The sequence below is a fragment of the Leucobacter komagatae genome, from assembly GCF_000834055.1.
In the GTDB taxonomy this organism is placed as follows: Bacteria; Actinomycetota; Actinomycetes; order Actinomycetales; family Microbacteriaceae; genus Leucobacter; species Leucobacter komagatae_A.
This window is the reverse complement of sequence record NZ_JXSQ01000004.1, coordinates 172,580-229,646: the sequence shown is the minus strand read 5'-3', so window position 1 is coordinate 229,646 and position 57,067 is coordinate 172,580. Positions and strand designations below refer to the sequence as shown.

General features: G+C 65.6%; 48 protein-coding genes and 1 pseudogene (2 of these 49 cut by a window edge). 26 read left to right on the top strand and 23 right to left on the bottom strand.

Annotated features, from left to right (window positions below; translation table 11 throughout):
• Window positions 1–531, top strand: the 3' portion of a protein-coding gene (locus tag SD72_RS05215) for an IclR family transcriptional regulator (protein WP_042543366.1). The gene continues 255 nt to the left of window position 1, outside the view; the window shows 531 of its 786 coding nt (coding positions 256–786); the start codon falls outside the window, past its left edge; its stop codon occupies window positions 529–531.
• Here SD72_RS05215 and SD72_RS05210 read toward each other — a convergent pair.
• Both SD72_RS05210 and SD72_RS05205 read right to left on the bottom strand, forming a co-directional pair.
• Window positions 525–1,010 (bottom strand): hypothetical protein, encoded by a 486-nt coding sequence (locus SD72_RS05210; RefSeq protein WP_157000466.1) that lies wholly within the window; start codon window positions 1,008–1,010, stop codon window positions 525–527. The genes SD72_RS05215 and SD72_RS05210 overlap by 7 nt on opposite strands.
• Window positions 991–1,257, bottom strand: coding sequence for a hypothetical protein (locus SD72_RS05205; RefSeq protein ID WP_157000465.1), 267 nt, complete (start codon window positions 1,255–1,257; stop codon window positions 991–993). The genes SD72_RS05210 and SD72_RS05205 overlap by 20 nt, the downstream gene beginning before the upstream one ends.
• A gap of 26 nt (window positions 1,258–1,283) precedes the next feature.
• Between SD72_RS05205 and SD72_RS05200 the strand changes: the two genes are divergently transcribed.
• Together SD72_RS05200 and SD72_RS05195 are read left to right on the top strand one after the other, a co-directional pair.
• Complete coding sequence (locus SD72_RS05200; protein WP_157000464.1) at window positions 1,284–1,505, top strand: hypothetical protein; 222 nt, start codon at window positions 1,284–1,286, stop codon at window positions 1,503–1,505.
• Window positions 1,506–1,634: 129 nt separating this feature from the next.
• Window positions 1,635–2,042 carry a hypothetical protein gene (locus SD72_RS05195; RefSeq protein ID WP_042543362.1) on the top strand — a complete coding sequence of 136 codons (408 nt, stop codon included), beginning with the start codon at window positions 1,635–1,637 and terminating at the stop codon, window positions 2,040–2,042.
• 104 nt (window positions 2,043–2,146) lie between these two features.
• On the opposite strand, the gene SD72_RS17675 is transcribed toward SD72_RS05195, so the two are convergent.
• The 10 genes from SD72_RS17675 to SD72_RS05145 all read right to left on the bottom strand — a co-directional run bounded on the left by SD72_RS17675 (window position 2,147) and on the right by SD72_RS05145 (window position 14,072).
• On the bottom strand, window positions 2,147–2,731 hold the full coding sequence (locus SD72_RS17675) for a hypothetical protein (protein WP_157000463.1): 585 nt from the start codon (window positions 2,729–2,731) through the stop codon (window positions 2,147–2,149).
• 159 nt (window positions 2,732–2,890) lie between these two features.
• The gene (gene hutI, locus SD72_RS05185; RefSeq protein ID WP_042543360.1) at window positions 2,891–4,114 is read right to left on the bottom strand and encodes an imidazolonepropionase; all 1,224 of its coding nucleotides are present in this window, start codon (window positions 4,112–4,114) and stop codon (window positions 2,891–2,893) included.
• Between the two features lie 10 nt (window positions 4,115–4,124).
• The gene (hutU, locus tag SD72_RS05180) at window positions 4,125–5,852 is read right to left on the bottom strand and encodes a urocanate hydratase (protein WP_042543359.1); all 1,728 of its coding nucleotides are present in this window, start codon (window positions 5,850–5,852) and stop codon (window positions 4,125–4,127) included.
• Window positions 5,853–6,033: 181 nt separating this feature from the next.
• Complete coding sequence (hpaD, locus tag SD72_RS05175; protein WP_042543358.1) at window positions 6,034–7,176, bottom strand: 3,4-dihydroxyphenylacetate 2,3-dioxygenase; 1,143 nt, start codon at window positions 7,174–7,176, stop codon at window positions 6,034–6,036.
• Between the two features lie 80 nt (window positions 7,177–7,256).
• Entirely contained in the window at window positions 7,257–8,759 is a 1,503-nt protein-coding gene (gene hpaE / locus SD72_RS05170) for a 5-carboxymethyl-2-hydroxymuconate semialdehyde dehydrogenase (protein WP_042543357.1), read from the bottom strand.
• 48 nt (window positions 8,760–8,807) lie between these two features.
• Window positions 8,808–9,497: a GntR family transcriptional regulator gene (locus tag SD72_RS05165; RefSeq protein WP_042543356.1), complete on the bottom strand. Its 690-nt coding sequence runs from the start codon at window positions 9,495–9,497 to the stop codon at window positions 8,808–8,810.
• Between the two features lie 2 nt (window positions 9,498–9,499).
• On the bottom strand, window positions 9,500–11,014 hold the full coding sequence (locus SD72_RS05160) for a fumarylacetoacetate hydrolase family protein (RefSeq protein ID WP_042543355.1): 1,515 nt from the start codon (window positions 11,012–11,014) through the stop codon (window positions 9,500–9,502).
• A 93-nt stretch (window positions 11,015–11,107) separates the two neighbouring features.
• Window positions 11,108–11,950 (bottom strand): HpcH/HpaI aldolase family protein, encoded by an 843-nt coding sequence (locus tag SD72_RS05155; protein ID WP_198141868.1) that lies wholly within the window; start codon window positions 11,948–11,950, stop codon window positions 11,108–11,110.
• Window positions 11,935–12,720, bottom strand: a complete 786-nt coding sequence (locus SD72_RS05150) for a fumarylacetoacetate hydrolase family protein (protein WP_042543354.1) — start codon at window positions 12,718–12,720, stop codon at window positions 11,935–11,937. Before SD72_RS05150 ends, SD72_RS05155 begins: the two co-directional genes overlap by 16 nt.
• Before the next feature lie 164 nt (window positions 12,721–12,884).
• Entirely contained in the window at window positions 12,885–14,072 is a 1,188-nt protein-coding gene (locus SD72_RS05145; RefSeq protein WP_042543353.1) for a DmpA family aminopeptidase, read from the bottom strand.
• Between the two features lie 170 nt (window positions 14,073–14,242).
• On the opposite strand from SD72_RS05145, the gene SD72_RS05140 reads away from it, so the two are divergent.
• Complete coding sequence (locus SD72_RS05140; RefSeq protein ID WP_084766789.1) at window positions 14,243–16,357, top strand: DEAD/DEAH box helicase; 2,115 nt, start codon at window positions 14,243–14,245, stop codon at window positions 16,355–16,357.
• A gap of 105 nt (window positions 16,358–16,462) precedes the next feature.
• On the opposite strand, the gene SD72_RS05135 is transcribed toward SD72_RS05140, so the two are convergent.
• Complete coding sequence (locus tag SD72_RS05135) at window positions 16,463–17,182, bottom strand: IclR family transcriptional regulator (RefSeq protein ID WP_232299650.1); 720 nt, start codon at window positions 17,180–17,182, stop codon at window positions 16,463–16,465.
• Between the two features lie 152 nt (window positions 17,183–17,334).
• Between SD72_RS05135 and SD72_RS05130 the strand changes: the two genes are divergently transcribed.
• Complete coding sequence (locus SD72_RS05130; protein ID WP_042543351.1) at window positions 17,335–19,500, top strand: malate synthase G; 2,166 nt, start codon at window positions 17,335–17,337, stop codon at window positions 19,498–19,500.
• Window positions 19,501–19,675: 175 nt separating this feature from the next.
• Entirely contained in the window at window positions 19,676–21,052 is a 1,377-nt protein-coding gene (locus SD72_RS05125; RefSeq protein ID WP_042543350.1) for an MFS transporter, read from the top strand.
• Window positions 21,053–21,108: 56 nt separating this feature from the next.
• On the opposite strand, the gene SD72_RS05120 is transcribed toward SD72_RS05125, so the two are convergent.
• Together SD72_RS05120 and SD72_RS05115 are read right to left on the bottom strand one after the other, a co-directional pair.
• Window positions 21,109–22,980 (bottom strand): thiamine pyrophosphate-binding protein, encoded by a 1,872-nt coding sequence (locus SD72_RS05120; protein ID WP_042543349.1) that lies wholly within the window; start codon window positions 22,978–22,980, stop codon window positions 21,109–21,111.
• 133 nt (window positions 22,981–23,113) lie between these two features.
• Window positions 23,114–23,818 carry an IclR family transcriptional regulator gene (locus SD72_RS05115; protein ID WP_042543348.1) on the bottom strand — a complete coding sequence of 235 codons (705 nt, stop codon included), beginning with the start codon at window positions 23,816–23,818 and terminating at the stop codon, window positions 23,114–23,116.
• Between the two features lie 129 nt (window positions 23,819–23,947).
• On the opposite strand from SD72_RS05115, the gene SD72_RS05110 reads away from it, so the two are divergent.
• Window positions 23,948–25,852 carry an FAD-dependent monooxygenase gene (locus SD72_RS05110; RefSeq protein ID WP_042543347.1) on the top strand — a complete coding sequence of 635 codons (1,905 nt, stop codon included), beginning with the start codon at window positions 23,948–23,950 and terminating at the stop codon, window positions 25,850–25,852.
• A 24-nt stretch (window positions 25,853–25,876) separates the two neighbouring features.
• Here the strand turns inward: SD72_RS05110 and SD72_RS05105 are convergent, their stop codons facing one another.
• A complete protein-coding gene (locus SD72_RS05105) occupies window positions 25,877–26,341 on the bottom strand; it encodes an Lrp/AsnC family transcriptional regulator (RefSeq protein WP_042543346.1) in 465 nt (154 codons plus the stop codon).
• A 91-nt stretch (window positions 26,342–26,432) separates the two neighbouring features.
• Here SD72_RS05105 and SD72_RS05100 point away from each other — a divergent pair, with 91 nt between their 5' ends.
• Both SD72_RS05100 and SD72_RS05095 read left to right on the top strand, forming a co-directional pair.
• Complete coding sequence (locus tag SD72_RS05100; RefSeq protein WP_084766788.1) at window positions 26,433–27,494, top strand: Glu/Leu/Phe/Val dehydrogenase dimerization domain-containing protein; 1,062 nt, start codon at window positions 26,433–26,435, stop codon at window positions 27,492–27,494.
• Window positions 27,495–27,633: 139 nt separating this feature from the next.
• Window positions 27,634–28,536, top strand: coding sequence for a serine hydrolase (locus SD72_RS05095; protein ID WP_042543345.1), 903 nt, complete (start codon window positions 27,634–27,636; stop codon window positions 28,534–28,536).
• 118 nt (window positions 28,537–28,654) lie between these two features.
• Here SD72_RS05095 and SD72_RS05090 read toward each other — a convergent pair whose 3' ends face one another.
• A complete protein-coding gene (locus SD72_RS05090; protein ID WP_042543344.1) occupies window positions 28,655–29,497 on the bottom strand; it encodes a M55 family metallopeptidase in 843 nt (280 codons plus the stop codon).
• 212 nt (window positions 29,498–29,709) lie between these two features.
• Between SD72_RS05090 and SD72_RS05085 the strand changes: the two genes are divergently transcribed.
• The 10 genes from SD72_RS05085 to SD72_RS05040 all read left to right on the top strand — a co-directional run bounded on the left by SD72_RS05085 (window position 29,710) and on the right by SD72_RS05040 (window position 42,935).
• Window positions 29,710–30,732 carry an ABC transporter permease gene (locus SD72_RS05085; RefSeq protein WP_084766787.1) on the top strand — a complete coding sequence of 341 codons (1,023 nt, stop codon included), beginning with the start codon at window positions 29,710–29,712 and terminating at the stop codon, window positions 30,730–30,732.
• Window positions 30,729–32,600 (top strand): dipeptide/oligopeptide/nickel ABC transporter permease/ATP-binding protein, encoded by a 1,872-nt coding sequence (locus SD72_RS05080; RefSeq protein ID WP_198141866.1) that lies wholly within the window; start codon window positions 30,729–30,731, stop codon window positions 32,598–32,600. The genes SD72_RS05085 and SD72_RS05080 overlap by 4 nt, the downstream gene beginning before the upstream one ends.
• Window positions 32,597–33,376, top strand: coding sequence for an ABC transporter ATP-binding protein (locus tag SD72_RS05075; RefSeq protein WP_042543343.1), 780 nt, complete (start codon window positions 32,597–32,599; stop codon window positions 33,374–33,376). The genes SD72_RS05080 and SD72_RS05075 overlap by 4 nt, the downstream gene beginning before the upstream one ends.
• Window positions 33,377–33,521: 145 nt before the next feature.
• Entirely contained in the window at window positions 33,522–35,111 is a 1,590-nt protein-coding gene (locus SD72_RS05070) for an ABC transporter substrate-binding protein (RefSeq protein WP_042543342.1), read from the top strand.
• Window positions 35,112–35,213: 102 nt separating this feature from the next.
• Entirely contained in the window at window positions 35,214–36,638 is a 1,425-nt protein-coding gene (locus tag SD72_RS05065; RefSeq protein WP_052492482.1) for a serine hydrolase domain-containing protein, read from the top strand.
• A complete protein-coding gene (locus tag SD72_RS05060; protein ID WP_042543341.1) occupies window positions 36,638–38,113 on the top strand; it encodes an amidohydrolase family protein in 1,476 nt (491 codons plus the stop codon). The genes SD72_RS05065 and SD72_RS05060 overlap by 1 nt, the downstream gene beginning before the upstream one ends.
• Before the next feature lie 67 nt (window positions 38,114–38,180).
• Window positions 38,181–39,305: a M20 family metallopeptidase gene (locus tag SD72_RS05055; RefSeq protein ID WP_042543340.1), complete on the top strand. Its 1,125-nt coding sequence runs from the start codon at window positions 38,181–38,183 to the stop codon at window positions 39,303–39,305.
• Complete coding sequence (locus SD72_RS05050) at window positions 39,302–40,117, top strand: hypothetical protein (RefSeq protein ID WP_042543339.1); 816 nt, start codon at window positions 39,302–39,304, stop codon at window positions 40,115–40,117. Before SD72_RS05055 ends, SD72_RS05050 begins: the two co-directional genes overlap by 4 nt.
• Entirely contained in the window at window positions 40,107–41,210 is a 1,104-nt protein-coding gene (gene menC / locus SD72_RS05045; protein WP_042543338.1) for an o-succinylbenzoate synthase, read from the top strand. The genes SD72_RS05050 and menC overlap by 11 nt, the downstream gene beginning before the upstream one ends.
• A gap of 51 nt (window positions 41,211–41,261) precedes the next feature.
• A complete protein-coding gene (locus tag SD72_RS05040; protein WP_157000461.1) occupies window positions 41,262–42,935 on the top strand; it encodes a PucR family transcriptional regulator in 1,674 nt (557 codons plus the stop codon).
• Window positions 42,936–43,011: 76 nt separating this feature from the next.
• Here SD72_RS05040 and SD72_RS05035 read toward each other — a convergent pair whose 3' ends face one another.
• From SD72_RS05035 to SD72_RS05025, 3 genes are all read right to left on the bottom strand, one after another.
• Window positions 43,012–44,367: an NAD-dependent succinate-semialdehyde dehydrogenase gene (locus tag SD72_RS05035; protein WP_042543336.1), complete on the bottom strand. Its 1,356-nt coding sequence runs from the start codon at window positions 44,365–44,367 to the stop codon at window positions 43,012–43,014.
• A 130-nt stretch (window positions 44,368–44,497) separates the two neighbouring features.
• Window positions 44,498–45,451 carry a DUF4349 domain-containing protein gene (locus SD72_RS16840; protein WP_052492481.1) on the bottom strand — a complete coding sequence of 318 codons (954 nt, stop codon included), beginning with the start codon at window positions 45,449–45,451 and terminating at the stop codon, window positions 44,498–44,500.
• A 53-nt stretch (window positions 45,452–45,504) separates the two neighbouring features.
• Complete coding sequence (locus tag SD72_RS05025; RefSeq protein ID WP_042543335.1) at window positions 45,505–46,734, bottom strand: MFS transporter; 1,230 nt, start codon at window positions 46,732–46,734, stop codon at window positions 45,505–45,507.
• A 149-nt stretch (window positions 46,735–46,883) separates the two neighbouring features.
• Between SD72_RS05025 and SD72_RS05020 the strand changes: the two genes are divergently transcribed.
• Window positions 46,884–47,366: a hypothetical protein gene (locus tag SD72_RS05020; protein ID WP_042543334.1), complete on the top strand. Its 483-nt coding sequence runs from the start codon at window positions 46,884–46,886 to the stop codon at window positions 47,364–47,366.
• A 7-nt stretch (window positions 47,367–47,373) separates the two neighbouring features.
• Here the strand turns inward: SD72_RS05020 and SD72_RS18670 are convergent.
• Window positions 47,374–47,478, bottom strand: a pseudogene (locus tag SD72_RS18670) (DUF3418 domain-containing protein); the annotation flags it as partial.
• 109 nt (window positions 47,479–47,587) lie between these two features.
• Between SD72_RS18670 and SD72_RS05015 the strand changes: the two are divergent.
• On the top strand, window positions 47,588–48,040 hold the full coding sequence (locus tag SD72_RS05015; protein ID WP_042543333.1) for a nuclear transport factor 2 family protein: 453 nt from the start codon (window positions 47,588–47,590) through the stop codon (window positions 48,038–48,040).
• A gap of 57 nt (window positions 48,041–48,097) precedes the next feature.
• Window positions 48,098–48,604 (top strand): hypothetical protein, encoded by a 507-nt coding sequence (locus SD72_RS05010; protein ID WP_042543332.1) that lies wholly within the window; start codon window positions 48,098–48,100, stop codon window positions 48,602–48,604.
• Window positions 48,605–48,611: 7 nt separating this feature from the next.
• Here the strand turns inward: SD72_RS05010 and hrpA are convergent, their stop codons facing one another.
• The gene (gene hrpA / locus SD72_RS05005; RefSeq protein WP_042543331.1) at window positions 48,612–52,565 is read right to left on the bottom strand and encodes an ATP-dependent RNA helicase HrpA; all 3,954 of its coding nucleotides are present in this window, start codon (window positions 52,563–52,565) and stop codon (window positions 48,612–48,614) included.
• Window positions 52,566–52,626: 61 nt separating this feature from the next.
• Between hrpA and SD72_RS05000 the strand changes: the two genes are divergently transcribed.
• Window positions 52,627–53,463, top strand: coding sequence for an aldo/keto reductase (locus SD72_RS05000; protein ID WP_042543330.1), 837 nt, complete (start codon window positions 52,627–52,629; stop codon window positions 53,461–53,463).
• Window positions 53,464–53,471: 8 nt separating this feature from the next.
• Here the strand turns inward: SD72_RS05000 and SD72_RS04995 are convergent, their stop codons facing one another.
• Window positions 53,472–54,098 (bottom strand): TetR/AcrR family transcriptional regulator, encoded by a 627-nt coding sequence (locus tag SD72_RS04995; RefSeq protein WP_042543329.1) that lies wholly within the window; start codon window positions 54,096–54,098, stop codon window positions 53,472–53,474.
• A 119-nt stretch (window positions 54,099–54,217) separates the two neighbouring features.
• Between SD72_RS04995 and SD72_RS04990 the strand changes: the two genes are divergently transcribed.
• The 3 genes from SD72_RS04990 to SD72_RS04980 form a co-directional block, all read left to right on the top strand.
• Window positions 54,218–55,261 carry a hypothetical protein gene (locus tag SD72_RS04990; RefSeq protein WP_052492480.1) on the top strand — a complete coding sequence of 348 codons (1,044 nt, stop codon included), beginning with the start codon at window positions 54,218–54,220 and terminating at the stop codon, window positions 55,259–55,261.
• 121 nt (window positions 55,262–55,382) lie between these two features.
• Window positions 55,383–56,204 carry a serine hydrolase domain-containing protein gene (locus SD72_RS04985; protein WP_042543328.1) on the top strand — a complete coding sequence of 274 codons (822 nt, stop codon included), beginning with the start codon at window positions 55,383–55,385 and terminating at the stop codon, window positions 56,202–56,204.
• Between the two features lie 58 nt (window positions 56,205–56,262).
• On the top strand, window positions 56,263–57,067 hold the 5' portion of the coding sequence (locus tag SD72_RS04980) for a malate dehydrogenase (RefSeq protein WP_420038413.1). Its footprint extends 239 nt past the window's final position; the window shows 805 of its 1,044 coding nt (coding positions 1–805); it begins with the start codon at window positions 56,263–56,265; its stop codon lies beyond the right edge, outside the window.

Below are 57,067 nucleotides of genomic sequence, written 5' to 3'. Positions count from 1 at the left end.
CTCGGGCGCCCGCTGCTCGCGGCGCTGGTCGATCGGGTGCGGGCGAGCGGCCACCTCGCGGTCCCGAGCGGCAGCGACGTGCTCTACGTGATTGAGGAGCGCGCCCTCGGCGCGCCACCGCTCGTCACCGACGTCGACGTTCGGTTGCCGATGCACCTCACCGCGAGCGGGCGGGCGGTGCTTGCGGCGCTGCCGCGCGCCCAGGTGCGCGCCCTGTACCCGAACGCGCAGGCGTTCTCGCACCGGCTCGCAACGCCTGACGGGATCAACCGGTACTCGCAGCTGCGCACCGTGCTCGACGACGCGGTGACCCGCGGCTTCGCGACCGAACGCGGATCGGTGACCGAGGGCTTCTCCTCCGTCGCCGTGCCCGTGCTCGATCACCGGGAGTGGCCGGTCGCGGCGGTCGCGATCACATTCCGCGACGAGGACGTCTCAGAAGATCGCTACGCCGAGGTTGCCGCGGAAGTGCGTGCGACGGCCGATGCGCTGTCGGCGCGCATTCACGGGCGCGGTCGGGTGGTTCAGTAGCGGCTCTCGTCGCGCCCCCAGTCGTGGGGGCGCAGGCTTCCGAGAACATGCACCCGCCACCACGAGAACCCGCCGAACATGATCGCTAGGTACACGCCGCTCCAGCAGGCGGCGGCGGTGAGCCCGATAGGTATCTGTGCTGAGGACACAAAGAACCCGAGTGGGTACGCGCCGAGCAGCCCAGCGCTGAGCCCCGAGAGGGTCGCCACCATGAGCGTCTTCTCTAGCAGGTTCTTCTTCCTGGCAGAGTGCAGAACAGCATTCACAACGATCGCGAGCGCTACCCCAATTGCCGCACACGGGAGGATCGCAAAGGTGAAGTACATCCGCCACCCGGAGCCGGAGTGCTCGGGCCGAGTTGACTCGTGGATGACAAGCCGCACCACCCCCGGAGCACTCGCAACAAGCGCCCCGTAGGCAAGCGTCAACCACGCCAAGCTTTGGGCGCGTGCGGGGCTGTTATTTCTTGCCGTACTCACCGATTACCTTCTTGAAATTCTCCGCCTGCTCGCTCCAGGTGTGGCCGGGGGCAGGAATGAACCAGGCGACCCAATCTTCAGACGGTTCGATGGTCGTCTCCACTATATTCTCGACGTTGCTAGCATCAGCGACTTCTCTCAAATAGAACTCGCCATCTTCTTCGACAACCGAAAAACCAGTGATTGATCCCGGCCCATCGACGTATGTGTCCCCTACAACCGTGGTTCTGAAAATACGTGATCTCATCGACGCCATGTCCTCACTTCCGCTGATTGAGCCGTATCGCTGATCTCTGCAACGTGCTTGAGGAGCTGCTGCGGGAGTTTACGTGGGATATTGATCAGGGTGTGCAGAGCTTCGAGCTTGCCCTGTTTGGCTGGGCCGGGGCCGAGGAAGACAATGCGCAGCGTGCGAGAGAGCTAGCCGCGCAGATCGATGGCGGGGCTCCACACGATGGGCGTGCTTCAGAAGAGTTACTCGACACCCCCGTATGATGAACAAGGAGTCCGTGTTTACGAATTTGCGGGAACTGATGCGTGGTTCGTCGCCGACCTCTCCTGGCTCAGAATGACGAGCAAAGTGGTAAAGATTGAGGGTCCCATTTCAATTCTTGGAGGGCGTGCATGACGAAACACCAAAGGAAGCAGTGGTGGGCGTGGGCCGCCGCCGCCATCGTGGTGGCGTCAGGGGTCCTGGCCCTCTGGATGACTCCGCCAAAGGTCGAGCTCAACGGTGGGCAGAACCCTTCCGTGACCTGCGCCTCACTTGTTAGAACGACTTCACCCGTGAGTCTGTGGCCGTATATTAACGAAGTGCAGGGTTGGGTCGAAGACGGGCACCTCGCCGACGAGACTGACTATGTGTTGGAAACGATCGGCATGATCGAGCGGTGCGGGGTCGCCCGGCAAAACCGCGAGGTAGCGCTCATGCTTGCGGCGATCGGCGGAGCAACTCTGCTCATCGTCACGCGGCCGCGGAGTGGTGATGGACGCACTGCTGCAGATGACACATCCGCTGCTAGATCGGAGTAATTACCATCGTCAAGCGTCAAGACCTCGGATTTGCTTTCCCGGGAGTCGGAGAGACCCCGCTGCGCGGTGGGAAGAGCCCGGCGCACATTTTTCTCGCGTCAGGGTTACTTATAGCGGCTATGCTCTTGGCGTTTTTGCTCTGCTTCCAATCGAACGACCCGAACTATCGGCTGCAATTCGTGGCCCTTGGGTTGACTCTCGGGTGCATGGGCGTGGCTCTCATATTTTGGGAACTCTCGATATCCGTCGGAGTCGTTCGGTTTGAGCCCCACTCGCCGTCGCTCCGTTTCGCCTAAGCCCCGGGCCTTGACCTGATGTACCTGCTTGTCGCCGTGCTCACCATGCTCCCTTCGATCTTCGCGCTGCTTGCACTGCTTCGCGGTGAACCCGCGGCCGACATCGGGTTCGGTCGAAGAACCGTGTACGCCCCCGGGGTGCTCGGCTTGGTGCTCCTCGCCCAACAGGTGCGGGCTCTGCGTGTGCCGCGGGGTCTCGAGCTCACGCCCGAGGGGGTGCGTGGTGTTCGCGGGGTGGTGGCGCATCGTGCTCAACTGGGGTGTGCTTGCTGAGGCCTCTGCGATGAGCACGCGTTCCGGCTCGAAGCTCTGTCTCCAGGTCAAAAGCGGCGAGGTGAATATCGTGCCGCGGCGCCTCTTCGGATCTGACCCGGATGCGGTGGCGGCGATCATTAACTATTACCTGCGGCACCAGGCAGACCGCGGGCACCTCACTACCCCGAGGCCGCGCTGCAACTCGTGGCACAGAAATCATAGCTCTGCACTCAAAGCTCTGCGCCGCGAGTCACGATGACCTGGGTCGCTGCGACACCCCGTGTGAAACTTTCGGCTCTAGGCGACGCGCGTGCCCGCCTTCCACACCGCTTCGGTGAGGCGCATGCCTGGGCGGTATGCGAGGTGCGTGACTGAGGGGGCGTTCAAGAGCTGCAGGTCGGCGAGTGCGCCGGGTGAGACGACTCCGACCCTGGCCTGCAGGGATCCGCGCGGGTCGATCCAGCCGTCTTCGTGCATGCCGAGTGCGATGGCGCCGCCGAGTGTCGCAGCGCGCACCGCCTCCTGCACGGTGAGGCCCATCTGCAGCACCGCTGTCGCGACGCAGAAGCCCATTGAGCTCGTGTACGAGGTGCCAGGGTTGCAGTTCGAGGCGATCGCCACGACTGCTCCCGCATCGATGAGCTTCCTGGCTGGGGCGAGCGGCATGCGGGTCGATAGATCGCAGGCGGGCAACACCGTAGCGACGGTGCCTCGTGCGTCTTCGCCCCAGGATCCCGCGAGGGCCGCGATGTCGTCGTCGGTGAGGAAGCCGAGGTGATCCACGCTCAGCGAACCGTGCTCGACCGCGAGCTGCGTGCCAGGGCCGTGCCCGAGCTGATTGCCGTGCACGCGGGTGGCGAGGCCCTTCGCGGTGGCGGTCTCGAGGATCCTGCGGGTCTGCGCTTCGTCGAACGCGCCCGACTCGCAGAACACGTCGACGGCGCTCACGAGCGGGGCGACCGCATCGAGCATCTCACCGGTGACGAGGTCGAGGTATGCGGCTGCGTCCACCCCCGCCGGCACGACATGCGCGCCGAGGAATGTAACGGCGTCGGCCTGGGTCGCGGCGACGCGCGCCGAGCGCACCTCGTCTGCAACAGTGAGCCCGTAGCCGGTCTTCGTCTCCATCGTGGTGGTGCCGTCGCGCCGCGCCTCGCCGACGAGCCGGGCGAGATTCGCCTCAAGCTCCGCGTCTGAGGCCGCCCGGGTCGCGTTCACGGTGACGTTGATGCCGCCAGCCGCATACGCCTCGCCGGCCATGCGCGCCTCGAACTCGGCGGTGCGGTCACCCGCGAACACCATGTGGGTGTGCGAGTCGACCCAGCCGGGCAACAGGGCGCGCCCCTCCGCATCGATCCGCTCATCGGCGGTGGGGGCCTGGGCGGCAGAGCCAACCCAGGCGATCCGCTCGCCCTCGATGAGTACCGCCGCGTCTGACAACCGACCGCCGAGACCCGAACCGAGGGTCTCATCGTTCGTCGTGAGTTCGCCGATGTTGTCGATGAGGAGAGTGCGCACCATAACTACTTTCTTACCAGGCCGTCTCGGTGTTGCGAATGGTCGGTTCCATCGGCACGCGCACGCCGCGCTCCTTGGCGACGTCTGCGGCACGCTGGTACCCGGCGTCAACGTGGCGAATCACGCCCATGCCGGGGTCGTTGGTGAGCAGGCGCTCGAGCTTCTCGGCGGCAAGCTCGGTGCCGTCGGCGACCGACACCTGGCCGGTGTGGATCGAGCGGCCAATGCCAACCCCGCCGCCGTGGTGGATCGACACCCACGTCGCGCCAGACGACGCCGCGGTGAGGGCGTTCAAGAGCGGCCAGTCGGCGATCGCGTCGGAGCCGTCGGCCATCGCCTCGGTCTCGCGGTAGGGGGAGGCGACGGAGCCGGAGTCGAGGTGGTCACGGCCGATGACGATCGGCGCCTTCACCTTGCCCTCGGCGACGAGGCGGTTGAAGAGCAGGCCAGCCTGGTGGCGTTCGCCGTAGCCGAGCCAGCAGATGCGCGCAGGCAGGCCCTCGAACTCGACGCGCTCGGCGGCGGCGTCGAGCCACTTGTGCAGGTGCGCGTTCTCGGGGAACAGCTCCTTAAGCGCCTCGTCGGTGACGCGGATGTCTTCGGGGTCGCCCGACAGCGCCGCCCAGCGGAACGGGCCGAGGCCCTCGGAGAACAGAGGGCGGATATAGGCCGGAACGAAGCCGGGGAACTCGAAAGCCCGGTCGTAGCCGCCCTTACGCGCCTCGTCGCGGATCGAGTTGCCGTAGTCGAAGACCTCGGCGCCCGCGTCTTGAAACTCGACCATCGCGCGCACATGCTGCGCCATCGACGCCTGGGCGTCCCGGGTGAAGCCCTCAGGGTCGGCTTCGGCGCGTGCGAGCAACTCGCTCGGCTCGTAGCCAATCGGGAGGTACGAGAGAGGATCGTGCGCGCTCGTCTGATCGGTCACGAGGTCGATCGCGATCTCGCCGGCGCGGTGCCGACGGAGGATCTCGGGGAACACCTCGGCGGCGTTGCCGACGAGCCCGACAGACCAGCCGCGGTGCTCATCTTTCGCCTGCTGCACCTTTGCGAGTGCCTCGTCGATGTCGGTGACGACCTCGTCGAGGTAGCGCTTGCCGACTCGGCGATCGAGTCGGGTCTTGTCGACGTCGACAATGAGGCAGGCGCCGTCGTTGAGCGTCACCGCGAGCGGCTGTGCGCCGCCCATGCCGCCGCAGCCGCCGGTGAGCGTGATGGTGCCCGCGAGCGAGCCCTTCCCCTCGACGGCGGCGATGCGGCCCTGGCCCTGGAGCTTGCGGCCGGCAGCGGCGAACGTTTCGTAGGTGCCCTGGAGGATCCCCTGGGTGCCGATGTAGATCCACGAGCCAGCGGTCATCTGCCCGTACATCATGAGGCCCTCGGCCTCGAGCTTGCGGAACTCGGGCCACGTCGCCCAATCGCCGACGAGGTTCGAGTTCGCGAGCAGCACGCGCGGCGCCCACTTGTTCGTGCGGAAGACGCCGACGGGCTTACCCGACTGTACGAGCAGCGTCTCGTCGTCTTCGAGGTCGCGGAGCGTGTCGACGATCGCGTCGTACGCCTCCCAGGAGCGGGCGGCGCGGCCGGTGCCGCCGTAGACGACGAGGTCGTCTGGCCGCTCGGCGACCTCGGGGTCGAGGTTGTTCATGAGCATACGGAGGGGGGCTTCGGTCTGCCAGCTCTTCGCTGAGATTTCCGTGCCGCGTGGGGCGCGGACGGGGCGTGCACCGGGGAGGGCCATGAGCGGGTCCTTTCAATCGAGTGACTCCATCTCACCGCGTCTGAGGGCACGGAACAACGCTCACCGGGGTTGGGCTGTCCGGGATCCCGGACCTACGGACGAGTCCGGCGCCGGGTGCGGTTGCCCTGGAACGCAGGAGGGGCCGGGACGCATGCGCGCCCCGGCCCCGATCCACCATCGATTAGAGCGTGTTGCCGAGCTTGAAGCCCTTGTCGCCCTCTTCGTCTCGGGTGTACGAGAACCCGTCGGCGCCAATGGTCACGGCCATCTCGGATGCGTCGGTGCCGGCGACGACCTCGCGCGGATTGCCGTCGAGGTCGAGCACGAGCGATCCGTTCGTGTACCACGACGGCACCACCGGGTTGCCCCACCAGTCGCGGCGCTGATTGTCGTGCACATCCCACGTGACGACCGGGTTGTCTGGGTCGCCCGTGTAGTAGTCCTGCGTGTAGATCTCGACGCGGTGCCCGTCGGGATCGAGGATGTACAGGTAGAACGCATTCGAGACGCCGTGGCGGCCAGGGCCGCGCTCGATGCGGTCCGACATGCGGAGCGCGCCGAGTTTGTCGCAGATCGCGAGGATGTTGTGCTTCTCGTGCGTGGAGAACGCGACGTGGTGCATGCGCGGGCCGTCTCCGCCCGTCATCGCCGTGTCGTGCACTGTCGGCTTGCGGCGCATCCACGCGGCGTAGACGGTGCCCTCCTCGTCCTGAATGTCCTCCGTGACGCGGAAGCCGAGATCCTGCATGAACTTCACGGCGCGCGGTACGTCGGGCGTGATCTGGTTGAAGTGATCGAGCCGCACGAGCGCACCCGGCGTGTACAGGTCGTAGCGCCACGCGAGCCGCTCGACGTGCTCGACGTCGTAGAAGAATTCGTACGGGAAGCCGAGCGGATCCTCAACGCGCACCGAGTCGCCGATGCCCTTCGTGAAGCCCTCCGTGCGGCGCTCGACGCGGCAGCCGAGCTCCGTGTAGAACGCGACGGCCTTATCGAGCTCCTCCGGGCTGCGGACGCGGTACGAGAACGCGGCAACCGCTGCGACGTCGCCCTTGCGGAGCACTAGGTTGTGGTGGATGAACTCCTCGAGCGAACGGAGGTAGATCGTGTTCTCGTCTTCCTCGGTCACGGTGAGACCGAGCACGTCGACGTAGAACTCGCGCGACTTCGCGAGGTCGGTGACGACAAGCTCCATGTACGCGCAGCGGAGGATATCCGGAGCGGGAACCGAGGGGGTGGGGACTGGATTGTCGGTCACGATCGGTGCTTCCTTCGTGACATAGAAACCGGAAGAGGTCTTTTCGCGACCCTTGAGCTCAGACATGCGTTGTCCTTCCTTTCTGGGTGAAACCTGTTGTGTTATTCGGGGGCATCCCGCAGGGAAGCTGATGCGATCATTTGCGGCTACTTGCTGCCGCCCGCGCCGAACTTGGGGGAGTGCGCTTCGTTGAGCGTGATGTGCACGGCCTGCTGGTCGGTGTAGAAATCGATCGAGCGGTAACCGCCCTCGTGGCCGAGACCCGACGCCTTCACACCGCCAAACGGGGTGCGCAGGTCGCGGACGTTGTTCGAGTTCAGCCAGACCATGCCGGCCTCGACAGACTGCGAGAAGTTGTGGGCGCGCTTGAGATTCGACGTCCAGATGTACGCCGCGAGGCCGTACTTCGTGTTGTTCGCGAGCTCGAGCGCCTCCTCGTCGGTGTCGAACGGGGTGATCGCGACGACGGGCCCGAAGATCTCCTCCTGGAAGATGCGCGCGTCGGGGGCGACGTCCGCGAAGACGGTGGGGGAAACGAAGTTGCCGACAGGGAAGCCCTCGGGGCGGCCGCCGCCGGCGACGAGGCGGCCCTCGGCCTTACCGATCTCGACGTAGCTCATGACCTTCGCGTAGTGCTCAGGGTGTACGAGCGCTCCGACCTCGGTTGCCGGGTCGGAGGGGAGACCAACGACGACGTTCTTCGCCCGCTCGGCGTAACGCTCAACGAACTCGTCGTAGATCGAGCGCTCGACGAGGATGCGGCTGCCAGCGGTGCAGCGCTCGCCGTTCAGACTGAACACGCCGAACACGGTCGCGTCGAGCGCCGCCTCGAGATCCGCATCCGCGAACACAACCGCGGGGCTCTTGCCTCCGAGCTCCATCGAGAGGCCCTTGAGGTACGGGGCGGCGTTGCCGAAGATGAGCGAGCCGGTGCTCGACTCTCCCGTGAACGAGATGAGCGGCACCTCGGGGTGCTTGACGAGCGCGTCGCCAGCCTCCTCGCCGAGGCCGTTCACGAGGTTGAAGACGCCGTCGGGCACGCCAGCCTCGCGGAAGATCTCGCCCCACAGCGACGCCGACAGCGGCGTGAACTCGGCTGGCTTGAGCACGACGGTGTTGCCGGTCGCGAGCGCGGGGCCGAGCTTCCACGACTCGAGCATGAACGGGGTGTTCCATGGCGTGATGAGACCCGCGACGCCGATCGGCTTACGGTTTACGTAGTTGATCTGCCGGCCGGGCACCTTGAACGTGTCGTCGTGCTGCGCGACGATGAGGTCTGCGAAGAAGCGGAAGTTCTCGGCAGCGCGGCGCGCCTGGCCCTTCGCCTGCGTGATCGGGAGGCCAGAGTCGAAGCTCTCGAGCTGGGCGAGCTGCTCGTCGCGTGACTCGACGATGTCTGCAATCTTGTGCAGAATGCGCGAGCGCTCGCGCGGCACCATCTTCGGCCACTGGCCGTCGGTGAACGCGCGGCGGGCAGCCGCAACCGCGTGGTCAATGTCGGCCTGCTGGCCGGCAGAGGCGCGGATGTAGGTCTCGTTCGTGACGGGATCGAGGACGTCGAACTCCTCGCCGCCTACCGAATCGACGAACTTGCCGTCGATGAAGTGGCGGATCTTGTCCGGGATGCCTGCTGGCTTGTTCTGAGTCATGCTGTCGCCTCCGTTGGTCTGAACGCTTGAGTCGTGTGGGTTGCTGCGTTATGTGGCGGGCGCCGCGAGAGCGGGCTCCGCCGCGTGTCGTTGGGTCTCGGCGTGCGCGAGTACCGCGTCGAGTGTCTTCGTACGGTGCTCTCGCGCCGTGAGCTCGATGTCGAGTGGACTCGCGCCCTGCTCGATGAGCTGCAGGATGCGCTCGTGCTCCTCGACGGACTCGCTCGCCCGGCCCGGTACGAAGCTGAAGGATGAGTTGCGCAACACTTTCATCCGGTTCCACCCGCGGTGCACGAGGTCGAGGATGTGCGGGTTCGGGCACGTTTCGAACAGGATCGCGTGGAACACGAGGTTGAGCTCGGTGAAGCGCTGCGGATCGAACGCCGTGAGCGACTCACGCATCGTCTCGTTCACATCGCGCGCGCGGGCGATCTGATCTGCCGTGATGAAGGGTGCGGCTAGCCCCGTCGCCGAGCCCTCAACGAGGGCGAGCGTCTGCATGGTGTGCAGGTACTCGGTCTCCTTGATGAGCGCCACCTGCGCGCCAACGTTGCGCTCGAAGGTGACGAGCTGCTCGGCCTCGAGGCGCCGTATCGCCTCCCGTACCGGGACCACCGACATGTCGAGCTCGGCGGCGATCGGCGCGAGCACGAGGCGATGCCCAGGCATGTACTGGCCGGCGTCGATCCGCCCCCTGATGAGGCGGTACGCCTGCTCTGACTTGGACTCGGTGGACACGATTACGCCCTGCCGGTCTCAGCCTCGTAGCGGGCGCGCCATTCAGCATTCATCGGGAACAGTCCATCGACGGCGTGGCCCTCGGCGACGCGGTCCGCAACCCAGCCGTCCTCGGCCTCCTGCGCGGCAGCCTCCGCCGCCACCTCCGCGAGCAGGAACGGCGGAATCACGATGACGCCGTCGCGGTCGCCCATGATGATGTCTCCCGGCTGCACCGCAGCGCCGCCGCACGCGATCGTGACGTCGGTCTCCCACGGCACGTGGCGGCGGCCGAGGACGCTCGGGTGTGCGCCCTGCGAGAAGACGGGGATGTCGAACTGCTGCACGGCCGCGAAGTCGCGCACGCCGCCGTCGGTCACGACGCCCGCGGCACCGCGCACCTGAGCGCGCAGCGCGAGCACGTCGCCGACGGTGCCCGTGGAGGGCACGCCGCGCGCCTCAACGACGAGAATCTCGCCAGGGTTCACGGTGTCGAAGGCGCGCTTCTGCGCGTTGAAGCCGCCAGCGTGCTCCTTGAACAGATCGGGGCGGAACGGGATGAACCGCAGCGTTTTCGCGGTACCGAGGATCGCGTCGCCCTCGTGGTTCGGGTAGACGCCGTCGATAAAGATCTCGGTGTAGCCCCGCTTGCGCAGCGCCGCGGAGACCGTCGCGACCGCGACGCCGCTGAGCAGCTCGCGGATCTCGGCCGTGAGCGGGCCTGGCGTTGACTCTGCCGCAGGCGCGGTGAGCCTCGTCGCGTGGCCCGCCTCGATTGCGGCCGCGAGATCCTGCTCGCTGCCCCAGGCCTCAACCTGCTGTGCCTCGCTCAGCGTCGGGGTCGTGCCGAAGTCGCCGAAGTCACTCTCGCCCTGGGTGACGGTGGTGACGAGGCGGCCCGTGGTCGGGGCGCCCGGGACCTTCGGCGCGTCAACCTCGACCTCGACGACGTCGCCGGGAAGCACGACCGAGGAGCCGGCAGGCGTCCCCGTGAGGATCACGTCCCCTGGCTCAAGTGTCATGTGCTGCGAGAGGTCTGCGACGAGCTGGCCGAAGGGGAACTTCAGGGTGTCGCTCGTGCCTTCCTGCACGAGCTCGCCGTTGACCCAGGTGCGCACACGCCAATCGCCCTCGCCGATGCCTTCGGTCGGGATCGTGACGGGGCCGATCGGCGTGAAGCCGTCGCCGCCCTTGTTGCGCACGTTGGAGCCCTTGTCTGCCGCCCGCAGGTCGTAGAGGCCGAGGTCATTTGCCGCGGTGACGTAGGCGACGTGCCCCCAGCCGTCCTCGGGGGAGGCCCAGCGCGCCTCCTCGCCGATAACGAGCGCGATCTCGCCCTCGAACGCGAGCAGCTCGGTTCCCGCGGGACGCTCGACGGTTCCGCCGGTCGGCGCCAACGACGAGGCCGGCTTGAAGAAGTAGGAAGGGAACTCAGGGGTGCGGCCGCGCTGGGCGATCCGTGAGGGGTAGTTCAGGTGGACGGCAATGATCTTGCCGGGGGTGTCGATTCCGAATATGGGGTCGCCGTCGAGCGCCATGACTACCTCGCCTCTTCTTTGTATTTCATATCGTATATGATCCATGTGCCGGTGTGAAGCCTTGACTGCACGCAGCCCCTGGCTTGGCGCCGGCTAGTAGCTTGGGCGCGGCGCGCTCTGGTTGGGTGCGTCCGACCCGCCGCCGTGAACGGGCAGCCGCGGGACGAACTGCTCAACGAGCGCTTCGGTGGCCCGCGCAAGGATCGCCACGTCGGCGCCGACGGCGACGAAGTCCGCTCCTGCCTCGATAAAGCGCTCCGCCTGCTCAGGCACGAAGGCATTCACGCCGACGGGCTTGCCGGCGGCCTTCGCAGCAGAAATGGCGTGGAGCACCGCGTCGATGACGGCCGGGTGCGACTGCTGGCCGAGCAGCCCCATCGAAGCGGACAGGTCGGCTGGCCCAATGAAGATGCCGTCGACGCCGTCAACCGCGAGGATGCGCGCGACGTCGCTCACTGCCGCAGCGCTCTCAATCTGAACGGTGATGCTCACGAGATCGTTCGCGCGGGCGAGGTAACTGTCTACGCGGTTCCAGCGTGCCGAGCGTGCGAGCGCCGAGCCGACGCCGCGGGTGCCCTCGGGGGCGTAGCGGGCGGAGCGCACGACGTCCTCGGCCTGCTCCGCAGAGTCGACCATGGGAATGAGAAGGTTCTGGGCGCCGAGATCGAGGTACTGCTTGATCGTGACGGTGTCGCCAGAGGGTGGGCGGACAACGACGGTTGGCGGATATGCAGCCATCGCGTGCAGCTGCGCGAGGAGTGACTCGAGTCCGTTCGGGGAGTGCTCGGCATCAAGCAGCACCCAGTCGCAGCCGCTACCGGCGACGATCTCGGCGTTCACGGCGCTGCCAGCCGTTGCCCACAGCCCGACGAGGGCGCGATCAGCGGAGGCGAGACGGTCGCGGAAGGTGGGCGGGAGCGCTAGCTGAATCGGCATGTGACTGACCCCAGTTCGTTGTAGTCGGCGTGGATGGTGTCGCCGCGCTCGACCCACATAGGCTTCGTGAACGATCCGGCGAGGATGATCTCCCCAGCATCGAGGGACTGCCCGTGCTCCGCGAGCTTGTTCGCGAGCCAGGCGACCCCAAGCGCGGGATGGCCGAGAACGGCGCCAGCGACGCCGGAGTCCTCAATGGTCTGGTTGCGGTACAGGAGCGCGGGCACCCAGCTCAGATCGACCGCGTCGACCTTCACGGGTCGGCCACCGAGCACCATGGCGCCCATTGCGGCGTTGTCGCTGATGGTGTCCACGATCGTGCGACCCTCGAGTTCGAGATGGGAATTGAGCACCTCGAGCGCGGGGACAACGTAGGCCGTTGCGTCGAGCACGTCGAAGATTGAGACGTCCGGCCCGGCGAGTGGCTTCGAGAGTACGAACGCGAGTTCGACCTCGACGCGCACGTTTGAGAAGCGATCGAATTCGAGCGTTGCGCCCGATTCGTGGACCATGTCGTCGTGAATCACGCCGTAGTCCGGCTCGGAGATGCCCGTGGCAACCTGCATCACCTTTGAGGTGAGGCCGATCTTGTGGCCGACGAGTCGCGCACCGTTTGCGATGCGGCGGTCGGACCATTCTTTTTGAATCGCGTAGGAGTCCTCGATGCCCATGTCGGGGTAGCGCGAGGTGAGTCTTGGGAGCACGGCGCGGTCGCGGTCGGCTTGCACAAGCTCGTCGGCGATGGATGCAATCTGCGAGGAGTCGAGCACGTGGCCTCCGCTTCGTTGAGTCTGGGTCGTGGTCTTTGCTGGGGCTGCGGGTGAGGCTCCCGCGGTCGTCGCGGGTGGCGGGACGCTGCCCACACCCAGATCGTATACGATCGAACTCGGCGCCTGCTACGGAGAACTCAAATGAATTCCGCGAGGCAGCAGCTTCACGACCCGCCCTGGTCGCCACTGAACAAGGCGACAAGCTGGTCGTGTGGCAGGGCGTGACGCACCACTCCGTTGATGCCGACCATGGTTTCGGCCGCGAGCATCGCGTTCACGATCGCCTCTTCTGTGGCTTCAATCGCAGCGTAAAACAGTGGGTCGATGCGTTCGTTCCTCAGTGCTGTGAGCGGATAGGAAGGGGGCGCATCTGCTGCACCATGGCCCGCGGGGATAGCATCGTTGCCCGTTGCAAAGCAGAGCGCGATGTCGCCGCTGCCGTTCTCGCCCGCGCCACCGGTTCTTGCAATGCCAAGGGTTGCTCGCTGTGCGAGTCTGGCGCACTGGTGGGGGAGGAGCGGGGCATCGGTGGCGACGATGACAATGATCGAACCGCTGCCTTCAGGGAGCTGCGATGCGGGCCGGGGAAGCGCCTGCCCCGGTGCACCGGGCGCGGTGTCACCGGGCACGGCGAGGTGCCGGCCAACAGGGCGACCGTCAATAACGAGGCGGTCGCGCTTGCCGTGGTTGGCCTGCACAAGCACCCCGACCGTGAATCCGCCATCGGCCTGACTCACAACGCGAGACGCTGAACCGATCCCGCCCTTGAAGCCGTGCGCAACCATCCCGGTGCCCGACCCGACATTCCCCTCGGGGAACGCCCCTGCTGTGGCAGTAGCCACCGCGTCGAACACGTGCTCAGCGGTGACGTGAAACCCGTTGAGGTCGTTCAACAGGCCGTCCCAAGTCTCTGCCACCACGGGGAGTGACCAGTATTCCTCGCCGCTCGGTCGCAACGTCGCCTCGTGGGCCACGAGCGCGTCGCGAACGACACCGACGCTGTGAGTGTTTGTGAGCCCAATGTATGACGTGAGAAGCCCAGACTCTCGAACGAGTTCCAAGCCAGTCATCTCCCCGTTGCCGTTCAGCGTGTGTGGCGCAGCGAACAGTGGCTGCCGCCACGGCCTTTCGTTGGGCAGAATGACCGTGACGCCGGTGCGCACCGGGCCGTGCCCCGGTGCGAGCTCCCCGTCGCCATAGGCCAGAGTCGTGTGCCCCACTCGCACGCCAGCGACATCGGTGATTGCGTTGAGCGGTCCGTTGGGAAGGTCGCCCATCCGCAACCCGAGGTCGCGAGCTTTCTTCCCGGAGGGGGCGTGAGCCAGAGGGGTCGGTGACGCGGTGAGAGCCATAGGTGTTCCTTTCGGGGGAGCCGAACGGGTGGGAACGCGGCCGATTGTGTCCGAAGATGGACCACGGTCGTGCTGTATGTCGCTTGCACCCAGTCTCCAGGAATACTCATTCCGCTGCCATAACGGATGTGTGTCGCATGGTGTATACCCTGGGGGTGTAGAATGATACGATGCCCTCTTCCGAGAACCCCGCGCCCGAGTCCGCAGACGAAACCATCGCTGCTGAGACCGCAACCGCTGACGCGCAGACCGAGACGCCAGAAGCGACTCCCGAGACTGCTCCTGTGACTGCTCCTGAAACTTCATCCGATTCATCAACCGATTCAACCCCTGCCGCTGAGCCCGCTTCCGAGAAGTCAGCTCCCGCCGCAGTCCCCGACGAGGAGCGCGTGACCTTCGCAGACCTCGGCCTCGCGCCGAAGGTGCTCGAGGCGATCACCGCCGTCGGCTACGAAACCCCCTCAGCCATTCAGGCTGCCACGATCCCAACGCTGCTTTCGGGCCGCGACGTTGTCGGCCTCGCACAGACCGGTACCGGCAAGACCGCTGCCTTCGCGCTGCCGATCCTGTCCCGCATCGAGCCGGGCCAGGGCGTGCCGCAGGCGCTCGTGCTCGCGCCGACTCGTGAGCTTGCCCTCCAGGTATGCGAAGCGTTCGAAAGCTTCGCATCGCGACTCCCAGAGGTGCACCTCCTCCCCGTCTACGGTGGCCAGGCGTACGGTCAGCAGCTCTCGGCGCTCCGCCGTGGTGTTGACATCGTCGTGGGAACCCCCGGCCGCATCATGGATCACCTCAAGCGCGGATCGCTCGATCTCACGCAGATCAAGTACCTCGTGCTTGACGAGGCTGACGAGATGCTCAAGATGGGCTTCGCTGAAGACGTCGAGACGATTCTCGCCGATACGCCGAAGACCAAGCAGGTCGCGCTGTTCTCGGCAACCATGCCGAGCCAGATTCGCCGCATTTCGCAGCAGTACCTCAACGACCCCCGCGAGGTGAAGATCGCTGGCAAGACCCAGACGTCTTCGAACATCACGCAGCGCTACCTCGTTGTGTCGTACATGCAGAAGCTCGACGCACTCACGCGCATCTTCGAGGTCGAGGACTTCGACGGCATGATCGTGTTCACCCGCACCAGGGGCGACTCGGAGCAGGTTGCTGAGAAGCTGCGTGCGCGCGGTTACTCGGCGGCAGCGATCAACGGTGACGTTCCACAGAACATTCGTGAGCGCACGGTGCAGTCACTCAAGGACGGTCGTCTCGACATCCTCGTTGCGACCGACGTCGCCGCCCGCGGCCTCGACGTAGAACGCATCAGCCACGTCGTGAACTACGACCTCCCGATCGACACCGAGTCGTACGTGCACCGCATCGGCCGCACCGGCCGTGCCGGCCGCTCCGGCGACGCGATCAGCTTCGTGACCCCGCGCGAGCGTCGCATGCTCAGCTCGATCGAGAAGGCAACGAAGCAGACGCTCACGCAGATGCAGCTTCCCCGCATCGACGAGGTCAACGCGACGCGCCTCACCCGTTTTGACGACGCAATCACCTCGGCGCTCAGCGAGACGAAGCGCATTGAGCGCTTCCGCGACATCATCGACCACTATGTGCGTCACCACGATGTGCCCGAGGCAGACGTTGCTGCGGCACTCGCTGTGGTGTCACAGGGCAAGACCCCGCTGCTGCTCGATGAGGCGGACGATCAGAAGTTTGCCCGCGACCGCCAGCAGGCAGCGCGCTTCCTCGAAGATGGCGGCAGTGACCGCGGCGGGCGCGATGACCGTGGTGGCCGCGAGAAGCGCGAACCACGTGAGCAGCGCTCCGACCTGCAGATGTACCGCATCGAGGTTGGTCGTCGCCAGAAGATTCAGCCGGGCCAGATCATCGGCGCAATCGCGAACGAAGGCGGGCTCACCCGCGGTGATTTCGGCCGCATCCAGGTGCGCGACGACTTCTCGCTTGTCGAGCTGCCCAAGGGCCTCTCGTCGTCGACGATGTCAGCCCTCGCAGATACGCGGATCAGCGGCAAGCTCATCGAGCTGAAGCCGGATGCCGGCGGAGCGGGTCGCGGTGGCGACCGCGGTGGCGACCGTGGCGGACGTGGCGGCTACGACCGCAACGATCGCGGCGGCGACCGCGGCGGTTACCGTGGCGGCAATGACCGTGGTGGCGATCGCGGCGGTGACCGTGGTGGTTACCGTGGCGGCAGCGATCGCGGTGGCGAGCGTGGCGGTTACAACGGCGGCAACGATCGCCCAGACGGCAAGCGCAAGCCGCGCTGGTAATAGCGCACCGCGAGTAAAGCTCGTGTAGCGAAGGCCCCACCCCTTGCCGGGTGGGGCCTTTGTGCTGCACCCGGCGCTCGGTCAGTCACCCTTCGACAGCGCGAGTCAGTCACCAGTCGAGAGCGCGAGTCGGGCAGCGGCACCGTGCAGGGCTTCGACAATGCGCCGTGTCATGTCCTCCGTGATGCGCGCGGCAGGCCCGGAAACCGAGAGGGCAGCTGGCGGAGATGAGCCGGGAATGGCCACCGCGATGCAGCGAACGCCCACCTCGCGTTCGCCCTCGTCAAGTGCGTAGCCGCGGCGCCTGGTGTCGCGCAGTTCCGCCAGGAGCGCCCGCGACGAGGTGATTGTCGTGCTGGTGAAGCGTGGGAGCCCGGTGATGTCGGTGATCTCGCGCACACGAGCCTCACTGAGGGTCGCGAGCATCGCTTTCCCTGCGCCGGCACAGTGCGGCAGCACTCGTCTGCCGACCTCGGTAAACATGCGCATCTGGTGGCGTGAGGGTTGCTGTGCGACGTACACCGCCATCGACCCATCGAGTATCACGAGGTTTGCCGTCTCTTGCGAGAGTTCCTCGAGTTCGTTGAGGAGGGGCTGGGCGCGCGTCGCGAGCTGCGGAGCTGCGCGGTTGCCGAGTGCGATCAGCCCGGGCCCGAGCCCGTAGGTGCGGGAGTCGGATTGTCGCGCATAGCCGAGGCCCTGCAGCGTTTTCAAGAGACGGTGCGCTGTTGGCTGCGCGAGCCCGGTCGCTGCTGCGATGTCTGCGAGCGGGAGCTCGGCGTTGGCGTCGGCGAGTTCTTCGAGGATTGCAAACGCGCGTGCCACGGACTGCACCGCGCCGTCGGGGGGAGCCTGGAATGGAGGGCATGATTCCACAATACGGAATCATCGTTCCAAAATAAAGGGCAGTTCCGTAGGCTGGCGCTGTGACCCGCCGAACCGGGTCGCCCGAGTCACCGAGCGAAGGATCCTCTCCCATGACCCACACCGAAGAGCGCGCAGGCCTAGCTGTCGCCAAGCCCATCTTGGATTTCGCCGAGGAAGCCCTCGCCGCCGACGGCAGGGACATCGAGTCATTCTGGGACGGCGTCGCAGCCATCGTGCGCGACCTCACGCCCGAGAACGAAGCACTGCTGGCGCAACGCGACGCGCTGCAGGAACGCATCGACGCGTATCACGCCGAGCGGCCCGGGCAGCCAAACCCTGAGCACTACCGTGCCTTCCTAACGGAGATCGGCTACCTCGAGCCCGAGCCTGTCGGCGTCGCGGTGGCAACGGACCGCGTCGACGCGGAGATCGCTCAGCTCGCAGGCCCTCAGCTCGTCGTGCCCCTGCTCAACGCGCGGTTCGCGCTCAACGCGGTCAACGCACGCTGGGGCTCGCTCTACGATGCGCTCTACGGCACTGATGCGCTCTCTCGTGAGGGCGAGCTCGCACCCGGCAGTAGCTACAACCCGGTCCGCGGCGCAGCGGTCATCGCTGAGGGGCGGCGGATCCTCGACGCGCATGTGCCGCTCGCGCACGGATCGCACGCCGACGCTACCGGGTATGCGGTGGTCGATGGTGCGCTCTCGGTAACCCTGGCTGGCGGTGAGGGGACCGGCCTCGCTGATCCTGCGGCGTTCGCAGGTTACCGCGGTTCCGAAGAGGCCCCCGAGCGGGTGCTCCTCGTGCACAACGGCCTGCACATCGACATCCTCATCGACCGGGCGGGCGCGAACGGTGCGACCGATGCGGCGGGCATCAACGATATCGAGCTTGAGTCTGCGCTCACGACCATCATGGATCTGGAAGACTCCGTGGCCGCTGTCGACGCCGAAGACAAGGCACTCGGCTACCGGAACTGGCGCGGCCTCATGGACGGCACGCTCTCCGAGCAAGTTACGAAGGCGGGCGAGTCCTTCACCCGCGTCGCCAATCCTGACCGCAGCTACACTGATCCGAACGGCAAGCCCCTCACGCTGCCGGGTCGATCTGTGCTGTTTGTCCGAAACGTTGGGCACCTCATGCGCACCCCGGCCGTGCACGACGCGAAGGGCGCAGAGGTGTTCGAGGGGATCCTCGACGCTGTGATGACCGCGGTTGGTGCGCTCGGCGAGCTTAGAGGAGCCGCGCGCGGAACGAACTCCCGTTCCGGTTCGATGTACATCGTGAAGCCCAAGATGCACGGCTCCGCTGAGGCCAAGTTTGCGGCGAAGCTCTTCGGGCGCGTTGAGGAGCTCCTCGGGCTGCAGGCGAACACGCTGAAGATCGGCATCATGGACGAGGAGCGACGTACGTCAGCGAACCTGGCGGCATGCATCGCTGCCGCGAGCGACCGCGTCGTCTTCATCAACACGGGCTTCCTCGACCGCACGGGCGACGAGATCCACACGTCGATGCGCGCGGGCGCGATGCTCCCGAAGGGGGCCATCCGCGAGCAGCCGTGGCTGCCAACCTACGAGGCGCGAAACGTCGCAATCGGTGTCGACTGTGGTCTCGACGGTCGCGCCCAGATCGGCAAGGGCATGTGGGCAATGCCAGACCTCATGGCCGCGATGCTCGAGCAGAAGATCGGGCACGTCATGGCGGGCGCCTCGACCGCCTGGGTGCCGTCGCCGACAGCGGCGACGCTCCACGCGCTGCACTACCACCAGGAGGACGCGTTCGCCGCTCGCCGCGGGCTCGCCTCGATTGCGTCCGACAGTCTCGCCACACTGCTCACCATTCCGCTCGCCCCAGCGGGCGCGCTCGACGCGTCGACCGTCGCGACGGAGGTCGAGAACAATGTGCAGTCAATCCTCGGCTACGTTGTGCGGTGGGTGGATCAGGGTGTTGGCTGCTCGAAGGTTCCCGATATTCACGACGTCGGGCTCATGGAGGATCGCGCGACCCTGCGCATCTCGAGCCAGTTGCTCGCGAACTGGCTCATGCACGGCGTGATCAGCGAGTCTGAGGTCGACGCTGCCCTCGCGAAGTGCGCGGAAATTGTGGATCGCCAGAACGCGGGCGACGCCGCGTATGAGCCGCTCGCGGGCGGCACAGGCACCGCATACGAGGCGGCCCGCCGGCTCATCATCGACGGAGCCACGCAGCCCAACGGTTACACGGAGCCGCTGCTGCACGCCCTGCGCCTTCGGAAGAAGGCAGAGCTCGCAGGCTAATTTTCGGTGCTCCTCAAACGGCTCGGCGCTCAGTGCGCCGAGCCGTTTGACGTTCCGCAAGCAGCTGCGCTGCTCTGCATGCGTCATGTTTCTCACGCATGGGTGTCGCGTATTTCCCTTCCTCGTTGTATAAATGGTGAGCATGCGTTTACTACATGACGAAGGAGTCCATGGAATGTCCGCACCGAAAACCACCCCGTCTTCACAGCGGGAGCTGCGGCGGGTTGCTGCAGCGACCGTGATCGGCACCACGATCGAGTGGTACGACTTCTTCCTCTATGCGAGCGCGGCCGGGCTCGTGTTCGCAGACCTGTTCTTTGCGCCAGCCGGGCCGCGGGCCGCAACGATCGTGTCGTTCGCGACGGTCGGGGTGAGCTTCCTCTTCCGCCCGCTGGGCGCGTTCCTTGCTGGACACTTCGGCGACCGCATCGGCCGAAAAGCGATGCTCGTCATCACGCTACTGCTCATGGGGGTCGCGACGACCCTCATCGGGGTGCTGCCAACGTACGCGCAGGTGGGCTTGCTCGCGCCGATAATGCTCATGGTGCTGCGGATCCTACAGGGGCTCTCGACAGGTGGCGAGTGGGGCGGCGCGGTGCTCATGGCCGTCGAGCACTCGCCCGAAGGCCGGCGTGGCCGCATGGGCGCGTTTCCCCAGATTGGCGTCCCACTCGGGTTGCTGCTTGCTTCCGGTGTGCTCGCGCTGATGACGGGCGTCATCTCGCCAGGTGAGGCCTTCCTTGAGTGGGGGTGGCGCATTCCGTTCCTCTTGAGCTTCGTGCTCATCATCGTCGGTATCGTGGTGCGTCGCGCGGTAGAAGAGAGCCCCGTATTCACTGAGATATCCGAGCGGAAAGAACAGACCAAGGTGCCTGTGGTGCAGCTCTTCCGGCATCACTGGCTGCTCGTACTGCTCGCGGCGCTCACTTTCGCAGGGAACAACGCTGCCGGATACATGACCACCGGCGGGTACATCCAGAGCTATGCAACCACGCCGATTGCCGAAGGCGGTCACGTTGGCATGGAGCGAACCCCCGTGCTGCTCGCAGTGGCTGCAGCTGCGGTGGTGTGGCTCATTGTCACGTTCTTCGCGGGCATGATCTCTGATCGGATCGGGCGCAAAAAGACGTACGTGATGGGGTGGATCGCGTTCCTTGCTGTTATCTTCTTCCTGTTCCCGATGGTGAATACCGGCAACCCCTGGGTGCTTTTCACTGGCCTCTCGCTGTTCGCGATCGGCAACGGCCTCACCTACGGCCAGCAAGCGGCTTACTTCACCGAGCTGTTTCCCGCGTCGATTCGCTTCTCCGGTGTCTCGATCACTTATGCCATCGGAGCCATCCTTGGAGGCGCGTTCGCCCCAACGATCTCGCAGGCGCTCGTGCAGGTCACCGGTACGTCGAACTCGGTCGCGATCTACATCGCGAGCGTCATGTGCGTCGCGTTTGTCGCGACGATCCTCCTGCGCGACCGCACCGACATTCCGCTGGGGCCAGAGCATGAGGAGCAGCAGCAGAAGGGCCACTTCATTTGGGAGAAATCCGCTGTCTGACCGGGCATGCCCCCGACCATGCCGCAGCACACGACACCGCTGCCCGGCTGGTCGTCTTACGCGGTGGTTTCGGGAAGATCGAGACCGTTGGCCTTCTGCACCTCGCGCTGGTAGTCGGCGACAACGGTGCCGGAGACGCGGCAGTCGAGCAAGATCGTGCCGGCAGCGCCACCCGCCGTCCACGCCTCGAGCGCGGCGAGATCGGCAAGCGTGTTCACGACGACGCCGGTCGCTCCGAGCGCGCTGGCGACGCCAGCGAAGTTTACGGTGGGAATGAGCATGGGGGCCGTGTCGAGCCCCATTACGCCGTAGAGGTGCACCTCGGCGCTATACGCGCTGTCGTTCCACACCACGATGACCTGGCTGCGCGCCGTGCGAATCGCCGACTCGAGGTCGGCAAGGGCCATGAGCCCGCCGCCGTCGCCTGTTGTCAGCACGACCGTCGAATCGGGCGCCGCGGCAGCGACCCCTGGGACGGTGCAGAACCCAAGCCCGATGGTCTGGTACGCGGTGCCGACCATGATCATGCGCTCGGGGGATGCGACCGGCCAGAACATGTTTGCCCAGGCGAGGAAGTGGCCGCCGTCGCTCGTGACATGCCGGTTCTCGGGGAGGAGGTCTGCGAGGCGGGAGGCGACTGCGCGCGGATCGAGGAGTCCATCGGAGCACAGTTCGGTATCGCCTACCGGTCTGATCCGCAGCGCTCCACCAGGCTCGAGCCCGGCGACTTCTGCCCGCCAGCCCCCGGGGGCGCGTGAGACGTCGGTGCGGGCGGCGAGGGCGGAAGTGAGCTCCCCAGCGATTGCCCTGAGTGTTTCGCGGGCGCCTCCCTGGAGCAGTTGATGGGTGATCGGATGCTGAGTCTTTGGCGCTGCAACCTGTTCCGTGTCGACGCGGATCACGACGGTGCCCTCGCCAAAGAGTTCGCCAAAGCGCATGGTGAATTGGTTGAGGCCGGCGCCGACGACGAGCACGACGTCGGCCTGCTGGATCGTGGCCATTGCCTCGGCCTGGCCGAAGCCTCCGGCGATGCCGAGATCGTAGCGGCTGTCTGGGAAGATGCTCCGAGCGAGCGCGGTTGTGGCGGTGAGCGCGCCGAGCCGCTCGGCGAGCTCGCCAAGCTCGGTCGCGGCACTGGCGAGGTGTGCGCCGTGGCCGGCGATGATGAGTGGGCGGGCTGCGCCGGCGAGCGCATCGGCTGCGGCCACGATCCGGTGTGCGGCTGGCACGGTTGAACTCGAAGCAATCGCGCCGGGCAGCATCGACGTTGCTGGCGTCGCAGCGGGGTGTGCGGCCGGGGCGTGATCGGCGACCGATCGGGTGAGCTCCGCGAGCATCGCCGGGTCGCTGAGGTCAATCGCTTGGGGAGCGGCCGCCGCTGCCACGGGAGCGTGGGCAGCCGGCGTTGGCTCGGAGACGGGCGCGTTCACGAGGTCGTATGGCAGCCCAAGTACCACGGGCCTGCGCATGCGCAGCGCGTAGGCGGCGGCACGGTCAACGGTTTCTGCGACCTTGGCGACGCCGAGGGTGAAGAGGCGCACGCCGATGGCAGCGCTGAGCATTTCCTCGTCGACGTCCCAGGGCCGAGGGCCGCTCGAGGGGGAGTCGCCGACGACGAGCAGCATTGGTGTGCGAGCCTGTGCGGCCTCGGCGAGTGCGGTGATCGTATTGGTGAAGCCGGCGCCGTAGGTGGTGGTTGCGATCGCCATCTTGCCGCTCACGCGGGCGTAGGCGTCTGCGGCGGCGACGGTCGCAGCCTCGTGCCGGACGGCGGTGTAGGGGACCCCGGCAGCGCCGAGATGGTCGATGAGGTGTGCGTTGCCGTTGCCCATGAGGCCGAAGCTCTGGCTGGCGTGCTTGGCGAGCGCGGCGGCGGTCGCGGCTGCGAGGGTCTGTGGGGTCGACGAATTGGGGTGCGAGAGAGACATCTGCGAAATCCTTCATTGGATCGAGCGGTGAATGATGACCGTGTATGTCTCGCGAAGCCTCGCAGCAGCGCCCCTTTTTCGGGTGCCTTACCCGGGCAACCCGGGTGGACAATTCGTAGTGTAGCGGACTGCGCTAACTGTAGTTTGCGAGCACCTCGCGAGCGGCGCGCTGCAGTCGTGCGGAGACCTCGGAAAGCGCGTCGGGCACGCGGAAGTGGACCACGGCGATCGCGGCAGGCGGTTCGCCTGGAATGCGCAGTGGCACAGCGAGTGAGGTCACTCCGTCGATGACTTCGCTCTCGCTGAGCGCGTATCCGAGTGTGCTTGCTGCGACAGCTGCGGCGCTCGGGGCCACCGTTCCGCTCGCTGCCGACCGTTCAGCTGGTGAGAGCACGGATTCGATGGCGTGGCCAGGCGCGCCGCGGTCAAGGGGGTGGCGCACGCCGGGGTTGCGGGCAATGCTCGCATCGACGTTTCCCGGTTCGACTGACGCGAGTGTGACTACGTCGCCAGCGTCGAGCACGGTGAGGAATGCCGTCATACCGAGGTCGTGCGCGAGCTCGGTAAGAGCGGGCGCCGCCGCGGTCGTGAGCTGGGGCGCGACGCCGTGCGCGAGCGAGGCGATGCGGGGCCCGAGCCTGATGAGGCCTGCGTCGTCGCGAATGGCGAACCGGTGCTCTTCGAGCGTGCGGAGCAAGCGGTACGTGTTGGAACGGTGGATTCCGAGCGCCTCAGAGAGGTCCGTGATTGAGAGGGGAGCGCGGGCCTCGGCGAGCACCTCGAGCGCGCGGAGGCCTCGGGAGAGCGTTTGTGAGCCTGCGGTGGGTGTGGTCGCCATCGGTGCTCCTTGTGGTCGTCGGGCGTTGTGCGCTGGCGAGCGCGCCCGTACACTAGTGTGCATTATTCGAAGGCTGTGTTCAATAGTTGAACGCAGACGGTTCGACGCACAGTGAAGTGAGGGCGCCACATGCAGTTCCACCACCATGGTTATGTTTCAACCGACCCGCGGCTGCTTCCCGCCGCGGGGGTCGGCCTCGACCGGCCAGCAGAGCTTCCCAGCGAGGTCGACGTGCTCATCGTTGGCTCCGGCCCTGCCGGAATCGTCGCGGCCGCGCAGCTCGCGCAGTTCCCCGGAGTCGTCACCCGCGTCGTCGAGCGCCGCGATTCGCGCCTCGTCCTCGGCCAGGCCGACGGCATCCAGGCGCGCAGCGTCGAGACCTTCCAAGCCTTCGGCTTCGCGAGGCAGATCATCGACGAGGCGTACCGCATCACCGAGACGAACTTCTGGACGCCTGACCCCAAGAACCCATCGCAGATCGTGCGGAGCTCCATCACCGACGACGACCCCGCCGGCATCAGCGAGTTCCCCCACCTCATCGTCAACCAGGCGCGCGTCATCGACTACTTCGCCGAGTACGCTCGCCGGGCTCCGGCCCGCGGCGACATCGACTACGGATACGAGTTCGAGGGCCTCGAGGTCGGCTCGGGGGAGTACCCGGTCACCGTCACCCTGCGCGAGGTCACGGGCCAGCGCGGCGCGGGCATCAACGCGGCAGAGACTGCCTCCGCGACCGAGGGTGGCACGCGCACCGTGCGAGCAAAGTACGTGATCGGGGCCGACGGGGCGCGCTCGCGCGTGCGCAGCGCAATCGGCGGATCGCTCTCGGGATCCACCTCGCTGCACGCGTGGGGCGTGATGGACGTACTCGCCGTCACCGACTTCCCCGACATTCGCAAGAAGTGCATCAATTACTCGGAGGCAGGGAGCATCCTGCACATCCCGCGCGAAGGCAACCACCTCTGCCGCATCTACGTCGACCTTGGCGAGGTGCCAGCAGACGGCGGCAAGAAGGTGCGCGACACTCCTCTCGAAGAGATCGTCGCGCGTGCGAACGCGATCCTCAGCCCGTACACGCTCGACGTGCGCGACGTGCCCTGGCACAGTGTCTACGAGGTGGGGCACCGCCTCACCGACCGCTTCGACGATGCGGCGACCTCGCCCGACGGCAAAGGCCGCGTCTTCCTCATGGGTGACGCCTGTCACACGCACAGCGCGAAGGCAGGCCAGGGCATGAACGTCTCCATGCAAGACGGCTGGAACCTCGGCTGGAAGCTCGGCTACGTGCTCGAGGGTCGCAGCCCGGAATCGCTGCTCGCAACCTACTCAGAGGAGCGCCGCGTCACCGCGAAAAACCTCATCGACTTCGATAGGGAATGGTCGACACTCATGGCGAAGAAGCCGGAGGAGTTTGCGTCGCCATCTGAACTCGAAGAGTTCTACGTGCGCACCGCAGAATTCCCCGCAGGCTTCATGACCGAGTACACGGGATCCATGCTCACGGGCGACGCGACGCACCAGGCGCTCGCTGCAGGCTTTCCCATCGGCAAGCGCTTCAAATCCGTCGAAACGACCCGGGTCGCGGACGCGGTGCCGATCCATCTCGGCCATCACCACCGCGCCGACGGGCGCTACCGTGTGTACGCGTTCGCCGACCGCTCAGGCGAGCAACTCGGCCGCTGGGCTGAGTGGCTGCTTGAGCACGAAGCGTCGCCGATCCGCCGGTTTACGCCGGCCGGCGCAGACCTCGACGCCGTGTTCGACGTGAAAGCCGTGATGCAGCAGCCGCACCGCGAGGTGCGCATCGAGGAGTTCTCGCGGCTGTTCCTGCCGGCATCCGGCCCGCTCGGCATGACCGACTACGAGAAGATCTACGCGGCGAACCCTGGCGAGGACATCTTCGATATTCGTGAGATCAGCCGCGATGGTGTCGTGGTCGTGGTGCGGCCCGACCAGTATGTTGCCGCGATCCTCCCGCTCGACACCCCAGAAGCGCTCGGCGAGTTCCTCGGCAAGACATTCCTCGAGCGTTAGCGAGCCCTCGCGGCGCCGCGCCGGCTACAGCAGCTGGTGCTGGCGTCGCGAGATGAGTTCGCGCAGCATGATCGACGTCGCCGTTCGGAGCACGCCGCGGCACTTCATGATGCTCTGGGTAATGCGGTAGACGTCGTCTGCGTCGCGCGCAACGATCTCAATCGATAGATCGCTCTGACCGGACACGGCGACGCACTCGATAATCTCGGGGATCTGCTCGAGATCGGCGATCATAAGGTCGAGCTTGTCCTGGTTTGCCTCGGCGGTGATGTGTGCGCGCAGCGGCCAGCCGAGCGCCGGCGGGTGCAGTCGCAGCGAGTGCGCCTTGAGTGCGCCGGAGCGCTGCAGCCGATCCAGCCGCGTATGCACCGTGCCGCGGGCGAGCCCAAGCTCATAGGCAATCGCCTGGACGGTCGCGCGAGAGTCTGCGTCGAGCGCGGCGAGGATCCGGCGGTCGGTAGCGTCGAGGACATACATAATGACCAACATAGCGTCACTGGAGCGTGGCTGCACCGGTCGATCTGTTCAATCTGAAATGGCTGACTTGTTGGAACCGCCAGTCTTCGATTGAATTCTTGGCATGACACTTGCTGCAATGCTCGCAGAGCGCCCGACACTAGCTCCGTTCCTTGACCACGAAAAGGTCAACATTTCTACCGGGAAGAGGTCGGGCCTCACCATCATCGTGGCGGTGCACAGCACGAAGCTCGGCCCGGCGCTCGGCGGCTGCCGCGTCTGGAGCTACGGGGACTGGAGCGAAGCGCTCGCTGACGCGCTGCGGCTGTCGCGCGGCATGACCTCGAAGAACGCGCTCGCTGGGCTAGATCTCGGCGGCGGCAAGTCGGTCATCGTGCTCGAGCCAGGGCAGCAGCTCACCGGGGAGCTTCGCCGTAACGCATTCCTCGATCTCGGCGACGCGGTCGAGGCGCTCGGCGGCGCGTACCTCACCGCGGAAGACGTGGGAACGACCGCGGCCGACATGGCCGTGGTCTCGGAGCTTACCGAGCACGCCGTCGGCTTGCCTGCCGACCAGGGCGGCCTCGGCGATCCAGGCGAGTACACCGCGCGTGGCGTGTACTCTGCGCTCCGCGAGACGCTCCGCCGCACGCACGGCACCCCCGACGCGGCTGGTCGCAAGATCACTATCGTCGGTCTCGGCCACGTCGGATCCGCCCTCGCCACCCGGCTCGCCGGCGAGGGCGCGATACTCACACTCTCTGACATCAACGACCAGAAGCAGGCACTTGCGCGCGAGCTCGGCGCGGACTGGGTCGCGCCCGCCGACGCGCACCGCGTGCCGGCCGACGTGTTCATGCCTGCCGGTGTCGGCGGCATGCTCTCACCGCGGGTCATCGATGAGCTCGACACCAGCGCCGTCGTCGGCCCGGCGAACAACCAGCTCGCAGAAGCAGACGGCGCCGAGCAGCTTGCGGCGCGCGGCATTCTCTACGCCCCCGACTACCTCGTGAACGCCGGCGGCGTGCTCTACCTGGGCGCAAAAGACGACAGCATTGAGGATCGCATTGCCCGAATCGACGCGATCGGCGATACGCTTGCGCGCGTTTTCGACGAGGCGGCATCGCAGGGGATCACGACCGTGGAGGCCGCTGACAATCTCGTGAACGCACTGCTTCGCAAGTAGCGCTTTCGTAGAGAATTCCACAACGCACCCGCTCGGCCGCCGGCCGAGCGGGTGCGTTGTTGTCTACGACGAACCCGGGTGGGGGCTCTCGTGGATGCTCACAACTTCGGGAGGCGCGGCTGGCGCTAGTCTGCTCAGTATGAGCACCCAAATTATCGATGAAGATACTCTCACCGCCCGTATTGCCCAGGTCGCCGAGGACGCGGGGGTGTTCGCATTTGCGCACGCTCGCGACATTGACACAGGCGCCGAGGTTGGCTTTGACTCTGACGCGCCTACCGTTACCGCGTCGGTGTTCAAGGTGCCCGTGCTCGTCGAGTACGTGCGGCAGGTCTCTGCTGGTGAACTCGACCCGGCCCAGCGCGTTCGCTTCTTGCCCGCTGACGCCACGCTCGGCCCGACCGGTCTGAGCGTATTCTCGGACGAGGCCGAGTGGTCGCTGCGCGACGTTGCGACCTCGATGATCACCGTGAGCGACAACGCGGCGACCGACATCGTCACCGGAATGGTCACGGTAGACCGCGTGAACCAGACGATGCGCGAGCTCGGCCTGCCAGGGACGCAGCTCACTGGCGACTGCGCACGTATCTTCGAGGACATCGCCAACGATCTCGCGGCTGCGGGCATCGGCGCGATCGATGGCATGGCGAGCGTGGACTACGACACCGCAGCAGGATTCATAGCCGCGACTCCGGAAAAGACGAACCGAACGACGCCGCGCGAGGCTACTTCATTGCTGCAGCAGATCTGGACGGACGCCGCGGCGTCCCCTGAGGCCTGCGCGGAAGCGCGCCGGATTCTCGGCCTCCAGGTGTGGCCGCACCGTCTGAGCTCAGGTTTCCCGCGAGATGACGTGAAGATCAGTGGCAAGACGGGCACGCTCGGAATGGTGCGTAACGAGATCGGTGTCGTCGAGTTCCCAGATGGCACGCGCCACGCGATCGCCGTGTTCCTGCGCGGAAAGACCCTGCAGTCGCGCAACCCCGCCGCAGACCGCGCGATTGGTGACATCGCGCGCCTGCTGTCTGACGCGCTGAGTTAACGGGCTGTGCGGGGCGCTTTGGGCGTCCCGCGGACGGTGCCGCGACTGGTGCCCATCGCACACAGCACAATGGCCCGGGCCCTTCGCAAAGGGGTCCGGGCCATTGTGCTGTGCAGTGTTAGCGGTTGATGAGCGGCAGCATCGCGTGCATGGATGCCGCTGCGAACTGGTAGCACGCGGTGATGAAGTTCACTGCCTCGCGGGGTGAGTGCGCGACAACCTGCACGGTCCGGATCGCGGTGCGCTCGGCTGTCGGGATCATCTCCGCGTGCTCCGCGGCGGAGATGTTTGGCATGTCGATTGACACCTCGATCGTTGCGGGAACGTCAGTGACGGCGAGCGTGCTCGCTCCCGCGACTGCCTTCGTCGCGGCCTCAGTGATCAGGCGGCGCGCCTCTGAGGGGGACATCGAATCTGCGGCGTTGTAGCCGTGCGCTTCCTTCACCGTGACCGTCTCGATGCCCGGAAGAGTTTCCGAGATAGCGGCGCAGATGACGTCGTCGCCCGTGAGGAGCGCGACGGGAACACCAACGGCCGCCGCCTGGAGGGCGTTAACGTCTGCCTCGGACACGGCGCGTCCGTTGACGCGCACCTCGTTGAAAAGCGATGAGTAGGTGTGCGCGATGACGCCAGGGCCGCCGGCGGCCGCGTGATATCCGATGAAGAGCGCAACATCGTGGTCCTTGTCGATTCCCTCGGCCATGCAGTCGACCTTTGGCTTGCCGAAGATGATTCGCGCACGCGGGTCGAGATCCTCGTGAATGAGGTTGTCCATTGTGCCGTGGCTGTCGTTGATGGTGACTTCGGTCGCTCCGCCGGCGAAAGCGCCAGCGATGGCCGCGTTCGCTTCACCGGTCATGAGGTGCTGAGCACGCGGGTACCCGTGGCCACCCCGCACGACCTGATCCATCGTCGCGATGCCGGCGACGCCTTCCATATCGATTGAAATATACACGCGCATGCGCCAGTTTCCCCCCAGATGACGTACTGCGAGGACGCGCTGTCCTCGTGGAGCAAATGGCTCCCAACTTCGTAGCCTAGGAGGAATGTCGGGCACTGTGTTGGTTCGTACGACAGTTTTTCGCGCCGTTGCTTGGTGTGTTCGACAGTGCGGCGAGATTCGGTTGTCCGCAATACTGAGTAGGCAGCTAGACCCAACGGCGAGGAGAGCGCATGCCAGCAACTTCTGGGAGTCCACAAGTGGACGTCACACCGAGACAGACGCAGAAACGGGAATCCTTCCTTGTGCGGAAACCGTGGGCAGCGTACCTGTTGCGACGCGGTGGGTACTTTGTCGTGTCCATGTTCGTGCTCATCACGGTCTCCTTCCTGCTCATGCAGCTCATTCCGGGCGATCCAGCTCGAGTGTCCGTTGGTGAGAACGCGACACCGGAGGCCGTTGAGGCCCGGCGGATCGAACTTGGTCTCGATCGCCCAGTGATCGTGCAGTATTTCTCGTTTTGGAAGGGGCTGTTCACCGGGGATCTCGGTGAATCGATCAGCTCACGCCAACCCGTTATCGACGTCATTATTCAGCGGGCTCCGGCTACGCTGGAAATCGCATGGGCCGCGGTGCTGATCGCGTTCGTCGTAGCGGTGTGTCTTGGCCTCACCTTCGGGGCGCTCACCCATGGCGGCCGCCGGCCAGGAGTCGACACTGGGTTCAACTCCGTGACCGCTGCGCTCGCGCTCATCCCAGAGTTCCTCGCAGGCATCCTGCTGGTGTACTTTTTCGCAGTAACGCTTGACCTGTTCCCGGTTGCGGGAAGAAGCGGGTTCTCGTCATACATATTGCCTGTTGTCGCGTTAGCGTTTGGTCCAGCGGCCGGGCTCACGCGCATCGTCCGCGCCGAGACCCTGACCGTGCTCCAGCAGGACTACGTCCGGACGGCCCGCTCCCGTCGCATGCCAGCGGTTCGGCTGTACGCCAAACACGTGCTGCCGAACCTGCTCACATCAACGCTCACGATCTCGGGTATGGCGCTGGGCGCCATGATCGCGGGGACGGTGCTTGTCGAGAGCATCTTCGCGTGGCCTGGCCTCGGCGGCGTGATCGTGCAGTCCATTCAGGGCAAGGACTATCCGCTCGTGCAGGCAATTATCATCTTCTACGGATCGGTGGTGCTGCTCATTAACCTCGTAATCGATTTCGTGCTCATCCTGTTGGATCCGCGCACTGCATTGGACAAGTCATGACTACGAAACATCGCTTCCTTGAGACACTGCGCTCGCCACTGGGTATTGTCGCGGTCGTATCGTTTACCGCGCTCGCCTTTCTCGCCATCTTTGCTCCGGTGATCTGGGGTCAGCAAGCCGCAGTGACAAACACGAGCATGATTTCGCAGCCATCCAGCGCCGAGCACATATTCGGCACTGACGGCAGCGGCCGCGACATCTTGCTGCGCACGCTCGTCGCCACGCGATTGTCGGTGGTGATGGCACTGAGTGCTACTGCGGTTGGCATTGTGTGCGGCGTGCTGCTTGGACTGCTCCCGCTCGTTCTTGGAGGGCGCGGTGGGCGTTGGCTGGTCGCAGGCATCAACATTGGTGTCGCGTTCCCTGGGCTACTTCTCGCAATCGCCTTCTCCGTGATCCTCGGCCAGGACGGCCTTGCAGCTAGCCTGGCGATCGCGATCGCGATGATGCCAAATTATGCGCGTCTCGTGCACAACCTGTCAGCCTCGGTGTGGGGCAGGGACTACGTTTCAGCTGCGCTCGTGCTCGGCGTGCCGAAGCGACAGATTGTCATCAGGCACGTTTTGCCGAACGTGCGCGACCCGCTGCTCGTGAACGCCGCGCTCACCGCGGGCGGCACGCTGCTCGCGTTCGCAGGCCTCTCCTTCCTTGGGCTGGGTATCCAGGTGCCGCAGTATGACTGGGGTCGGATGCTCAACGAGGGTGTCAGCAGAATCTTCATTACCCCTGCTGCTGCGATCGTTCCTGGCGTGGCCATCATTCTTGCCGGCATGACGTTCATGCTGCTCGGAGAGGTACTGAACCGGACCCTCGCAACGGGGAGCAGGCGGAGCCTTAGCGGTGCGATGCTGCGCAAGCTTGGCCGCTCCCGCGCTGCCGCAACCGATATTGCTGCTGCTGCGACCGGCGAGGTCTCCACTGACGCGTCGAGCGATACGGTGCTCTCCGTCCGCGGGCTCAAGGTGTTCGCGCCGCAGGGCGACGACGAATTACGTGCGTTGGTCGACGGGGTGTCCTTCGATATCGCTCGTGGTGAGATTGTGGGCGTCGTGGGTGAATCGGGGTCGGGAAAGAGCTTGACGCTCATGTCGATAGCAGGCTTGATCGAGTCCCCGCTGCACGTCACGGCCCGCTCTGCCAGTTTTGATGGCGAGGACGTTGTGCTTACCGAGGACGGGTACCCGAAGTCCCTCGACCACCACTTTGGAACACGTCTTGCGATGGTGTTCCAGGACCCAATGTCGTCGTTGAACCCCGCGCTGCATGTCGGCACTCAGGTCGCGGAGACCGGCATGTTGCACCTCGACATGGACCGCGCCGAGGCCAAGAAGGTGGCCGTCGAGCGGCTTACCGCGGTGCGAATCCCTGACGCAGAGCGCCGCTACTCCCAGTATCCCCATGAGTACTCAGGTGGCATGCGGCAGCGCGCGATGATTGCTGCCGGTCTGATGGGCAAGCCGTCGCTGATTCTCGCCGACGAGCCGACTACCGCGCTCGACGTCACGGTGCAGGCAGGCATTCTCGAACTCCTGAAGCGGATCAATGAGGTTGACGGCACAGCGATTATGTTCGTGTCACACGACATCGCGGTGGTGACGTCGCTGTGTACGCGAGTGCTGGTGATGTACCGCGGCCGGTTGGTTGAGGACATCTCGGCTGATGACCTGCGTGCCGGCAATGCGGCTCACCCGTACACCCGAGCGCTCATGGCGACGGTGCCGACGATGGACAGCCCGCGCGGGGAGCCGATGGCTTCTATCCCGGACGACGCTGACTTCTCAGGTACATCGCCCATCGGCGTGCTCGAGGCGGTCGTTCCCCCAACGGGCGCAATTGAACTGATCGATTTCGAAGGAGGAACGCGATGAGCAATCGACTCTCATTCGAATCGCTGAGTATCACGTACGGGCATGGGGCTTCGCTCTTCACCGCAGTAGAAAACGTTGACCTCACGCTCGAAGCCGGGGAAGTGCTTGGGCTTGTCGGCGAGTCCGGGTCGGGCAAGTCGACTATCGCGCGCGCTGCGGTAGGCCTGGCGGAACCTTCGGCCGGGCGCATCATGCTCGGGGAAACGGAGATTTCGCACGCTCGGGGTGACCAGTTGCGCGAGCGCCGGCGTGTGCAGATGATCTTCCAGGACCCGCAGTCGTGTTTCAATCCGCGCCGAACGATCGGCCAGTCGATTGATGAGGCGCTCATCTCGGCTCATCGCAGAGAAGGCACCTCGGCGCCGCAGGCGCGGGCGCGGCGGGACGAGATCGCGAACCTCCTCAGGGCCGTCGCCCTGCCACCTGAGACCGCTCAGCGTATGCCAGCGCAGCTGTCGGGTGGGCAGCGGCAGCGGGTTGCCGTCGCACGGGCGATCTCGGCCAAACCGGCGGTGATCCTTGCCGACGAGATCACGTCAGCTCTCGACGTCTCGGTGCAGGGATCCGTGTTGAACCTCCTTAAAGAGCTGCAGCGCGAGCTGGGGTTCTCGATGCTGTTTATCAGTCACAACCTCGCCGTCGTTCGGCTCGTTTGCGACCGCGTTGCTGTGATGCGCAGTGGCTCCCTCGTCGAGGTGGGTGACACGCTCGACGTGATGCACCAGCCACAGCACGAGTACACCAAGGAACTGATCGCGGCTGTGCCGTCTCTCTAACTTCACTGACTCAAATCGCACCATTTCTGCAATCAACTGTTCCAGGCTACAAAGTCGACAGAGAAAATTGTGAAGCACGCCGAAGTGCGACACGCTCTCTCAGCGCGAAGATAGTGGTCTGGGGCTCAACACGAAGGAACACACTATGAAGGCGTTTACGATTGTCAGCCTCGCAGCTGTCGGCGCTTTAGCGCTCACGGCCTGCGGCAGCGGGAGCGGCGCTACCCCGGGCGATGCCGGTACCGAACCGGTCATCGACGGCACGCTCACCGTTGGCATCAGCCGCGACCCAGGCATGCTGTTTCAGCCGCTCAACCCGAGCTCCGCGCTTGGCTGGGTAAGCGAGTGGGCGTACGAGTCGCTCGTCTACTTCGACTCAGAAGGCCAGTCACAGGGTTGGCTAGCCGAATCGTGGGAGCAAACACCTACATCCCTCCACTTCGAGGTTCGTGACGACGCGGTCTGTGCGGACGGAACGGCGCTCACCGCAGAGACCATCGCGAACAACTTTCGGTGGATCGCTGACCCGGAGAATGGCTCGACAGCGATCGGCCTCGTCATGCCGCTCGACGCGGAGGTTACGAACGATGAGTCGAGCGTGACCATCACCACGAAGACACCGAACCCGTTCATGATCACCGCGGTCGGGGCGCAAAAGATCTACTGCCAGGCTGCGCTGGACGATCCGACAACCGTCACCAACGCGACGAACGGCACCGGCATGTTCAACATGACCGAGGCGGTTACGGGAGACCACTTCACGCTCGAGCGTCGAGATGACTACAAGTGGGGTCCAGAGGGTGCCGCAACGGGCGAGACGCCCGGCGTCCCGAAGAGCGTCGTGATTAGCGTCGTCGAGAACGAGAGCACCAGGGCCAACCTGCTCCTTTCGGGCGAGCTCAACATCGCAGCGATCGGCGGGCCAGACGAGGACCGCGTTCTTGGGAAGCTCGACGTCTTCTCGGAGAACATGCTGATCACCGGCGGTATGCTCTACAGCCAGGCTGAGGGTCAGCCGACGGCGGACAAGGATGTACGCGTTGCGCTCACCAAGGCGCTTGATCTCGATGAGCTCATGCGGGTGAGCACCGCAGGCAAGGGCGAACGCGCCCCGCGTCTCGCGGTCGCGAAGCCGCAGGTGTGCCAGTACGACGCGGCAACACCGAACCTGCCAGCTACCGATGTTGCAGGCGCAGAGAAGCTGCTTGATGCCGCGGGATGGGTCAAGGGCTCCGACGGTAAGCGGTCGAAGGACGGCGAGCCGCTCGTCCTCGAATTCGCTTGGCAGACGCGCGGCGCTGAGATTTCGGCAGCCGCGGAAATGATGGCGGAGCAGTGGGCAGAAATCGGCGTCGGTGTGAACCACCTCGGCGCAGAATACGGCGCATTCATCGAGCGCATCAGCACTCCAGGCGCATCGTCAGAGCTCGACGTGATCTGGCTCGCGGCGAACTACCCGGTTCCGAGCTCCCTCATGACCTACTTCACCGGCCCGTCACCCGACAAGGGCAACAACTTTGCCTCGCTGTCGAACCCGAAGTTCGACAAGCTGGTGGCTGAAGCCAACAGCAAGACCGGTGAAGACGCCTGCAACGCATGGGAAGCGGCAGAAGCTGAAATGTTCTCCTCCGTCGACTATGTGCCGTTCGCGATGGCCGCCCAGTCGACCTTCGCACAGGGCGTCTCGTCAGAGATGATCAAGGAATTCTACCCGAGCACGCTGCTCGTCAAGTAACGGCGCGGGGCTTCGCCGGCACGCAGCCGGCGAAGCCCGGCACCAATATCCACCGCAGCACCGCAACACGCGTCTCACCGCATGAACCTCAAGGAGTCAATGATGACCAGCACACTCAGCCAGAACAGCTTCGACGCGACCCGATGGGAGCAGCTCTTGGTTGAGAGCGCACGTCGGCATCAAGTACCTGGCATCGTCGCTGGCGTACTTCGCATCGACCCTGACAGCGGTGTCGAGCAGCGCTTCGTTGCCAGCACGGGAGTAACCAACTCCCGCACGGGAGTCGAGACCTCACGCGACGCGCTTTGCCAGATCGGCTCAGTCACGAAGCTCGTGACGAGCACGATGATCATGCAGCTGCGTGAAGAGGGGAAACTTGACCTCGACACCCTCATCACGGACCTACTGCCAGACACGAAGCTGTCCACGCAGGATGACGGCACAATCACCGTGCACCACCTCCTCACGCACACCTCCGGCATCAACGGCGATGTGTTCACCGACACGGGTCGTGGCGATGACTGCATCGAGAAGTACGTTGCACTGCTCAAAGACGCCGAGCCACTGTTCTCACCCGGCAATGGCTGGTCATACTGCAACTCCGGCTTCGTGGTGCTCGGGCGGATCATCGAGCTGCTCGACGGGCGCACCTGGGATGCTTCGGTGCAGGCACGCATTAGCGCGAGGCTCGACCTGCAGCACTTCCTCACTCTGCCCGAGCAGATCATGAGTCACCGTTACCAGCACGGACACACCCGTGAGCCGGGCAGCACCGTCTGGAGCCCTGCGGCCCGCACCGCGTTGATGCGTTCGGTCGGGCCAGCTGGCATCATCAACAGCAGCGTTGACGACATGCTCGACTTCGGGCGGTCTTTCCTGCGCGACGGACGCGGGACTGGCGGCACGGCGCTGCTCAGTCCTGAGTCAGTGCGGTTGATGTTTGAGCCGCAGGTCGACCTCGGCGATGCCGACGCACTGTCGCCGCAGTGGGGCCTGGGATGGATCCTCGATGAGTGGGAAGGACACCGCGTCGTCTGGCACGGTGGCACCACCATTGGCAACAAGGCGTGGTTCCAGGTGCTCCCAGAGGACGGCGTGGTAATCGTGGTGTTCTGCAATGGCGGAGTCGCGAACGCGGCCGGTGCAGATATCGTTGGCGCGTTTGCGCGGGAGTTTGCTGGGGTATCTCCCGCGCCTGGTGTGACGCCGGCTGGCCCCGCAACCGACGTTGTTGTTCAGGACGAGTGGCTCGGCAAGTATGGCGACTTCATCACCACCTTCGAAATCGTGAAGACCGATGCCGGAACGCTTGAAGCGCGGCTGTCCCAGAGCCTGAAGCCGGAAGAGCCCGGCGATGAGATCGTCGTGGAGCTCTTCCCGACCGAACAAGCAAACCGTTTCACCGGGCGACCGGATCGCCTCACCAGCTGGGTGAAGCTGACCTTCGCCGAGGTGGACGGGCACCCCTGCCTGTACTCTGACATCCGCTGCCTGCGTAAGCAGGTCGCAGCAGAATCGGCAGACTGATGGCTCGAGTGCTGTTGCAAGGTGGACGCGTCATAGATCCGAGAACCGGGTCTGACCGGATCGCCGATGTGCTCATCGAGGACGGAAAAGTCGCGGCAGTTGGTCTGGAGCTTCGTGCCGAGGACGCCGAGGAGATTGACGTCACTGGCAAGATCGTTGGCCCCGGATTCGTGGATCTCCACAGCCACGTAAATTCGATCGCAGGGCAACGGTTGCAGGCACGAGATGGCGTCACAACAGCACTCGAACTTGAGGCTGGCCTGTTGCCGGTCGAACTTGCCTACGCGAACGCTGCCGCCGAGGGGCGGCCGATCAACTTCGGTTTTTCGGCGTCGTGGGGCATGGCGAGAGCCGAGGTCCTCTCTGGGCGCAAGGCAGACGCCAAGTTTGCGAGTGCGCTTGCGATTCTCGGGGATCCGGCGTGGCAAGCGACCTCGACTCCCGGGCAGCTCACGGCCTGGGTCGGTCGGCTCGAAGGCGAGCTCGAGGACGGGGCACTCGGTATCGGCATTCTGCAGGGTTACGCTCCGCAGACAGACCCGCGTGAGTATCTCGCGGTGAATGAGCTCGCGGCTCGGGCCGGCGTTCCCACGTTCACCCATGTGCGGGAGATCATCGAGTCTGACCCTGCCACACCGATCGACGGCACCGAGGAGGCGGCACGGGCCGCTGCGGAATTCGGTGGGCAAGTGCATCACTGCCATGTGAACAGTACCTCGCGGCGCCACGTCGATCGCACCCTCGGCGTGATTGAGCGTGCCCGCCGAGGGGGAGCACGGATGACGGTAGAGACCTACCCGTACGGTGCTGGAAGCACCGGCATCGGTGCAGCGTTCCTCGCGCCCGAGCGGCTCCCGGCATGGGGGCTGACACCCTCGAACCTGGTGCTCGTGGAAACGGGCGAGCGCATCGCCGACGCAGGGCGGCTCCGGGAAGTCCGCCGTACCGACCCGGGCGCAGCGTGCATCGTTGAATACCTCGATGATGACGATCCTGCGGACCGTGCTTTGCTCGAGCGCTCGCTCGCATTCCCCGACAGTATCGTCGCGTCAGACGCTATGCATGTCTCGTGGCCAGACGGTTCGACGGACACCCGTGAGTGGCCGCTCCCGTCCGGTGGCACCACTCATCCGCGGACGGCTGGCACGTTTGCAAGGTCGCTGCGGTTGATGGTGAGGGAGCAGGGGGAGTGGAGCTGGCTAGAGGCGTTTCGGCGCTGCAGTTATCTTCCCGCGAGGGTGATGGACACCACGACGCCGAGTTTCGCTTCGAAGGGTCACCTCGCTGTAGGGGCAGACGCAGACCTCGTCGTTATTGATCCGAACCGGGTGACGGATCGCGCAACCTACCTCGACAGCACACGGCCGTCAGTCGGCATCGAGCACGTGCTCGTCGCGGGTGTATTCGTTGTCCGTGATGAAGATATCGTGACCGATGCTTACCCTGGTAGGGGACTCCGAGGCCACCGCAGATGAGTGCAATAGCTCACCGGCGCACGCAGTGCGCACTCTCACTTCAACACCTGAGGAAAGGTCCGTCAACATGACACAGGACACCGTTCGTCTCGCAGATATCCTCGAGACGATTCAGACACTTGTCGAGTGCGAATCGCCGTCTGACGATCACACCGCTGTGGCGGTGTCTGCCGACCTCGTTGCTGAACTCGGCGAGTCGCTCCTCGGTGTCGCGCCAGAGCGCATCGTCATTGATGGTGTCAGCCACCTGAGGTGGAACTTTGGTGGCGCGACTCGGGTGCTGCTCGTCGCTCATCACGACACCGTGTGGCCGATGGGAACGCTCGGGCGGCTGCCGTTTGCGGTGCGCGACGGTGTGCTCACCGGCCCGGGCAGCTTCGATATGAAGACGGGTCTCGCGATGGCGTTGCACGCGGTTGCGGCAATGCCTGACCGCGATGGGGTGTCGATTATTGTCACCGGCGATGAGGAGCTGGGTTCCCCCAGCTCCCGCGCGCTCATCGAGGAGAGCGCCCGCGGTGCTCGCGCCGCGCTCGTGCTTGAGGCGTCGGCTGACGGCGGCGCACTCAAAATTGAACGCAAGGGGGTGTCGCTCTACGAACTCGTGGTTCACGGCCGCGCTTCCCACGCTGGGTTGGAGCCCGAGAAGGGAATCAACGCCTCTGTCGAGCTGGCCAATCAGCTGCTCGCGGTTGCTGCGCTGTCGGACTCAGAGCTTGGCACTTCGGTGACGCCAACCGTTGCAAATTCGGGCACCACCGGCAATACCGTGCCTGCCCGTGCTTCGTTCAAAGTCGATGTGCGTGCTCGTACGAGCGCCGAGCAGCAGCGGGTGGACGAGGAGATTCGCGCACTTACCCCGGTACTACCCGGCGCGACACTCGAAGTTATCGGCGGGGTGAACCGGCCAGTGCTCGAACGCAGCTCTTCGGAGGCGCTGTTCGAACGTGTGCAGGAGACTGCTGCGCAGCTCGGCCTCGAACCCTTCGTCGGCGTTGCCGTCGGGGGCGCTAGCGACGGCAACTTCACCGCAGGCATCGGGGTGCCAACGCTTGATGGCCTCGGGGCTGTCGGAGGTGGTGCGCACGCTGAGAGCGAGCACGTAATTGTAGAAGAGATTGAACCAAGAACCAGACTGCTTGGCGCACTCGTTGCCAACCTTGCGGGCGATACCGAGGTGGGTGGGCGATGACAAACATCACGCACGATGAACTAGCACGAGCCGTAGCCGACGCGGAGCGCGCTGCCGCGCTCGCGGGTGCGACGGTACGCGAAATGCGCGGTAAGGACGAAGAAGCCGAGGTGGGTGAATTGCTCGCCCGCATCTGGGGGCGTACCGCGGAGAATCCCGTTGTGCCGCGTGAGTTTCTCCGTGTGCTTGGGAAGACGGGCAACTATATTGGTGGCGCCTTCCTTGACGGCAAGCTCGTTGGAGCGTCCCTCGGGGTGCACTCAAGCCCGGAGCGACTGACACTGCACAGCCACATCGCCGGGGTGCTCCCCGAGACGGTGGGGAAGTCGATCGGATACGCTCTCAAGCTGCATCAGCGCGCCTGGTCGCTTGAACGCGGGATCGACGTTGTCGAGTGGACGTTCGATCCGCTGGTATCGCGCAACGCGAACTTCAATATCCGCAAACTCGGGGCGTTCCCGCTCGAATACCTCGAGAATTTCTACGGCGCGATGGCGGACACTATCAACGCGGGCGACCTCAGCGACCGTCTGCTTGTTCGCTGGGATCTGCGCGATCCCCAGGTTGCCGCCCTCGCCGGTGGCGCGACTCCAGGGCCAGCGCCCGAGGGTGACGTCACTGTCTTGCTACCTGACGACATCGAGTCGCTCCGCGTTTCTGACCCAGCGGAGGCCAAGCGATGGCGGCGCGCAATCCGGGACGAGCTTACGGGGCTGTTCAACGACGGCGCGAAGGTCGTTGGCTTTGAGCGCGGCGTCGGCTACATCTTGCAAAACGCATCAACAGAGGAGAAGAAGACAGATGAAGATTGAGGGCTTTGAGCTGCGCCGTGTTGGGTTGCCGCTCGTCTCACCGTTCCGCACGTCGTTCAGCACGCAGACCGCGCGGGATATCCTGCTGGTAAAGGTCGTCACTGATGAGGCTGAGGGGTGGGGGGAGTGTGTGACCCTCGGTGACCCGCTGTATTCACCCGAGTACACCGATGGCGCACAAGACATCATGAAGCGCTACTTCATCTCGGCGATCGCCGGTGTGCGCGACGCAAACGGCGTAGGCCAGGCACTGCACCCGTTCAAGGGTCACCCAATGGCGAAGGCTGCGCTCGAGACCGCGGTGCTTGACGCAGAGTTGCGCGCAAGCGGTCGGTCGTTCGGCCGCGAGCTTGGGTCGGTCAACGAGCGCGTGCCGTGCGGAGTGTCCGTCGGCATCATGGATTCGATCCCCGAATTGCTCGACGCCGTCGGTGGATACATTGACGAGGGATACGTTCGGATCAAGCTGAAGATTGAACCCGGCTGGGACATTGACGCCGTGCGTGCCGTGCGCGAGCGCTTCGGCGACGAGGTACTGCTGCAGGTTGACGCGAACACGGCGTACACGCTCGCCGACGCCCGTCATCTCGCAAAGCTCGACGACTTCGACCTGCTCCTCATCGAGCAGCCCCTCGAAGAGGAAGACATTGTTGGCCACGCCGACCTCGCGAAGCTTATGAAGACACCGATTTGCCTCGATGAGTCGATCACTTCGGCACAGACCGCAGCAGCCGCGATCCGTCTCGGTGCGACGAGCGTCATCAACATCAAGCCCGGTCGCGTCGGCGGCTATCTCGAGGCCCGTCGGATCCACGACATCGCTGTTGCTTCCGGTGTTCCTGTGTGGTGCGGAGGAATGCTCGAGTCCGGTATCGGGCGTGCGGCGAACATTGCGTTGGCGTCGTTGCCTGGCTTCACCATGCCGGGTGACGTTTCGTCGAGTAGCCGGTTCTACGAGACCGACATCACCGAGCCGTGGGTCATGGAGGACGGTCACCTGACCGTGCCGACCGGCCCAGGACTCGGCGTCGCCCCGATCCCTGAGCTGCTCGAAGAATTCACAACGAGCGTCGAATGGGTAGCAGTCTCCTAGCGTGCGAGTCACAGTATCGACGTCGGGGTTGGGGGCGGTATGCTTCCGAACATGAGTGACCGCAACGAGCCTCGTTTCCCCCGGTTCAGCTTTGCGCGGATCCTCGACGATTTGGGGGTCACGCTCCTTGAGACGGCCCATGGGCGGGCGAACGAGCAGCAGCCCGTCGGTGGCGTGGTGATTTTCGATGCCTTCGATGAGCCCCTCTACCCCGAGCACGCCTTCGTGCTCGGGGTAGGAGTGCACGGCAGCGAAGCGCTCGCCGAACTCATCGAGGGGCTGCCGAATCAGCCGGTCGCCGCAGTTGTCGTGCGCTCACCCGTCGAGCTCACCGACGAGGTGAGGCGTGCGGCAGACGAGCGCGGTGTGGTTGTGCTCGGGCTTGCACGTGGGGCGACCTGGACGCAGCTCGCGGCGCTGCTGCGCACGCTCCTTGCTGAAGACGACGTTGGTGACACACACGTGGACTCGCTCGGGGGGATCCCGTCGGGTGATCTCTTCGCTGTTGCGAACGCGATCGCGTCGCTCCTTGACGCGCCCGTGACCATCGAGGATCGATCTTCCCGCGTGCTCGCGTTCTCTGGCAGGCAGGAGGAGGCCGACCGTGCGCGCGCCGAGACCATCATCGGTCGCCGCGTTCCGGAGCGCTACACCGAGCGCCTCACCGAACGGGGCGTGTTCCGGCACCTGTATCGGAGCGATGACCCGGTGGTCATTGATTCTGACGTGATTGATTCGGTGGTGTCGGTAAACGATGGGTCGACGCAGCGCGTTGCGATTGGTGTTCGCGCCGGCGACGAGGTGCTCGGTTCGATTTGGGCCGCCATGGACGGCCCGCTCACGCACGAGCGCACCGTCACGCTCCGCGACGCGGCGAAACTCGTTGCGCTGCATCTGCTGCGGTTGCGCGCAGGGGCTGACGTGCAGCGGCGGTTGCGTGCTGAGCTGCTCAGCACCGCGCTCGAGGGGGGTTCCGGGGCGAGCGAGGCGCTGGCCAGGCTCAACCTCTCCGGTCAGTCTGTGTGCGTGGTAGCAGCGGTGCTGACAGAGACCGAGCACGGCGCGACCGAGGGGACAGACCAGGCGCTCATGGCTGAGCGGGAGCGTTTCACCGACGCGCTCGCCGTGCATCTTTCTGCGATGCGGCCCGGTTCTGCGGTCGCGCAGCTGGGGGATACTGCCTACGGGATTCTCCCGGAGCCGAACGATCCTTCCGGGTTGCATGCGGTGCGCACGATGGAGGACTTCCTCGACAGGGTTGGGGCCCGGATGCCTGCGGTGATCGCGGTGGGGCCGCCGGCAGACGACCTCGCTGGCATCACCCGTTCGCGGGGATCTGCGCGGCGCGTGCTGCGCGCGCTGCTCGAAACGGGGAGGGGTGGATCGACGAAGCCGCTCTCACGCGTTGCACGGCTCTCTGACGTGCACGCCGAAGTGCTGATGCGTGAGCTCAAAGACCTCATGGTGGTGCGCGGTGACGAGTTCACCGGGCCGGTATCTCGCCTCATTGAGCACGACGGTAAGCAGAAGGGGCAACTGGTTGACACCTTGCGCGCGTGGTTCGACCACTTCGGCGACGTCGGGCAGGCAGCTGGCACACTGTTTGTCCACCCGAATACGTTCCGTTACCGGCTGCGTCGCGCCGTCGAGATCAGCGGAATCGACCTTGACGACGCGGATGACCGGTTCGCGGCGATGCTGCAGCTACGCTTGCTCGACCGGTAGCGCGGCGCATAGCGCATACAAGTGAGGGGCTCGGATCCACAACGGATCCGAGCCCCTCACTCATTCGCGGAAGGAATTAGCCTGCGAAGCGGAAGAGCTTCTTGTTGGCGAACTCGAGCATGCCGACCTTGCCGAGCTCGCGCCCGTAGCCCGACTTCTTCACGCCACCAAAGGGCACGTCAGCGCCCTCGAGGCCTGCGCCGCCGATGAAGACCATGCCAACGTCGAGCTGGTTGCCCACCTGCTCGGCGCGGTCGAGGTCGTCACAGATGATGACGGAGCCGAGGCCGTACGGCGAGGAGTTCGCGAGGTTGATCGCCTCTTCGTCGCTCGATACCTTGTAGAGCTGCGCAACCGGGCCGAACAGCTCCTGGCTGTACACATCCATTGCCGGGGTGATGTTGGTGATCACCGAAGGGGTGTAGAAGTTGCCCTCAGGGGTGTTGTCGCCAACGAGGACATCTGCGCCCTGGTCGATAGCTCCCTGCACCTGCGAGGTGAGCGTCTTCGTTGCAGCCTCAGAAGACATCGGCCCAAAGTCGCCAGCCTGGTAGGACTGGCCGGCGATGGCTGCCTTGAACTTCTCCGAGAACTCGTCGAAGTACTTGTCCATGACGACGATGCGCTTCGAACCGTTGCACGCCTGGCCGGTGTTCTCCATGCGGCCGCCCACTGCGTGCGCGACAGCGTGGTCGAGATCCGCCGAGTCGAGCACGAGGAAGACATCGGAGCCACCGAGCTCGAGTACGCACTTCTTGAGGTGCTTGCCGGCCTGCTCAGCGACGATTGCGCCAGCGCGCTCGGAGCCCGTGAGCGAGATGCCCTGGATGCGGTCGTCTGCGATGATGTCGCTGATCTGGTCGTGCGAGGCGAATACGTTGACGTATGCGCCCTTCGGGAATCCAGCGTCGAGGAACAGCTGCTCGAGAGCAAGTGCCGATTCCGGGCACTGTGCTGCGTGCTTGAGGATGATCGTGTTGCCGAGGATGAGGTTCGGAAGAGCGAAGCGGGCAACCTGGTAGTACGGGTAGTTCCAGGGCATGATGCCGAGGATGACGCCGGTTCCCTGGAAGCGGAAGAAGGTCTTGAGGCCGTCTTCTACTTCGAGCGGCTCGTCTGCGAGCCACTTCTCTGCGTTGTCCGCGAAGGCAGCGGTAATCGCGCCGGAGAACTCTGCCTCACCGATCGACTGATCGAGCGGCTTGCCCATCTCGCGGTTGATGATCGCGCCGAGTTCTTCCTTGCGCTCGTCGAAGAGCTCTGCTGCGCGCTTCGCGAGCGCTGCGCGCTCGGCGACGGTGGTCTTGCGCGACCACTCCTGGTAGGTCTGCTGTGCCGACGCTATTGCAGTTTCAATGTCTGCTGCGGTCGCATCGGGATACTCGGCGACGGTCTCGCCCGTAGCCGGGTTGATGACGGCGAAGGTGCCCATAGTTGACTCACTCCTTAGTGACTTCGACGGTGTCTACTTCAGGCTAAGTCTTTCACACCTGACTGAGGATCACTAGCGACCCGCGCGCTGCTCTTTCAGCCGCGATACAGAGAACTCAGTGATCGAATCGCTAGGAGGTCTCCTCAGGAACGACTGAATCCGCAGCTTTGGGGTCCGGCGGCTGTGCGGCAGTTCGACGACTTCGGGCGCGTCGCTTGCGTACCCGCACCGCGACGACGATGACGAGGATGATCGCGGCAACCAGCACGAGCCAGGGGAGCGCGACACCCGCTCCGATATACACAGCGGCGAAGAACGCACCGATTGATGCGAAGCCTGTCATGATCGCGTCCCAGAACGACTGCGGGCCGCCGCCAGGCAGCGCACTGGACTCGGTCAGCATCACCCAGATATCAGCTTGGTCGATCTGTCCCTCGAGCGCTTCGAGCTGCGCCCGCAGCCCGTCGAGCTGCTGTTGGCGTTCGGTGAGTGCGGCCTCCGCTTCGATGAGGTCGCTCGTCGAGGTGGCACCCTCCATGAGTGCGGTCAGACGGTCTATCGATGCCTGCAGCGCCTCGGCTCTTGCCTGCAGGTCGACGTGGGTCTCGGTGACGTCGTCGGCGGAGCGTTGCTCGAAGCGAACGTCGCCGAGCGAGCCGAGATCATCGAGGGCGTCCGCGAGCTTGTCTGATGGCACCCGGATCAAGAGCTGGGCTGTGCTGTTCGATCCGATGTCGTTGGAGAGGCTCTGTGAGGAGACTGACCCCCCGTGCTGCGCAGCGACGTCGGCGGCCTCAGCTGCCGAGTCCTGCGCGGACTTGACCACGATTTCGATGCTCGCGCCGCGCACGATTGAACGTGACGTTGCCTGGTCTGCGACCTCGGGGGACCCGGGGAATGGCTCGCTGCTGAGATCGGGCAGGGTTTCCGCGACGAGCCCCTCTGGCAGCGGCTCGGCTGGCAGCACCTGAACTTCGCTGGGGCCGCCACCGGTCGAAACCCCGGATGACTCAGCCGAGCAGCCGGCCACGGCGATGAGTAGCAGGCCGGCCGCTGCAGCAGAGAGGACGCGTGTGAGTGACATGCGCCAAGGGTAAAGGCGACGGGGCTGGCCGCGAAAGCCGCTACCGTGAATCGTTACGGGAGTGGAAGGGTGATCGTTCCGGTCTCCGGGGGCTGTTCGATGTCCCGGCCCTTGAGGTCGGGAACCCACCTGGTGGTTGCGAGCGCAACAAGACCAGCAATGGTGATGAGCGCGCTCGAGACGATAATGGCACCGTTGGCACCCATGGCGTCGATTGCGACGCCAGCGACGGCGGATCCGGTTGCCACGCCAACGAGCTGGCCCGTACCGATCCAGCCGAATGCCTCCGCCGTCTCCGAGAACTTGATCGTTGAGCCGATCATGCTTGAGATGCCAGCGAATGTCGGCGCGGTGCCGAGCCCGCCGATGAACAGTACGATCGACAGCCACCAGATGTTCAGGCTGACGAGGCAGGCGAGAGTGCCAGCAAGCACGATGCCGATGCGGATCACGAGCGACCACGGACGCAGTGGCCGGTGCCCGACGATGAGTCCGCCAACGAGCGAGCCGGCGGCGAAGACCGCGAGCACAATGCCCGACTCGATGCTGCTGTGCCCGCCGCCGCCCTCGACCGGAGCGAATGCGCGCACGATGCCGGCCTCGATCGCCGCGAACGACGCGACGAAGAAGAATCCGACCACGGTCGAAATGATCACCGTTGGGCGCTTAAGGACGGCGCCGAGGCCGCCCTTGGACGGCGGAATCTTCACGACCCCTACCGGCCGGCTGAGGATAAACCACGCGCCGCCACCGAGCATGAACGCTGCGGCGACCGTCAGACCGACGGCTGTGCCGAACTGTGCGGCGACGAAGACCGCGATGACGGGGCCAAGCACCCAGATGAGTTCCTGCGCTGCCGCGTCAAGCGAGAACAGTGCTGAGATCTGGTTGCCGGGGACGAGGCGCGGGTAGAGCGTGCGCACCGCAGGGGTGATGGGTGGCGTCGCAAGCCCGATCGCAAAAGAAATCAGTGCGGTGATCGCGAGCGGCAAGTGCACGAACGCGATGACGATGATGAACCCGGTGCACAGCACCGACGTGATCCAGAGCACTCGGCGCATCCCGAAACGGCCCATGAGGCGGCTTGAGAGCGGCCCTGAGATCGCTTGGCCGACACTCTGCGTTGCGAGCACGATCCCGGCCGCGGTGTACTCGCCGAACTGTTGCTGCATGTGCAGCAGCACAATGATCGACAGCATGCCAAACGGGAACCTGGCAGTGAGCTGCGAGAAAAGGATACGGAAAACGCCCTCATTGCGAGCCAGCTCACGGTAAATGCCCATCAGGCGATTCTAGTCCTCCGCCGCGCCCCATTTTGGCCAGGGTCGAGGTTTTGAGGCGCCGAATATCTGGGGGCATCGAGAAGCTCTGTTGTCCTTGCCGTGTTAGGGTCAGCCCACTGGTTGGACGAATCGCAAAGGAGCGTCAGAACATGCCAAACAGTGATCGTATTTCCCCGAAGTCCTGGAGCGCTGTGCTCGCCGTGACGGCCACGCTCACGCTCGCTGCTTGCTCCCCAGCAAGCGACGCCTCACCACGCCCAAATGACGCCGAAAACGATGTGAACACCGCGGCAGCGGAACGTGGGGAGCCAACGGCTGATGTTGCCTTCGTGTGTGGTCAGCTGAACGCACTTGAGGCCGCGCTGTGGCGAGCGGCGGTCGACGAGGGCAGTGGCGTGCTGCCTGAGGGTGCCGTCGACGCCGTTCATAGCTTGGTCTTCGACGGCTACGCCACGATCGCGGAACGCGCGCCGGGCGAACTCAGCAACGAGGTCGCGACGCTCCGAAGTATCGCGGAGTCAGAGCCCCGCGACCCCATTGCCATCGCGGAGGCGAGCCATGCACTGGGATCCGCCTGCGAGGAAGCTGGTGCGCCGGTCGCAATTATTGCGCGCCCCGGAGACGGCGGCTAGGTGCCAGCTACCCCTCAAGCGCCTTCTGAAGGCGCTTGAGCGACACCGGCCCGGCCGAGCGCAACCGCTGCGCAAAGCGGCTCACGCGGAACTCCGCGATGAGGCGCCGTGCGCGGTTGCTCGCGGCGCGACGCTAACCCCCTCCCAGCGAATCCGCGGATAACCGACGAATACTGGAGGTGGATCGCGCGCGAACACCACCAAGCAGCGAGGGGCCGCCAATGTACGCGACAGTTGTGCGACGCAAGGTGCACGGAGTGTTTGACGAGATCAACGCAGGAAACTACGCCCCGATGGTGAACAGCCTCGGCTCCCCGTTTACGTATCGATTCCTCGGGCGACACGCACTCGGCGGCCGGCGCACCTCGGTCGCATCAATGAACGCCTGGTGGGAGCGGCTCCTGCGGCTGCTCCCCGGGGCACGATTTGAGATCACAGACATTCTCGTCGGCGGCTGGCCGTGGCGAACGCGCATCGGCGTCCGGTCGCAGATCAGCGGACCGTTGCCCGACGGGTCGAGGTATGAAAACACAGTGTTTCAGTTCATGACCCTGAGCTGGGGCAAGGTCGTCTCAGTTGAAACCTGCGAGGACCTCCAGGTCCTTGAGCGTGCGCTTCGCGTGGTAGCGGATTCCGGGAACGCTGAGGCAGCGTGGGATCCCATCGAGGACTGACGAGCGCGCCTCGATCCGCGAGCCGCGTCGCAATCGAAATGGAAAGGAGAAGGGCAGATGCTCCACGGATCTACTCGTGCTCTCGCGATCGCTCCCGCGGGTGCTGCCGCGTTGGCGGCCGCTCTGACGCTCGCCGGGTGCACTCAGGGGACTGAGCCTTCGGCACAGTCCGCCGAATCGGCGAACTCGGGTACCGCAGCGGCAGCTGGCACGCACACGCTTGAGGAGGCCGCAGCCGCCTGGACGTGCGGCGGGCTGAGTGTGCTGAAAGGAATTGAGTTTCGTGCGGGCTCGGATGCGGAACAGTCGATCATCACACCCGAGCAGTTGCAACACCTCACGCAGGCAGTCACGGACGCCTACGCGTACTTCGTCGAACACGGCGCGCATGCCGAGCTCGAGAGCGCAGAACTCGGCGTACCGGTCGCCGCGCTCCGTGAGGTCGCAAGCGAGCACCCTGACGGGGGCGAGGCCGTTGACGCTGCGGTCGCGGAGCTCTCCGACATCTGCGAGCGCATGGGAGAGAGCACTACCTTGCTTGGGCGCCCTGGCGAGGGCGGCTAGATGCCAGCTACCCCTCGAGCGCCTTCTGGATGCGCTTGAGCGACACCGCCTCGGCGGCGCGCAGCTGCTGCGCGAAGAGACTCACGCGGAACTCCTCGATGAGCCAGCGGGCCCGCTCGGTGTGCTCGGGCGGGTCAGCTGGCAGCGGGATCGTGCCGCCAGCCTCGGAGAACAGCACGAGCGCGCGATCCACGTCGTTCTGCCACGCGCGGTCGCGGCCGGGGTTGTCGGTGAGCGAGCGCATGCGGTGCGCGAGCGCCTCGAGATAGACGGGGACGCGTTCGAGCTGCGCGGCCCCGGTGCGCGAGACGAAGCCGTCGAACACGAGCCCGTCGAGCTGCTTCGCGGCGTCTGCGACCTGGCCGAGCACCTGCAGCGACTTCGCCTGGTCGATCGCCTTCTTCGCGAGCCGGGCCGCGTCGAGCACCTTCGCGGTGAGCGCGATCGTCCCGTAGATCTCGTCGATGAGGCTGCGCGCGTAGTCGTTCGCGATCTGCTCGAACTCGTCGGCGCGCCACACGAGCCCGTCGGGGGCATGGCGGCGGATCACGCGCTCGGCGACCGCGAGCGATACGTCGGCGATCGCGGTGTCCAGCGAACGATACGGCCCCGCACCGAGCAGCAGCTTCTCCTGGTTCGAGAGGTGCTCGCGGACGTAGCTCGCGGGCGACGGGCTCGACAGTACGACGAGGCGGCGGATCCCGCGCCGCGATGCGCGCCGCTGCTCGGCTTCGTCGGCGACGAGTCCGAGGTCGACGCTCGTGCGGCGATCCACGATCGCGGGGTACGCCCGCACCACGCCTGCGCTGCCGGAGCGGCCCTTCGCGTAGCTCGAGTCGACGTGCCTGGGGAGGTCGCCGAAGTCCCACGTCGTCGCGCCGGTGCGTTCGAGCTCGCTCTTCGGCAGCGACGCCTGCGCGACCTTCGCGACGCCGCGCGTTGCCTGCTCCTTGTGCGTCGACTGCAGCTCGGCGAGGTCCTTGCCCGCGCCGATCGTGCGGCCGCGCGCGTCGATCACGCGGAACGTGGGCGTGAGGTGGTGGGGGAGCCGTGCGGGGTCGAAGTCCGCCGCAGTCACCTGCTGGCTCGTGCGGCGGCGGATCTCGTCGGCGAGCAGCTGCGTGAGCGACGCCTCGGTTCCAGCGGCCTCCGCGCCGTCAAGCTTCGGTCCGACGACGCCGAGCAGCGTGCGCGCCCAGTCTGCCGCGGGCACGACGTGTTTGCGGATCGCCTTCGGCAGCGTCTTGATGAGGGCGGTCACGAGCTCCTCGCGCATGCCGGGCACGAGCTTCTCGAAGTCGCCCTGCGCGAGCCTGGGGAGGAGCGGCAGCGGCACGTTCACGGTCACGCCGTCGTCCTCGCTCGTCGGGTCGAAGCGGTACTTGAGCTTCAGCGACTGGTCGCCGTGCTGCCACTGGCGCGGATACTCGGCCTCGTCGACCTCGACGGTCTCCTCCTCGAGGAGGTCGTCGCGGCGCATGTGCAGGTACTGCGGATCGTCGGCGCGCTTCTTCCGCCACCAGCCCTCGAAGTCGCGGGTGCTCGCGACGTCCTTCGGAATGCGGGCGTCGTAAAACTCGAAGACCGCCTCGTCGCCGTCGAGGATGTCGCGGCGGCGCGTGCGCTCCTCGAGCTGCGCGAGCTCCCGGCGCAGCTGATGGTTCGCCCTGTCGAAAGCCTGCGGGGAGTCCCAGTCGCCGTCGACGAGTGCGTGCCTGATGAACAGCTCGCGCGCCTCGACCGGGTCGAAGCGGGAGAGCTGCACGCGGCGATCGGTGACAATCGGCACGCCGTAGAGCGTGACCCGCTCTGTCGCGACGGCCGCGCCTTGCTTGCGCTCCCAGCGCGGCTCGGAATGCTGCCGCTTCGCGAGCGGGCCGGCGAGTTCCTCGGCCCATTCGGGGTCCACGACCGCGTTCGAGCGGGCGAACAGCCGGCTCGTCTCGACGAGTTCGACGCTCATCACGACCTCGGGCGGCTTCTTCGCGAGCACCGATCCCGGGTACAGCACGAAGCGGGTGCCGCGCGAACCGAGGTACTCCTGCGCTGGCTTCCGCTTCACCGCTCCTGGGACCTCGCGGGCCCTGCCTGGCTGGCGGCGATCCTGCCGGTCGTCGCGGGCGCCAAGCTGCGAGAGCAGCCCAGCGAGCACGGAGCGGTGGATGAGCTCGGGCGATCCACCCGTTGCCTCCTTCACCTGACCCTTGACGCCGGCGGCCCTTGAGAGCTGCCGCACGAGGTCCATCCACTCGCGCACGCGCAGGAAGTTGAGGAACTCCTTCTTGCAGAGCCTGCGGAACGCGCTCGAGGAGAGCTCGGCCTGCTGCTTCTGCAGGTGGTTCCAGAGGTTCAGGAGCGTCAGCAGGTCGCCGAGCGGATCGTTAAAGCGAGCGTGGAACTGGTCGGCCTGCGCGCGCTCGGCGACGGGCCGCTCGCGCACGTCTTGAATCGTGAGCCCCGCGACGATCGGGAGCACCTCAGGCACGACCTCGTGCCTGCGAGCCTCGACAACCATGCGCGCGAACCGGGGCTCGATCGGCAGTCGGGCGAGCTCGCGGCCGGTATTCGTGATCGCGTGGGTCCCCTGGCTCTCACCGCGCTCGTGCGTGCGGCCCGACTTGCCTCCCCGCTTCGCCGGGCGCACAGCGCCGAGCTCCTCAAGGAGACCAAGGCCGTCACGGATCCCGCGCTCGTCCGGCGGCGTGAGGAACGGGAACCCGGCGATGTCGCCGAGGCCGAGGGAGAGCATCTGCAAGATGACGCTCGCAAGCCCTGTCCGCCTGATCTCGGGCTCGGTGAAGAGCGGGCGCGACTCGAAGTCTTCCTCGCTGTAAAGCCTGATCGCGATGCCGTCGCTTGTGCGGCCCGAGCGCCCCGAGCGCTGGTTCGCGCTCGCCTGCGAGATCGCCTCGATCGGGAGGCGCTGCACCTTCGAACGCGCGGAGTAGCGCGAGATGCGCGCCGTGCCGGCGTCGATGACGTAGCGGATCCCGGGAACGGTGAGCGAGGTCTCGGCGACGTTGGTCGCGAGCACGATGCGGCGCGCGCCGGCGTTCTGGCCGGTGCGGCGCTCGAACACGCGGTGCTGCTCGGCAGCGGAGAGCCTGCCGTAGAGGGGGAGGATCTCCGTGCGTGAGCCGCCCCCGCCACGCTGCACGCGGCCCGAGAGCGCGTCTGCGGCATCGCGAATCTCGGCCTCGCCGGAGAGGAACACGAGCACGTCGCCGCGCGACTCCTTGCCGAGCTCGTCGACGGCCTCGCCGATCGCGTCGAACATGTCGCGCTCGATCTTGCGGATCTTCGGCTGCTTGGTCTTCGGGTCAATCACCTCGCGCTCCTCGACGAGCGGGCGGTAGCGAATCTCGACGGGGTAGGTGCGCCCCGACACCTCGATGATCGGGGCTGGTTCGCCGGTTTTGTGGTCGGCAAAGTGCTTCGCGAACGAGGCAGGGTCGATCGTCGCTGACGTGATGATGACCTTGAGATCGGGGCGGCGCGGCAGCAGCGTCTGCAGGTAGCCCAGCAGGAAGTCAATGTTGAGCGAGCGCTCGTGCGCTTCATCAATGATGATGGTGTCGTACGCCGTGAGGTCGCGATCGCGGTGGATCGCGTTGAGCAGGATGCCGTCGGTCATCAGGCGGATCTTCGTGTCTTTCGACGCCTGATCCGTGAACCTCACCTGGTAGCCGACGAGCCCGCCGAGCTCGGTGCCCGTCTCCTCGGCGATGCGCTCCGCGATGGTGCGCGCTGCGATCCTGCGCGGCTGCGTGTGCGCGATGCGCTCCCGCCCGAGGGCGAGCGCGATCTTCGGCAGCTGCGTGGTCTTTCCCGAGCCGGTCTCGCCTGCGACGATGACGACCTGGTGATCGCGAATTGCTGCCTGGATTTCGTCGCGCATCTGCGAGACGGGGAGCTCCTCAGGGAACTCGATGCGTGGCCTTGGGCCCTCGGGGTTCGACATAACAGGATCCATTATCGCGCGAGTCGTAGACTGACTTCGAGTCCGACCCAAAGGAGTGCACATGAGCAAGCTATCAATCCCCAACATTTCACTGCACGATGGCACCGAGATCCCCCAGCTCGGCGTCGGTGTGTTTAAGGTCGACCCCGGCGAAGCGCAGCGCGTCGTAGAGGAGTCCATCGAGGTGGGTTACCGCCACATCGACACCGCTGCGATCTACCGCAACGAGGCCGAGGTCGGCGCCGCGATCGCCGCAAGCGGGGTGCCACGGGAGGAGCTGTTCGTCACCACGAAGCTGTGGAACAGCGACCAGACCCGCGGCGAGGAGGCCTTCCAGGAGAGCCTCGACAAGCTGGGACTCGACCGCGTCGACCTGTACCTCGTGCACTGGCCGCAGCCGATGTTCGGCGAGGCGCTCACCGCGTGGCGGTCGCTCATCAACATCCATGAGTCTGGCCGGGCGACTTCGATTGGCGTCTCGAACTTTGAGATCTCGGACCTCGAAGAGATCATCTCCGAGACCGGCATTGTGCCAACCGTGAACCAGATCGAGTTGCACCCGCTGCACCAGCGCCGCGAGCTCGTTGAGTACTGCAACTCGAAGGGGATTCGCGTTGAGGCGTGGGGCCCGCTCGCACAGGGCAAGTCAGACCTCTTCGAGCGGCCGGCGCTCGTTGAGCCCGCCGCAGCACACGGCAAGACCCCGGCGCAGGTGATCCTTCGCTGGCACGTGCAGCAGGACCGCATCATCTTCCCGAAGACCGTGCGCCCGGAACGCCTCGTCGAGAACGCGCGGATCTTCGACTTCGAGCTCACCGCAGCCGAGATGAGCGCGATTGACGCGCTCGATGTGCAGCACAACTTTGGCACGAACCCGCACGAGATGGACGTGCGCTAGCCCGCGCTTCACTCCGGCGCGAGCGCAATCGCGCCGGAGTGAAGCTTGAGCAGTGGAAGATATATGAGGTCGAGGAGTGTCTCGATCTCGGATCGTTCGGGGACCCTTCCGATGGTGAGGAACTCGTAGCGCAGAAGCGACATGGCCGAGGCGATCACCGTCTCAGGGATCGGTTCGGGGCCGAGTTCGCCGCGCTCGGAAGCCGAGCGAATGAGCGCCCGCAGCGGCGGAAGCATTTTCTCCGCGCCCTCTGCGAGCATTGCGGTTGAGTGCGCCTGTGGAAGCTCAGCGAGGAGCCCACGGACGACGCCGGCGCCCAGTTGCTGGTAGCGCCCCTCGTGGAGCGCGAAGAGCTCGAGGAGCTGTTCGCGCAGCGGGCCGGTGTAGCGCGGCTCAGTGGGGAGGGGGAGGCGCGCGTCGATCGCTGCCGCGACGAGCTCGGCCCTGCTCTGGAAGCGCCGATACAGCACGGGTTTGCTGGTCTGCGCGCGTCGAGCGACGCCCTCAAACGTCACGCCGTGGAAGCCGGCGTCTTGAAGCTCGGCGATGGTCGCGTCAAAGATCGCGCGAAGGAGTACCTCGTCGCGTCTTCGGGTCGGCTGCGCGGGAGGATCTCCCTTCGCCTCTTTTGGCATGCCCGTTCTCCCTGTGGTCCGCTGTCGGTGTCTGTTGGATCCATGTTACTGTTACCTCGAATAAGATACGCTCCGTATCTTGTGTCGATGTGGTGTGACCCACGGAAAGAGGCAACGTTATGTCCACAATTCCCGAGACGGCCGTCTCCCAGAGCGCTGATCCTGGTGCCGGTGGGGCCTCCGCCGCAAGCGAGGCGAGTGCCTCGCCACTCAAAGTGATGGGAGTCGTCGGGCTACTCGTCGTCATCCTCGTCGCGTTTCTCGTCGCGTTCGCGCTTCCCGGGCTGCGGGCCGAACCGCGTGACGTGCCCGTGGCGCTCGTCGCACCTGAACCGGTCGCCGCGCAGCTGCGAGCCGCCGCCGACACGATGGCGCCAGACGCGATCGCGTGGACAGAGGTAGCGGATGAGGCCGCGGCCACAGATCTGCTCCGTGGCCGCGAGGCGGTGGGCGCGATCGTTGTCGAAGAAACCGAACTGCGCGTGCTCGCCCCCACCGCGACGGGCGCCTCGATGTCGACGTTCGTCAGGGACATGGGGGAGCGCATCGGTGCGACCGCGGGCCTCCCGGTCACCGTTTCCGACCCGGTGCCGTTCACTGCCGACGATCCGCGTGGGATCGGTCTGTCCGCCGGAGCGCTGCCGATCGCGCTCGGCGGCTGGATCGCGGCCGTTGGCATCATCGCGACCGTACGCGGCAGCAAAACGAGGATCATCGCAGCGCTGAGCTTTGCGGTCCTCGGTGGGGCAGCCATGACCGCTGTGCTACGGTTCTGGTTCGGCACCTTCGAGGGGAGCTATCCAGCACTCGCAGCTGCTGGCATGCTCGGCATCGCGGCAACGAGCCTGCTCGTACTCGGCCTTCAGCGATTGCTTCGCGGGGTTGGCATCGTGATCGCTGCGATGATTCTCATCCTGCTCGGCAACCCGCTCTCGGGGCTCACGACCGCGACCGAGCTGCTTCCTTCGCCGTGGGGCGGAATCGGGCAGTGGCTGCCCCCGGGGGCAACCGGAGCGCTGCTGCGAAATGTCGGATTCTTCGATGGGTCGACGGCGTTGCTTCCCGCGCTGGCGCTCGCGGCGTGGGCGCTGCTGGGCGCCGGCTGCTACGCATTGGGCGCGTGGCGTGAGAGCCGCGCCGCGCTGGCGCCGGCAGCGTCGTAGCCTCGGCTGCCCTCCCGTTTGGTGTTCCGCAACCCTCCGCGGGGCGCCAAACGGGAGGCAAAACAGCTTTCGAATAGCCTCATCTCAGCTCTCACGGGCTGGCGCGAGGTAGCGTTGGGATATGGAGAGTCTGAGCCTTATCGATTCCTGGCCCGTTGACAACGCAGCAGTCGCGGTGATCGCCCGTGACGGAACGATCCTCGGCACGCGAGGCGACCAGGACCGCAGGTACCCGCTTGCGTCCGTCACGAAGCTGCTGAGCGCAACGGCAGCGCTGCTCGCGATCGAGGAGGGCGCGATCGAGCTGGACGACCCTGCCGGCCCGGAGGGCTCCACGATCCGCCACCTCCTCGCGCACGCCTCTGGCCTCGACTTCTCGGAGGACGTGGTGCGCGGACGCCCAGGCCAGCGGCGCATCTACTCAAACATCGGCATCAACGTGCTCGCAGCGACACTCGCCGAGCGCGCTGAGATCCCCTTCGTTGACTACCTGCGCGAGGGGCTGCTCGAGCCGCTCGGCATGACCGCAACGAGCCTGGAGGGTGAACCAGCCGCGGGTGGTGTGTCGACCGCGGCCGACCTTTCGCGCTTCGCAGCAGAGCTGCAGGCTCCGCGAGTGCTGCACCCGGACACCCTCGCACAGGCGACGAGCGTCGTGTTCCCCGGGATCGACGGCGTGTTGCCTGGCTTCGGCAGGCAGCGGCCGAACGACTGGGGACTCGGCTTCGAGATCCGCAACGGCAAGGAGCCGCACTGGACGGGGGAGACGAACAGCCCGGCGACGTTCGGCCACTTCGGGCAGTCGGGCACCTTCCTGTGGGTCGATCCCGTTGCTGGGATCGCCTGCGTGGCACTCACCGACCGCAACTTTGGGGAGTGGGCGGCTGAGGCCTGGCCGAAGCTCTCGGACGCCGTGCTCGCAGAGGTCGCGGCCGCACGCTAGCCCACACGGTGAGCGTGCCATGCGCTCTGCCGAGGAACGCAGACAGAGGAGTCCAACGATGAACGAAGCAACTATGACAACGGAACAATCGCAGCCACACGGTACTAGCGCTCAGACCGCGCCAATCACCGTCACGGTTACCGGCGCCGGCGGCCAGATCGGCTACGCCGCGCTATTCCGGATCGCCTCGGGCGCGGTCTTTGGCCCCGATCAGCCGGTCGCGCTGCGCCTCCTCGAGATCCCGCAGGGTGTCAAAGCCGCGGAGGGAGCCGCGCTCGAACTCACGGACTGCGCGTTCCCGCTGCTCGCAAGCGTCGACATCGCGACCACCCCGGAGGTGGGTTTCGACGGCGCAAACGTCGCCCTGCTCGTCGGCTCCAGGCCGCGCACTGCCGGCATGGAGCGCGGCGACCTGCTCGCAGCAAACGGCGCGATCTTCGGGCCGCAGGGCCGCGCGATCAACGACCACGCGGCCGACGATGTGCGCGTGCTCGTCGTAGGCAACCCCGCGAACACGAACGCGTTCATCGCCCAACAGCACGCACCTGACGTGCCAGCCGAGCGCTTCACCGCGCTCACCCGCCTTGACCACAATCGTGCGGTCGGGCTCCTCGCCGAGCGCGCGGGCGCCGCGGTTGCCGACATCGACGGCATCACCATCTGGGGCAACCACTCCGCGACGCAATACCCCGACCTGAGCCACGCGACGATCGCCGGTCGCCCGGCGCTCGACGTCGTCGGCGAGGAGTGGGGCCGCGGCGCCTACATCGACAGGGTCGCGAAGCGCGGGGCGGAGATCATCGAGGTCCGCGGTGGATCCTCCGTCGCGTCGGCCGCGAACGCCGCCATCGATCACGTGCGCG

Excerpts from the sequence above, each read along its gene's own strand:
- SD72_RS05205 (WP_157000465.1), bottom strand. The coding sequence starts at position 1,257 with ATGAGATCACGTATTTTCAGAACCACGGTTGTAGGGGACACATACGTC.
- SD72_RS05195 (WP_042543362.1), top strand. The coding sequence starts at position 1,635 with ATGACGAAACACCAAAGGAAGCAGTGGTGGGCGTGGGCCGCCGCCGCC.
- SD72_RS17675 (WP_157000463.1), bottom strand. The coding sequence starts at position 2,731 with ATGATCGCCGCCACCGCATCCGGGTCAGATCCGAAGAGGCGCCGCGGC.
- hutI (WP_042543360.1), bottom strand. The coding sequence starts at position 4,114 with ATGGTGCGCACTCTCCTCATCGACAACATCGGCGAACTCACGACGAAC.
- hutU (WP_042543359.1), bottom strand. The coding sequence starts at position 5,852 with ATGGCCCTCCCCGGTGCACGCCCCGTCCGCGCCCCACGCGGCACGGAA.
- hpaD (WP_042543358.1), bottom strand. The coding sequence starts at position 7,176 with ATGTCTGAGCTCAAGGGTCGCGAAAAGACCTCTTCCGGTTTCTATGTC.
- hpaE (WP_042543357.1), bottom strand. The coding sequence starts at position 8,759 with ATGACTCAGAACAAGCCAGCAGGCATCCCGGACAAGATCCGCCACTTC.
- SD72_RS05160 (WP_042543355.1), bottom strand. The coding sequence starts at position 11,014 with ATGGCGCTCGACGGCGACCCCATATTCGGAATCGACACCCCCGGCAAG.
- SD72_RS05155 (WP_198141868.1), bottom strand. The coding sequence starts at position 11,950 with ATGCCGATTCAGCTAGCGCTCCCGCCCACCTTCCGCGACCGTCTCGCC.
- SD72_RS05145 (WP_042543353.1), bottom strand. The coding sequence starts at position 14,072 with ATGGCTCTCACCGCGTCACCGACCCCTCTGGCTCACGCCCCCTCCGGG.
- SD72_RS05140 (WP_084766789.1), top strand. The coding sequence starts at position 14,243 with ATGCCCTCTTCCGAGAACCCCGCGCCCGAGTCCGCAGACGAAACCATC.
- SD72_RS05130 (WP_042543351.1), top strand. The coding sequence starts at position 17,335 with ATGACCCACACCGAAGAGCGCGCAGGCCTAGCTGTCGCCAAGCCCATC.
- SD72_RS05125 (WP_042543350.1), top strand. The coding sequence starts at position 19,676 with ATGTCCGCACCGAAAACCACCCCGTCTTCACAGCGGGAGCTGCGGCGG.
- SD72_RS05120 (WP_042543349.1), bottom strand. The coding sequence starts at position 22,980 with ATGTCTCTCTCGCACCCCAATTCGTCGACCCCACAGACCCTCGCAGCC.
- SD72_RS05115 (WP_042543348.1), bottom strand. The coding sequence starts at position 23,818 with ATGGCGACCACACCCACCGCAGGCTCACAAACGCTCTCCCGAGGCCTC.
- SD72_RS05110 (WP_042543347.1), top strand. The coding sequence starts at position 23,948 with ATGCAGTTCCACCACCATGGTTATGTTTCAACCGACCCGCGGCTGCTT.
- SD72_RS05105 (WP_042543346.1), bottom strand. The coding sequence starts at position 26,341 with ATGTTGGTCATTATGTATGTCCTCGACGCTACCGACCGCCGGATCCTC.
- SD72_RS05100 (WP_084766788.1), top strand. The coding sequence starts at position 26,433 with ATGACACTTGCTGCAATGCTCGCAGAGCGCCCGACACTAGCTCCGTTC.
- SD72_RS05095 (WP_042543345.1), top strand. The coding sequence starts at position 27,634 with ATGAGCACCCAAATTATCGATGAAGATACTCTCACCGCCCGTATTGCC.
- SD72_RS05090 (WP_042543344.1), bottom strand. The coding sequence starts at position 29,497 with ATGCGCGTGTATATTTCAATCGATATGGAAGGCGTCGCCGGCATCGCG.
- SD72_RS05085 (WP_084766787.1), top strand. The coding sequence starts at position 29,710 with ATGCCAGCAACTTCTGGGAGTCCACAAGTGGACGTCACACCGAGACAG.
- SD72_RS05080 (WP_198141866.1), top strand. The coding sequence starts at position 30,729 with ATGACTACGAAACATCGCTTCCTTGAGACACTGCGCTCGCCACTGGGT.
- SD72_RS05075 (WP_042543343.1), top strand. The coding sequence starts at position 32,597 with ATGAGCAATCGACTCTCATTCGAATCGCTGAGTATCACGTACGGGCAT.
- SD72_RS05070 (WP_042543342.1), top strand. The coding sequence starts at position 33,522 with ATGAAGGCGTTTACGATTGTCAGCCTCGCAGCTGTCGGCGCTTTAGCG.
- SD72_RS05065 (WP_052492482.1), top strand. The coding sequence starts at position 35,214 with ATGACCAGCACACTCAGCCAGAACAGCTTCGACGCGACCCGATGGGAG.
- SD72_RS05060 (WP_042543341.1), top strand. The coding sequence starts at position 36,638 with ATGGCTCGAGTGCTGTTGCAAGGTGGACGCGTCATAGATCCGAGAACC.
- SD72_RS05055 (WP_042543340.1), top strand. The coding sequence starts at position 38,181 with ATGACACAGGACACCGTTCGTCTCGCAGATATCCTCGAGACGATTCAG.
- SD72_RS05050 (WP_042543339.1), top strand. The coding sequence starts at position 39,302 with ATGACAAACATCACGCACGATGAACTAGCACGAGCCGTAGCCGACGCG.
- menC (WP_042543338.1), top strand. The coding sequence starts at position 40,107 with ATGAAGATTGAGGGCTTTGAGCTGCGCCGTGTTGGGTTGCCGCTCGTC.
- SD72_RS05040 (WP_157000461.1), top strand. The coding sequence starts at position 41,262 with ATGAGTGACCGCAACGAGCCTCGTTTCCCCCGGTTCAGCTTTGCGCGG.
- SD72_RS05035 (WP_042543336.1), bottom strand. The coding sequence starts at position 44,367 with ATGGGCACCTTCGCCGTCATCAACCCGGCTACGGGCGAGACCGTCGCC.
- SD72_RS16840 (WP_052492481.1), bottom strand. The coding sequence starts at position 45,451 with ATGTCACTCACACGCGTCCTCTCTGCTGCAGCGGCCGGCCTGCTACTC.
- SD72_RS05025 (WP_042543335.1), bottom strand. The coding sequence starts at position 46,734 with ATGGGCATTTACCGTGAGCTGGCTCGCAATGAGGGCGTTTTCCGTATC.
- SD72_RS05020 (WP_042543334.1), top strand. The coding sequence starts at position 46,884 with ATGCCAAACAGTGATCGTATTTCCCCGAAGTCCTGGAGCGCTGTGCTC.
- SD72_RS05015 (WP_042543333.1), top strand. The coding sequence starts at position 47,588 with ATGTACGCGACAGTTGTGCGACGCAAGGTGCACGGAGTGTTTGACGAG.
- SD72_RS05010 (WP_042543332.1), top strand. The coding sequence starts at position 48,098 with ATGCTCCACGGATCTACTCGTGCTCTCGCGATCGCTCCCGCGGGTGCT.
- hrpA (WP_042543331.1), bottom strand. The coding sequence starts at position 52,565 with ATGTCGAACCCCGAGGGCCCAAGGCCACGCATCGAGTTCCCTGAGGAG.
- SD72_RS05000 (WP_042543330.1), top strand. The coding sequence starts at position 52,627 with ATGAGCAAGCTATCAATCCCCAACATTTCACTGCACGATGGCACCGAG.
- SD72_RS04995 (WP_042543329.1), bottom strand. The coding sequence starts at position 54,098 with ATGCCAAAAGAGGCGAAGGGAGATCCTCCCGCGCAGCCGACCCGAAGA.
- SD72_RS04990 (WP_052492480.1), top strand. The coding sequence starts at position 54,218 with ATGTCCACAATTCCCGAGACGGCCGTCTCCCAGAGCGCTGATCCTGGT.
- SD72_RS04985 (WP_042543328.1), top strand. The coding sequence starts at position 55,383 with ATGGAGAGTCTGAGCCTTATCGATTCCTGGCCCGTTGACAACGCAGCA.